Origin of the sequence: Streptomyces sp. UG1 (assembly GCF_049974585.1) — a bacterium.
GTDB lineage: Bacteria > Actinomycetota > Actinomycetes > Streptomycetales > Streptomycetaceae > Streptomyces.
This window is the reverse complement of record NZ_JBNGGG010000041.1, coordinates 57,672-112,330: the sequence shown is the minus strand read 5'-3', so window position 1 is coordinate 112,330 and position 54,659 is coordinate 57,672. Positions and strand designations below refer to the sequence as shown.

Genomic DNA, 54,659 nt, shown 5'->3' with positions numbered 1-54,659 from the left:
TGAGCGGCTCGGCGGTGCGCCCGTACCGCCCCGAGGACGAGCCGGATGTGCGGCAACTCATCGAAGCCGACCGACTGCCGGGACAGCCGTGCTGCACCCCGCAGAAGCTGGCCGCAGCGCGATCCGGTCGGGTCCCCGTGGCCGACTGGACCGTACCGGCCCGGCCGCAGACGAGGGTCCTGACCGATGCCGAGGACTGTCCCTGCGGCATCATCGCGTACCTGGCCTGGACCGATGTGCACACCGGTCTCGTCTGCCGGGTCCACGCCCGTGAGGATCCCCCTGCTCTGCGTGCCCTGCTTGGCCACGCGCTCGCCGCGCTCAAGGACTGTCGGCAGGTCGATGCGTTCGTAGACGCTCCGCCGGGTCCCCTGGGGCCCGGTGGCCTGCCGCGCACCCGCCGCCGCGCCACCCACGACGCCCTGCTGCAGAGCGGCTTCACCGGCCGCCGCCAGGGCTGTTACCTGCACTGTGCGCTGCCGGCCGAGCCCCCGCCCGCCAAGCTGGTCGCCGACGTTCTCCCCTGCGAGTTCCCCCGGGCCACCGGCTGATCATCCGCGAGGCCGCCGAACCGGTCGCGGAAGCCGTGGTCAGCGTCGAACCCGACCGCACGGCAACCCTGTACTGGATCGAGACCCTGCCCGCCCGCCGCCGCTGTGGCCTGGGCCGCAAGTTGCTCAGCCAGGCCCTGGCCCTGCTGGCCGAGCAGGGTGCCACCGAGGTCGCGCTCGTCGTCGACGATGCCCCACACTCCACTCCCGACAGCCAGGCCGCCGCCCGGCTGTTCGCCTCCTTCGGCTTCACCCTCGTCGACGAACTGTGGACCTACCAGTACCGACACCGCCGGGCTCATGCAGCCGGCCACATGAGCCTGAGGGCAGCCCTGCAAACGGTCGCGGCGCCAGGCGGCACCACCGAACCCGGGACGCTCAGGCGGGCACTCGTTCGGCGGCCCTGAGAATCGTGGAGCGTGCCTGGTGGCGACGCTCGTAGTCCAGCACTCGCCGAGTGTGGCTCGGTTCCGCGTCCGCGATCCGCTTGACGATCTCGTCGGCGGTCATGCTGTCGTAGCCGGGCCAGGGCACAGGCCCGAGCAGGTCGGCGACCCTGCCCAGGACGGCGGAGCGGCCCGCGTGAAAGCGTTCGTAGGCGCCGACCGTGGCCAGATCCGACTGGGACAGGTGCGGGAGCCGGTCCAGGATCATCCTGGTGCTCAGCCTGCGGTAGTCGGGGATCGGCAGTTCGTTCTCCGCGATCAGGGCCCCCTCCGGCGCGCCCAGGAACCGGTCCGCGCCCGGCATGCGCTCCGCCGTCTCCCGCAGCCAGGTGCTCCAGTCGCGGACCGCCCGCGCGGCGCCGCCGCCGTTCAGACGCTCAGTGGCCTCGGCGGCCGCCACCGCCGCTTCGGCGTGCTGTTCCAGACTCTCGGCGAGCTCTTGCAGCGCCTCCTCGTCATCGCCGCGGATGGAGTTGAGCAACTCCGCACTGACGGCGTCCCCGGCCTCCTGAGCGATGCGTTCGGCGGCCCGGCAGACGGCCACGGCCAGCGCGGTGATCGCATACTCGTCCTCGGCGTTCTTCAGCAGTTGCCGCTCCGATGCCGTCCCCCGGCCCCGGAACACGACGTTCGGGACCGACATCGCCATGTCGAAGGGCAGCCGGGCCGCCTGTCCGGTGATCTGCCAGGCACCGCCGACCACGGTCTGCACCAGCCCACGGGGCTGCAACGTGGCCAGGCGTTCGTCGATGCGGTACACGTGGCCCCGGGCGTCACCCAGGCGCCGCTCCAGAACCTCCAGGTACTCACCGGGGGGCGTGATCGCGAGATGGGCTTTGAAGCGGTCGGCAAGCACCGCCTTGGCCTCGCGGACCTCGCGCAGTGCCGGAACGAGCATGTCTGTGGCTACGGCCATCACGATTCCTTCGGATGTGGTCGGCAAGAATCGGCCGGAAACGGCCCCGCCCCCACTCCCACCGTGCCCCGAAACCGCTGCCCCGGCATCTTCCCGCCGGGCACGCCGACTTCGTTCACTTCGAGCAGCAGCGTGTGTCCATCGGTTCGGCCTCGGTTGACGACGGACGATCGCCTGAATGGTCACGAGAAATGACGTCGCTCCACGGGGGGGTGCCCGCCGACGTGTCTCCACGATCGCGCGTCCCCGCGCCCAGCGGCCCGCAGCGCCCGATGTGACCTGGCAGTGTGCGCCGAGCAGAGGGGGACTGTCCGTTCAAGCGGGTGCGGTCCGGGATCATTCGACGGGATGTCACCCGCCAGCTGCGCCCTTCACGTGCGTCTCATAGCCTTCCTCCTCCAGCCGCTGCGCGAGTGCCGGCCCGCCGGATTCGACGATCCGGCCGTCGGCGAAGACGTGGACGTGATCGGGGGTGACATAGCGCAGGATGCGCGTGTAGTGGGTGATCAGGAGTGTGGCGACCTGGCCGTTGGCACGGACCCGGTTGACGCCCTCAGACACGATGCGCAGGGCGTCGATGTCCAGGCCGGAGTCGGTCTCGTCGAGGATCGCGATCTTCGGCTGGAACAGTTCGAGCTGGAGGATCTCGTGGCGCTTCTTCTCCCCGCCGGAGAAGCCCTCGTTCACGTTGCGTTCGGCGAAGGAGGGGTCGATCTGGAGCCGCTCCATCGCCTCGCGGACTTCCCGCAGCCAGGTCCGCAGCTTCGGTGCCTGGCCGCGTAGGGCGGTGGCGGCCGAGCGTAGGAAGTTCGACACCGACACGCCCGGAACCTCGACCGGGTACTGCATGGCCAGAAACACCCCGGCCCGTGCCCGCTCGTCGACCTTCATCGCCAGCACGTCCTCGCCGTCCAAGGTGACCGTGCCGGAGGTGACCTGGTATTTGGGGTGGCCGGCGAGCGCGTAGGCGAGGGTGGTCTTGCCGGAGCCGTTGGGCCCCATGATCGCGTGTGTTTCGCCTTGCCGGACGGTCAGGTCGACGCCGCGCAGGATCTCGCGTGGACCGGCGTCGGTCTGCACCGAGCAGCGCAGGCCGTGGATCTCAAGTGTCGCCATGATTGCTTCACCACCTCTGCCAGGCGCACCGTTCCGCTGGACTATGTGGAGGCGTACGACGTCTTCTTCGGCCGCATGGCTGACAACGGCGCGCTCAGAGTGGTACTCGGCGGACAGCAGCACGAAGCCGACGCCGTCCGGGGCGGCGCGACGAGAGGAAGTGACGCGCCCTGGCCGCACAGCCATCGTCGCATGCGTTGAGGGGGCAGCACACCACGGGCGACCTCGGGCGCCGTATCACCCTGCGACGTGAGGAACTCGGCGTCACTCGGGAGGAGACGGCCACCCGGGCGTGCATGGCTCCGAGCTACCTCCAGTACCTGGAGGAGCAGCCCACCGCCGCACCCGGCGTGACCACGCTCCTCAAGCTGGCCGGTGCCCTCGAGACCTCTGTTCTGGAACTCACCGGCGGCGACGCCGATCTTCCCCCCGGTCCGGGACAGGCCGACCAGCCACCGAAGTTCACCGAACTGAGCACCCAGGAGTGCCAGGACCTGCTCTCGACGCACGGAGTCGGGAGGGCTGCCGTGCCCACGATCTCGGGGATGGTGATCGTCCCCGTGAACTACGGCGTCGTCGGAGCCTCGATCGTCTTCAGGACCGCCCCGGATACCGTACCGTCGCAGGCGCCCGGCTCCCAGGTCGCCTTCGAGGTCGACCGCATCGACGAAACGTTCAGCCAGGGCTGGAGCGTACTGGTACGAGGACACGCCCGGACCGTGACGGGTCCCGACTCCGTACGACGACTGGAGGAGCAGGCGCACAGCACTCCCTGGGCGGGCGGACAACACGACCTGTGGATCCGCATCGACCCCATCGGCATCACCGGGCGGCGCATCGCCGTATGACAGGTCCGTCGACGACGGACGCAGCCGCAGACTGCAAGTGCTGTGACCGGTATGGTTCGCCGGGTTGGAGCGGAGGACTGCGGTGTTCGTTGAGATCGTTCTCACGGATCTGCCAATCGACCGTGACGAGGTCGAGGAGGCATGGGAAGCCGCGTTCGCCTCCCATGGTGAGATCACGGGCGCGGGCAGCGGCATGGGGCGTTGCCATCTCGACCTTGAGATCGAGACGAGTGTGGCCCCGGGCACGGCATTGGATCGGCTCCGTGGCGTGTTGGCCGACCTCTTCTCTGTCGAGTTCAGCGTGTTGAACTGAAGTGAGGTAGAGGGTTCAGTTGCCTCCGCCCTTGGCCTGTGCGAGTAGCCGCGGCTGCCATGGCACGGAGCTCTCCTGCGCCTGGCGGTTCAGTTACTGCGGAGTGTCTGGGCGGGCTCAGGGTTCGGTGCTGCTCTATCGGCGTTCCGAGCGAGGTGTGCGGGGCGAGCCTTTCTGGGCGGTGACGATGACTGCGGGGAGGAGGGCGAGGGCGAAGGCGGCTCCGGTGAGGGCGAGGAAGGGGTAGCTGGCCGCTGCGACGACGATTCCGGAGGTCATGCCGCCGGTGGCTCCGGCGATGGCGATGGCGACGTCGACCATGCCTTGGGTCTTGGCTCGCGTGGCCAGGGGAACGGCGTTGGTGATGATGGTGGTGCCGCTGACGAGGCCGAGGTTCCAGCCGATGCCGAGCAGGATGAGAGCGAGGGTGAGCAGAAAGACGGAGTCGGCCGGTGCGGCGGCCGCGAGGGTGCCGGCGGCCAGCAGGGTCAGGCCGGATGCGGCGGCGGTCGCGGTGGGGCCGTAGCGGTCGGTGAGCGCTCCGGTCAGGGAGGGAGGGCAGGTACATCGCGCCGACGTGCAGGGCTATGACGAGGCCGGAGGCGGCGGTGCTGTGGCCGTGGTCGTGCATGTGCACGGGGGTCATCGTCATGATCGCGACCATGACGAGCTGGCTGAGGACCATTACCAGTACTCCCAGCGGCAGGCTGGGGCGGCGGGGTGCGGCGGGCTGCGGGACGTCTGGCGCCGGCCCGGTGCCGGTGCGCTCTGGTGCCTCTGGCTCGGTGGGGAGGGTGCGGGCGAGCAGGAGGGGGTCGGGACGCAGCCAGATCAGCAGAGTCAGGGCGGCCAGGGCGAACGCGGCGCTGGAGATGAGGAACAGCCCGCTCAGCGGGGGCAATGCGAGGGTGGTGGCGAGGTGTCCGGCGGGGGCGGTGAGGTTGGGGCCGACGACACCGCCCAGGGTTGTGGCGACCAGGACGGTGGACAGTGCTCGGGCGCGGTGGCGCGGGGCGGCGAGGTCGGCTCCGGCGTAGCGGGCCTGGAGGTTGGCGGCGGTGCCGGCGCCGTAGAGGAAGAGGGAGATGAAGAGCAGGGCGGGGTTGTCGAGGGCGGCGGCGACGACGACTCCGGCACCGCCGAGGGCGCCTGCGAGGTAGCCGGCGGCCAGGCCGGGGCGGCGCCCGCAGGTCTGGGAGATGCGGCCGATGATGACGGCGGCGAGGGCGGAGCCTGCGGTGAGTAGGGCGCTGGGCAGCCCGGCCAGGGTGGTGGAGTGGAGCATGTCCTGAGCCAGCAGGGCGGCAACGGTGACACCGGCCGCGAGTCCCACGCCGCTGAGGACCTGGGACGCCAGCAGGATGACCAGGATGCGCCTTTGCGTCTCAGGCAGAGAAGGCGCAGGAGTGGCCGATGGGGCGTCCGTCGGCCCGCTGGGGGGCGTCGTCGCAATGTTGTGCATGGTGTCTCCGTTACGGGCCCAGCGGTGGTGGGCGTGGTGTTGCGGCGCCTGATGTGGCTGCCTGTCCGACTGCTCGATGGGGTCTGCGCCCACTGCCCGGCAGCGAGGCCGGTTCAGCGCGCGGACGCGAGGACCGGTGTGGAGGGCAGGGTGTAGGCGTCGGCGATGAGTTCGGTCGAGTGCAGGAGCGCCTGAGGGGTGTGGCCCACGCTGGCGATCATGATCTCGTCGGGGCGGGCTGTCTCGTGCAGGCGGTTGAGGTGCGCGGTGACCTGGTCGGGGGTGCCGTGCAGGACGCTGTTGGTCCAGTGGTCGAGGACGTGCTGCTCGGAGGCGGTGTAGGCGTAGGAGGCGGCCTCGTCGGGGGTGGGTACGAGGTAGGACTTGCCGTGGAGCATGCGCATCATGCTGTGGGCGTAGCTGCGTGTCTGGCGCAGGGCCTCGTGCTCGTCGTCGGCGGCCATGACGGCAATGCTGGCCAGTGCGTACGGCTCGGTGAGTACGGCCGAGGGGGTGAACCGGTCGCGGTAGAGCTGGAGCGCACCGGCGACGTGACCGGGGGAGAAGTGCGCGGCGAAGGCGAAGGGCAGGCCTAGGCGGGCGGCGAGCTGGGCGGAGTATCCGGAGGATCCCAGCAGCCAGACCGAGGGGCGGCCGGTCGTCTGCGGAAGACCGTTCTCCTTGTCCTGTCCCGGTCCGGGAACGGCGTAGACGCGCTCGCGGTAGGGGTGCTCTTCGGGGAAGTCGTCGTCGAGGAAGCGCAGCAGCTCGACGACCTGTTGTGGGAAGTCGTCGTCCGAGCGGCCTCGCCGCAGGGCGGCGGCGGTGGCCTGGTTGGTGCCCGGGGCACGGCCCAGACCGAGGTCGATCCGGTCCGGGGCGAGGGCCTGGAGCAGGCCGTACTGCTCGGCGACGATCAGTGGGGGGGTGGTTGGGCAGCATCACTCCGCCCGCCCCGAGTCGCAGCCGCGTGGTGTGGGCGGTCAGCCGGGCCAGCAGGACGGCGGGGCTGGAGGAGGAGACGCCGGGCATGGAGTGGTGTTCGGTCACCCAGTAGCGGGTGAAGCCGCGCCTCTCGGCGAGTTCGGCCAGTGCGATGCTGCCGGTCAGGGCGTCGGCGGCGCTGATGCCGCGGCCGGCCAGGGCGGTGTCGAGGACGGACAGTGGCGCGGGAGCGGAGCCGCGGGCCGTGCCCTTGATCGGGTCATTCACGGGGATTCCTTCTGCGGTGCACCGGCCTGGCGCGGGTGGGCGGGGGGAATGGGCCGCTGCGGTGCGCTCGTGACGCACCGCAGCGGCCAGGCGTGCGGGGTCAGGCCAGTTCGACGCGGTCGATCAGTCCGGCGGTGGTGAAGGCGTCCACGAGCTGCTCGCGGCCCTCGGTGAAGTGGGCCCAGCTGTCGAAGTGGACGGGCACGATCCGGCGGGCGCCCAGGATGCGGGCGGCTTCGGCGGCCTGAGCGCTGTCGAGCGTGAGCAGCGCGCGGTCCAGGACGGGGGTGCGGACTGCGCCGGCGAACAGTACAGCGGTGTCCACCGGGCCGAAACGGTCGGCGATCTCCTGGACCAGGGAGAGCTGGGCGTTGTCGCCGCTGACGTAGACGGTGGGCAGGCCGTCACCGCTCAGGACGAAGCCGACGACCTCGCCGACGACGGGTTCGAGGTCCGCGCGTGCCCCGGGACCGTGCAGGGCCGGGACGCCGGTGACGGTGATCGTGCCGCCACCGGGGCGGTCGAGCTCGATGGACTCCCAGTCCTTCAGGGGGCGTGCGGTGCCGCCCAGCCGGCCCGCGCCACTGGGTGTGGTCAGGGTCAGCGGGACATCGGCAAGCAGGGCCCGGCCCGAGGCGTCGAGGTTGTCGTCGTGCTCGTCGTGCGACAACAGCACCACATCGATGCGGCCCAGATCGGCGGGCGCGGCGGAGGCGGGCGCGGTCTTGGCCAGCCCCGAGGGGTAGGTGCCAGGGGCGTCGAAGGTCGGGTCGGTCAGGAACCGCAGCCCGCCGTACTCGATGAGTGCGGTCGGACCGCCGAAGACACGGATGGGGACCTGCTCGCTGGACACGCCGGTTGCTGCCATGACGAGAACCACCTCACGGATAGATTGTCTTACATCCGTGACCATAGTTGTTTGTCACGGATAGAAGCAAGCTGTAGCGTGAGATGCGTGAGTGAGACCGATACCGCCACCACCGTTGACTCTGTCGGCCCGGGGTTGCCGCCGGCACCGGGCGCTGAGCGCTACCCCGCCCTTGACCTCGCCAACAGCGCCATCGCCCTGCCGGGCGGCCAGTTCCTCGATGCGTTGGGCACGCCCTCCGGGGCCAACCAGTGGCTGGTGGACCACAACCTGGCTCCCGCGGACGCCGGTATGCAGGAGATCTGCGCGGCACGTCTGCGCTCCCTGCGCGAGCAGGTACGCGCCTTGCTCGCCGCCCAGGTCGGCGGGCATCCGGCTCCCGCCACCGCGCTGGCGGCCGTCAACGACGCCCTCACACGGGTCCCCACCGCCTCCCCGCTCGGCTGGGACGCGGTCCGCGGCATGCACCGCACCGCCCCGCACCCCATCGACCAGATCGTCGACCAGGCCCTCGGCATCCTCGCCGCCGACGCCGCCGACCTGCTCACCGGGCCCGACGCCGAACGGCTGACGGCCTGCCCCTCCACCCCCTGCAACCGCTACCTGCTCCGTGCCGGGCGCCGCCACTGGTGCTCGGTCCGCTGCGGCGACCGAGCCCGCGCCGCCCGCGCCTACGCCCGCCGCACCCAGACCACCGCCGACTGAGTCCGGCCACCTCCGCCTCGCCGCCGGTTCACCGGACCCGCGCCGGGGCGCGGTTTCGCACACCCTCGAGCCCCCGGCATGGACGGCACACCTCGCTCTCCATCCGGTCATTCCCCACGATCGACGAAGGACCATCACCTCTCATGACGGCCACATTCACCCTGCTGACCACCGGCTACGACAGCCTCGACGCACGCAATGCGGATCGCGACGGCCGCGAGAAGCCGTGGCACGTCGCCTCGACCGTCGGCCTCCTGCGCGACGGCGACACGATCGTCGTCGTCGACCCCGGCATGGTCGAGGACCGCAAACTCATCCTCGATCCGCTCGCCGCCGCCGGAATCAGCCCTGAGCAGGTGACCGACGCGGTCTTCAGCCACCACCACCCCGACCACACCCTCAACGCTGCCCTTTTCTCCAACGCGCGCGCCCACGACGTCTGGGCCGCCTATCACAACGACCTCTGGTACGACCGGCCCGCCGACGGATACCAGCTCTCCCCCTCGATCCGCCTGATCGAAACGCCCGGCCACACTCCACAGGACATCTCCACCGTCGCGGAAACCGCCGAAGGGAGGGTCGTCCTCACCCACGCCTGGTGGAGCGTCCACGGCCCCGCCGAAGATCCCACCTCCGACGATCACGAGGGCCTGCGCGCCTCCCGCCGCAAGATCCTCGCCCTCAGGCCCTCCCTGATCGTCCCCGGCCATGGAGAGCCCTTCGTCCCCGACGAGAACACCCCCATCTAAAGATCGGCTTCGCCGTCGTCATCCGGTGCTCGCTCGCGGTACGCCTGCTGGATCTGGCCCCGGCATCGGACGATCACCTCAGGCCAGGCGGCCCCGGATTTGCGCTGTCGCGGGCCCGCGACTGCGTCGGCAGTACCCGGACGACACCGGCACGGGTCGGCCAGCTGCTGGCGCAGCCGCTTCTCGTTGTCCGGCATTTCGCCCGGGCGCAGACCTTCTCGTGGAACTCGCCCTTCAGGTCAGTGTGGCGCTGGGTGAGTGCGTTACGGGAACACCTGGGCCTCGGCCGCGAGAGCGGCGACGACGGGGGCACCCTGGGCGCCCGTGGCGCCATGAATCACGTAGGTCATGGCGCCATTAGTGCACAAGGTGCACCAGTGACCAGCCGGCTTCGTCAGTTCGAGCGGCACGGCATCGTCACCCGCACGACCTACGCGGAGATCCCGCCGCGCGTCGAGTACGCGCTGCCCCCTCTCGGCGAGGGACTGCGCGAGGTCCTGGAGGCCATGGGGACGTGGGCCATGGCGGTGCCGGATCCCGAGTCCGGCGTCACCGCCTGACGTAGGTCTGGCCCGGAGACCCGGTTACGGTCGCTGTCGCGCCGAGGACGCCAGCCTCTCCCGCAGGGCGTCGTTGTCGTCGTGATGGACGACCTCCTCGAACCGCAGCCGCAGCCCGTGCTTGTCCAGCAGCTGGGCCACGATCACGTCGAGCTGTTCGCGATGCTCCTTCGTCCGCGCCTGGAGATACGCCTCCCGGACCTCTTCGGGCTCGCCCGCGAGAACCTGGTCCATGCGCTGGCGGATGTACTGCTTGAGGTTGATGTGCTCCATGAACACCTCGCGCACCCCCGTGTCGACCAGGCGGCCGAAGAGGTCGTCGAGGAGTTCGGGCTGGGCGGCGAAGTGAGGCAGGAGCGGGCCGACGAAGGCGTAGGTGGGGATGCCGGCCTCGTTGAGTTCGGTCAGGGTGCGCAGGCGGCGGGAGGCGAGGGGGGCGTGTACCTCCAGCCAGCGGCTGACCTTGTCGTCGGTGGTCGTCACGGTCATCCCAACCTCCGCGCGGGGGAGGCTGGCGAGCAGGTCGATGTCGCGGGTGACGACGGGTGACTTGGTCAGGATGCGAACAAGGCCCGGGTACTCGACTGCTTGCAGTTCGCGCAGGATGCCGCGGGTGAGCCGGTACTTCGTCTCGTGGCCCTGATAGGGGTCGGTGACCGAGCTGAGGAGCATGGTGCCCCGGCGCTTGTCCTCGGGCATCTTCGCCAGCTCCTTGCGGGCCAGTTCCACCGCGTTCTTCTTCACGTACAGGTAGTCGCCCCATTCCTTGACCGACCGGCCGAACTGGCGCCCGGCGAAGGACGCGAAGCAGTAGGCGCAGCCCAGTACACAGCCGGTGTAGGGGTTGATGACGTAGTCGTTCGACGAGGTCTTCGACTTCTGGATCAGGGTCTTGGCCTCGATCTCGACCGGCTCCATGACGTACTTCCCTCTCTCTGGGCCCGACCGTCGGCATAGGGAGCGCCGGGGTCGTTCCTCTGCTGTCTGCGGGTCGGCCGTGGAGCACCGAACCCTATCCACAGAACAATAATCCGAGGAACTTGCTTCCAAGGAATGGAAATGGTTTGCTGGGTAGCGGCCGGGCCGGGGCCTCGCGGTCTCTTCCTCGCGGAGTGAGTGCAGGGGCCTGCCGTCCGTGAGCCGTCGTTGCCGTCGCTGGCACGCCTCAGAAAGTCACCGTCGCCCGTCAGGAGTGAGTGTCATGACCGTCCCCGCCTTCAACTCGGTCGCCTGGTTCGAGTTCGGCACCGACCAGCCGGAGAAGGTCAAGGAGTTCTACGGCGAGCTCTTCGAGTGGAAGTACGTGTTGAACACCAACACCCCCGGCGTGACCTACCACTCGGTCATGACGCCGGGCGCCGGGCAGCCGGCCGGCGGCGTGTGGGAGTCCGAGGGCAACTTCCCCAACTACGCGATCTTCTACGTCCTGGTCCAGGACGTCGCCGCGACGGTCGAGCGCGCCCGGGAGCTCGGCGCGGAGGTCCTCATGGAGCCGGTCTCCGACTCCGCGGGCTTCACCTTCGCCCGGCTGCGGGACACCGCCGGCAACCACTTCGGGATCTTCTCCGTACCCGCCCAGTAGCAGACACCACGGGCACGGCCCGTCCTCCCCCATGGCGCATCCGCCGGAGGGCCGACTCCTCTCCCTGATGGCCGCGGGGCCCACGCATCCCACTTGATTCACCCACCCGGAGGTCCCCATGTCCGGCGCCGGCGCCGCCAGCGAGAAGATCCCCGTCCGTGTCTACGGCGGCCCCACCACCCTCTTCGAGTACGGCGGACTGCGGTTCGTCACCGATCCGACTTTCGACCCGCCCGGCGAATACCCCATGCCGCTGCCCGGCGACCACAAGCTCGTCAAGACCGACCCCGCGACCGTCACGGCCGCCGACCTCGGCCCCGTTGACGCCGTCCTGCTCTCCCACGATGAGCATGACGACAACCTTGACGACGCCGGTCGCGCCTTCCTGGCCGGGGTACCGGTCGTGTTCACCACCGTCAGTGGCACCGGCCGCCTGGGCGGCACCACACAGGGGCTGGCCTTCTGGCAGAGTGCCGAACTTGAGCGGCCCGACGGCGGCACCGTGACCGTCACCGGCGTGCCGGCCCGGCACGGCCCCGTGGGCTGCGAGCCGATCACCGGTGACGTCGTCGGCTTCATGCTCACCTCCGACGACCTGCCCTCGGTCTACGTCAGCGGCGACAACGCCGCCATGGAGCACGTCAAGGAGATCGCCGAGAAGTTCGCTCCGGTGGACACCGCGGTCCTTTTCCTCGGCGGCGCCCGCATGCCCTTCGCCTTCGACGGCGCCCTGCTCACCCTCGACAGCACCCTGGGCGCCGAGGCCGCGAAGACCCTCCGCGCACGCAGGGTCGTCCCCGCCCACTACGACAGCTGGGCCCACTTCCAGGAAGGCCGCCACGAGATCGAGGCCGCCTTCGCCGAGGCCGGTCTGGCCGATCGCCTCGACTTCGCCCGATAACCCCGACCGAACCCACGGAGATCGTGATGACCACTGCCAACCTCGACCTGGCCCGCGCCTACTTCCAGGCGGTGCAGACCGGGAACATGACCGCCCTCGGTGACCTCCTCGACGAGCAGATCGTCTGGCACCAGCCCGGCTCCAACCAGTTCTCCGGCGAGCACAAGGGCCAGGGTGCCGTCTTCCAGATGCTCGGCAGCATGATGGAGGCCAGCCAGGGCACCTTCGCCATCGACACGATCCACTCGCTGATGGGCAACGGCGACCTGGTGGCCGCCCACATCCACTTCACCGGCCGCCGCGGTGATGCGTCCATGGCCATGGATGGCGTGGACCTCCTGCGCATCGCCAACGGCAAGATCACCGAAATGTGGCTCTTCTCCGGCGACCAGAGCGCCGAAGACGCCTTCTGGGGTCGCTGAACCCCGCGTGTGCCCCAAGACCACCCCGGCCTCGGGGCACACGACGCAGCCGCCTACTGGCAGTGCTGTCCTCCAGCGTGAAAGGCATCGCATGCGGAAGATGACCAGCGAGCAGTGGCGGGCGTTCATCACGCACGGCACCCGCACCGGCAAGCTGTCGACCGTCCGGGCCGACGGAAGCCCGCACGTCACCCCGGTCTGGTTCCTCCTCGACGGCGACGACTCCTCGACGGCGACGACATTGTGCTCACCACCGAGAAAGACGGCGTCAAGGGCCGCAATCTTGCCCGCGACGGACGCTTCGCCCTCTGCGTCGACGACGACCGGCCACCCTACGCGTTCGTCGTCCTCCAAGGACATGCCGAGACCTCCGAGAACCCCGAGGAGATGCTGCGCTGGGGCGGCCTCCTCGGCGCTCGCTACATGGGCGAAGACCGCACCCAGGAGTACGCCGCCCGCAACGGCGGCCCCGGCAACCTCCTCGTCCGCGGTCACATCCACAAAGTCATCCCGCACCAACCGCCCGAAGCACTGCCGGAGGCGGCGTGCTTCACGAGGCTGTCGGCCTGCCGGATTGCTTCGGCGCCCGCATCGCCGGCACCGGCTTCTGGCCCGCGGCCTTCCGCTCCGCGTCCAGAGCACGTCCGGCTGCCCGCAGCGTACTGAGCACCGAGGTCACCTCCCGCACGGACTGCTCGGGGATCACCGACCCGATCCGCAGTTCCAACTCCTCCTCGAACACCTTCGCCGCTCCCTCCGTCAGCTTCCGCCCTTCGGCCGTCAGCTCGACGATCGAGGAACGCCGGTCATTCGGATTCGCACGGCGCTCGCACCAGCCCGCCGCCTCCAGGCGGTCGACCACCTTGCTCGTGCCGCCCACCGTGATCGAGAACTCCTCGGCGATGTCCTGGATCCGCGGCCCGGGGCGACGCAACAGCAGATGCAGCACCTCGAACGACGTCAGCGGCAGGTCGTACTCCGTCCGCAAGCGTCCCTCGACGCCGTTCCACAGCTCGATCTCCAGCGAGACCAGCTCCCGGTACAACCGCATCAGGTCAGCCATCTTTAATATTCCTTAGAATTATCTTCCACGGAAATTTCATTGTAGGTCACCGGTAGAGCAGAGTGACCTGGCCTGTGCAAGATCGTCGGCGCCACCGACGGCCCCTCACCACACCCAGAAACAGTTGAACGAGACCCATGTGGCGGGCACGACCGGCGCGGATCCGACACGAAGGAAGGCGCATCGTCCCGATGCCCCACCGCAGAACCCGGACCCATCTCATAGCTGACGGCTGCACGGATGTTCACCAAGCGCTGGCAGGGTGCGATCAAGCGAGGCCGGGTGGCACAGGGTGATCCACCGTGCGGGACGGCAGGGGCAGCATGCTGACGGCGCCGGTACCCTCGGCCAGTTGCTTTCGTAGCAATTGGTTCTCCACGGTCTTCTGGTGGAGCGCGCCGACCAGCGCCTCGACGTCGCCTTTGAGCTGGACGATTTCTTCAGCGTCCGAAGCACGCAGCTCTTTCAGCCGGCGGATCTGCCGGCGCAGCCGTTTCTCGCTGTCCGGGGTCTGCCCGCGGGCCCGGACCTTGTCGTAGAACTCGTTTTTCAGGTCGGTGTGGCGCTGGGTGAGCGCGTTGTGAGGGACGTCTGCCTCAAGGGCGAGAGCGACGATGGTCAGAGCGCCGTTGGAGCGCTGGGGGTGGTCGGCCAGGATGCGGTCCATCGCGGCGCGGATACGGTCGCGCTCGTCGGGTGCTGGGCTCATGAGGTCGGCTCCTGCGGGTGGATGCGGTCGTGCTCGTGGCGGTCGGCCAGCGCGCGCAGCTGCGAGGCGCGGCGGGTGAGGCGGTCGGCGAGGGGGTCGGGAATCAACTCGGAGGCGGCCTGTTTCTCCAGGGTCCGGGCGTACTGAAGGATCTGGGCGGCATGGTGGTCGGTGCGTGCGATGTTCGCGCACGACGGCCGGCAGCGGTCCAGGCGCGGGGCGTCGTCGGCGTCCAGGCGGTGGCACAGGGCCCGGTCTCGGTTGTAGACGCACATCAGCAAGGAGCGCGGGTTGTCGTAGACGGTCAGGGCCGGGTTGCCGAGGATGTCGCGGGCCTGACGGTGGGTGCGAATCGACCCGGCGAAGGCGTCCGCGGGTATCGCCGCCGCCAAGGTGGTCGGCAAGGGCAAGGACTTGACCCTGGAATTCGATTACCAGGTCTCCGCCGAAGGCACGTACCCGATCGTCCTGGTCAGCTACGAGATCGTGTGCGACAAGGGCAACGCGGCCGAGACCCTGCCCGCCCTGAAGTCGTTTCTGACCTACACCGCCAGCGAGGGCCAGAAGCCGCTGGCCAGGATCCACTACGTACCGCTGCCGGAAGCCGTCGCCGCCGAAGTGCGGCGCGTCGTCGGCACATTGAGCTGACGAGGCTCGGATCACTCTCCGGCTTCAAGGAGTTCGGCGATCTCGCGCGCCGCGTCGCGGGCCGGGCGGCCGACGCCGATGAGGGTGGCGGAGGCGGGGCCGGTCCAGTCGCCGTAGCCGAACAGGTGCAGGCGCGGTTCGTCCACGGCCCGCGTGCCCACGGTGGCGATACGGCCGCGCGGACCGCGCAGTCCCAGGGGCGCCAGGTGGGAGAGGGCCGGGCGGAAGCCGGTGCACCAGATGACCGCGTCGGCCGGCGCCCGCGTCCCGTCCGCCCACACGACGCCGTCGCGGTCGAGGCGTACGAACATGGGCGACGCCTTGAGCAGCCCGGCATCCCGGGCCTCCCGTACGGGCGGTACGGCGACGATGTCTCCGAGCGACGCCACGCCGCCGGTGTCGGTGCGGCCTGCGTCGAGGGCGCGGCGGCGGGCGGTGGCCACGTCGAACAGGGCGCGGCCGTCAATGTCGTCGGGCAGGAAGCGGGGCGGGTGCTGGGTCACCCAGGTCAGCTCGGTGTCGTAGGCCAGGTCGGCCGCGATCTGCGCGCCGGAGTTGCCGCCGCCGACCACGACGACGCGCTGTCCGGCGAAGTCGCGCGGGCTGCGGTAGCCGACGGTGTGCAGCTGACGGCCGCGGAACTCCGACCGGCCGGGTACGGCAGGCAGGAACGGGCGCCACCAGGTACCGGTGGCACTGATGACGGCCGCGGCACGCCAGTCGCCCGCGTCGGCCTCGACGCGCAGGTGCCGGCCGTCGCGGTGGACGCCGGAGACTCGTACGGGACGGTGCACGGGAAGGTCGTAGCGCCGCTCGTACTCGGTGAGGTAGCCGACCACATGGCGCGCGTCCGGGTATGCCTCCCTCGCCTGCACGGGCATCGGGCGCCCCGGCAGCGAGGAGTACGCGGCCGGGGAGAACAAGTGCAGGGAATCCCAAGCATGCTGCCAGGCGCCGCCGGGCTCTGCCTGGGCGTCCAGGACCACGAAGTCCAGGCCGAGGCGGCGCAGGTGGTATCCGGCGGCGAGCCCCGCTTGGCCGCCGCCGATCACCACCACCTGCGTCGTCTGCGTCACTCGGCGGAACGCTCGGAGGCGGTCCGGTCGGGCATGAAGATCAGCGCCACGAGCGCCAGCCCCACCAGCGCGCCGACGATCTGCATGCCGATGAACCCGGCGACCGAGCCGGGCGCGATGCCGGCGAAGGTGTCGGTGAAGGCGCGGCCGATGGTCACGGCCGGGTTGGCGAAGGACGTGGACGAGGTGAACCAGTAGGCGGCGCCGATGTAGGAGGCGACGGCCACCGGGGCGAAGCGCAGGCTGTCGGTGCGGGCCAGGCCGAAGATCAGCAGGATCAGCCCGGCGGTGGCGACGACCTCGCCGAGCAGCAGGTGTCCGGCCGAGCGGTCGTGGGTGGACCACTCGACCAGCGGCTCGCCGAACATCGCGTCCGCCAGGATCGCGCCCGCGATCGCGCCGACGATCTGGGCCGGGATGTACACGGCTGCATCCCGGAGGGTGACCCCACTGCCGCCGCGTCGGCCGGTCCACCAATCGGCGAGCGTGACGACCGGGTTGAAGTGCGCGCCGGAGACGGGGCCGAGCAGGAGGATCAGGACACCGAGGCCGAAGACGGTGGCGAGGGAGTTCGCGAGCAACTGCACACCCACGTCGCGGCTCAGGTCGGTGGCCTGGATGCCGGAGCCGACCACGACCGCCACCAGGGCGGCGGTGCCGACGAGTTCGGCGGCGGCCCGGGCCAGGAGGGGTCTGCGCGGCGGCGCGGCATCCGCCGGCGCCTCGGAATCGACGACAGGTACGGCAGGCGCCACGGCGGCGGATGCTTCGGTGCGGGTCACGGACAGGCCCTCTTGTTGTCGGCGGCGGTACGGGCGGACTCGGCCAGGTCGGCGAACTGACCGGCGAGCAAGGCGATGACGTCGGGCTTGAGCCGGTAGTAGGTGAACCGACCGCACGGCTCCGTCTCCACGACTCCGGCCTCGCGCAGCACTCTCAGGTGGTTGGAGAGGTTGGTCTGCCGGGCACCGGTCTCCTCCACCAGGTGGGTGGTGCACAGCATCTCTTTGGCGAGCAAGGTCACGATCCGGAGCCTGAGCGGGTCGGCCAGCACCCGGATCAGGTCAGTGTCGACTGACGTCATCATGGACTGATACTCTCACATCAGTGGTGGCTGACACCACCAGGTGCTGATGTCATGCGCGCCTGATGCCGTCGCGAGACAAGAGAGACCTCCTGATGTCCGACAAGCCCTCCGTGCTGTTCGTCTGTGTCCACAACGCCGGCCGCTCCCAGATGGCCGCCGCGTGGCTGACCCACCTGGCCGGGGACCGCGTCGAGGTCCGCTCCGCCGGCTCCAACCCCGGCGAGCACGTCAACCCGGCCGCCGTCGAGGCAATGACCGAGGTCGGCATCGACATCTCCGCCGAGGTCCCGAAGATGCTCACCGTCGACGCGGTCCAGGAGTCCGACGTCTGCATCACCATGGGCTGCGGCGACACCTGCCCCGTCTTCCCCGGCAAGCGGTACCTGGACTGGCAGCTGGACGACCCCGCCGGCCAGGGCGTCGAGGCCGTCCGTCCGATCCGGGACGAGATCAAGGTCCTGGTCGAGGGCCTGATCAAGGAGATCGCGCCGGAGAAGACGGCGTGAGCGGCGGCGAGGTACGCAACGTCATCGCATCGGCTCCGGCCCCGCCGGATACACCGCCGCCCTCTACACCGCCCGCGCCTCGCTGAAGCCGCTGGTCTTCGAGGGCGCGGTCACGGCCGGCGGCGCCCTGGTGCAGACGACCGAGGTGGAGAGCTTCCCCGGCTTCCGCGACGGCATCATGGGACCGGAACTGATGGACAACATGCGCGCCCAGGCCGAACGCTTCGGCGCCGAACTCGTCCCCGACGACATCATCGCCGTCGACCTCACCGGCACCGTCAAGACCGTCACCGACAGCGCGGGGACGGTCCACCGGGCGAAGGCCGTCATCGTGGCGACCGGCTCGCAGCACCGCAAGCTGAACCTGCCGGGCGAGGACGCGCTCTCCGGCCGGGGCGTGTCGTACTGCGCGACCTGCGACGGCTTCTTCTTCCGCGAGCACGACATCGTGGTCGTCGGCGGCGGCGACACCGCGATGGAGGAAGCCACCTTCCTCTCCCGCTTCGCCCGCTCCGTGACCGTCGTCCACCGCCGCGACACCCTGCGCGCCTCCAAGGCCATGCAGGACCGCGCCTTCGCCGACCCGAAGATCTCCTTCGCCTGGAACCGCGAGGTCGCCGCAATCCACGAGGACGGCGGCAAACTCGCCGGGCTCACCCTGCGCGACACCGTCACCGGCGAGACGTCCGAACTCCCTGCCACCGGCGTGTTCGTCGCCATCGGCCACGACCCGCGCACCGACCTGGTCACCGGCCAACTCGACCTGGACGACGAGGGCTACCTCAAGGTCGCCTCCCCCTCCACCCGCACGAACATCCCCGGCGTCTTCGGCGCCGGCGACGTCGTCGACCACACCTACCGGCAGGCCATCACCGCGGCAGGCTCCGGTTGCGCAGCCGCGCTGGACGCCGAGCGGTATCTGGCGGCGCTCGCCGACGCACAGCCCGTGCCGGCTGAGGCCGTCACCGTCTGACGGCACCAGTCCCACTCATACGAGGAAAGCAGCATGGCCCTCAAGAACGTCACCGACGGCTCCTTCGACCAGGACGTCCTCACCAGTGACAAGCCCGTGCTCGTCGACTTCTGGGCGGCCTGGTGCGGCCCGTGCCGCCAGCTCGCCCCCTCCCTGGAGGCGATCGCCGCCGAGCACGGCGACAAGATCGAGATCGTCAAGCTCAACATCGACGAGAACCCGGACACCGCCGCGCGGTACGGCGTGATGTCCATCCCGACGATGAACGTCTACAAGGGCGGCGAGGTCGTGCAGACCATCGTCGGCGCCAAGCCCAAGGCCGCCCTCGAACGCGAGCTCGCCGACCACCTCGCCTGACACGCGACGCCGGTGGGGCGCCCCCAGCGCCCCCACCGAGCACCCTTCTCCCACGGAGGTAATTCCGGTGGCCAGCAAGCGCATCGTCGCCATCGGCGGCAGCGACGCCGGCATCAGCGCCGCCCTGCGCGCCCGCGAACTGGACCCCGACAGCGAAGTCACTGTGGTCGTGGCCGACGCCTACCCGAACTTCTCCATCTGCGGCATCCCCTACTACGTCTCCGGCGAAGTCGAGCACTGGAGCAACCTGGCCCACCGCACCCTCGCCGACCTCAAAGCCACCGGCATGCAGGTGCGCACAGACACCCTCGCGACCGGCATCGACGTGGCTGGCAAAACGCTCGCCGTGCGCGATGCCGACGGCCGCACCGAGGAACTGCCGTACGACGCACTGATCGTGGGCACCGGCGCGGTCAGCGCACGACCGCCCATCGAGGGGCTGAGCGGCCCCGACGCCCTCGGCCCGCAGGACGGCGTCCACCTCCTGCACAGCATGGGCGACACCTTCGAGATCATGCAGACCCTCGCCGAACGCCGACCGAAGTCGGCGGTCGTCATCGGCGCCGGCTATATCGGTCTGGAGATGACCGAGGCCCTGGTCACGCCCGGTCTGACCGTCACCCAGATCGAGGCGCTGCCCGAGGTCCTGCCCACCGTCGACCCGGAACTCGGCGCGCTCGTCCACGGCGAACTCACGTCCCACGGCGTCGAGGTAGTCACCGGCACCCAGGTCACCGCCATCACCCGCGACCTGTCCGGAGACCTGCTCCGCGTCCAAGCCACCGGCCCCGATGGCCGAACGCTCGCCCGCGGCACTGACCTCGTCCTGATCGTCGTCGGCGTACGCCCGGACACCGCACTCGCCGCCGAGGCCGGAGCACGGCTCGGCGCGAAGGGCGCCATCGAGGTCGACGAGCACATGCGCACATCCCTGCCAGATGTCTATGCGGCGGGGGACTGCGCCGTCACCCACCACCGCCTCCTCGGCAGGACGTGGCTGCCACTGGGGACGACGGCACACAAGCAGGGGCGGATCGCCGGGGAGAACGCGCTGGGCGGGTACCGCTGGTTCGCGGGCAGTCTGGGCACCCAGGTCGTGAAGGTCTTCGACCTCGTCGCCGCCCGCACCGGTCTGCGTGACCACGAGGCGCGCGCCGCCGGGAGGGGCTGGACTCCGGCCACGACGGCCAGCCGTCCCGACGACCACAAGGCGTACTACCCGGGCGCCACCCCGATATCAATCCGCGTCACCGGCGACACCTCAAGCGGCCTCCTGCTCGGCGCCCAACTCGTCGGCCACCGTGGCGCGGAGATTTCCAAGAGCGTCGACACGTACGCCACCGCGCTCTTCCACGGCATGCCGGTCGACAGTCTCAATGAACTCGACCTCTCCTACACCCCGCCCCTGGGCTCCCCGTGGGACGCCGTCCAGGTCGCGGCGCAGGCATGGATGAGCGAGCACCAGCTCGACGTCCAGCGCCGAATGCTCCGTACTCCCACTCCCTGACCGGGAAAGGGTCAGGCAGCCGCGGCAGGCTCGCGCACCGGAACGGGCTCCAGAATCTCCCGTATTCGGCGCAGCCCCTCGAGGTTCACGGAGTACCAGACCCAGGTGCCGCGCCGCTCGCGGTCGAGCAGGCCTGCCTCGGTCATGACCTTCAGGTGATGGCTGACGGTCGGCTGCCGCAGCCCGAGACACTCGGTCAGGTCGCACACACACGCCTCACCCTTGGGCGCGCGCTCGATGAGGCGGAACAGCTGCAGCCGGGTCGGATCGGCGATGGCTTTCAGCATGGCGGCGAGCCGTCCGGCCTCGTCGCGGTCGATGAGGTGGCACGCCAGAGATGGGGTGCACGTCTCCGCTTCCTCCGCCACCGCCTCCGACCCTTCGCCATACGTAGAGATAGCCATCTATTCACCATAAGCGTCGCTCACGCGTTCCCCTGACACTCCAAGACCCTCCTCGCCACTTGTTCACTTAGCGTTCACCCTGACTCCGCTCTGTTCAATACATAGACAGACGCCTATAGTCCGAGGCAGAGAGAGTGTTCCCGGCGCGACCGGAAGAGGTGCCCTCATGAATGAGCAAAGCCGGTTCGGTCCTGGCACTCCTGCGCTGCGGGACAGCGGGGCCGTCCTGGAGCGCATCGCCCGGCGCCTCGCGGCACGGCACGGCCGGGCCTTCTCCCGGGAGACCATCGCGGGGTACGTCGAAGAATGCGCGGAGCTGCTCGGTGCGCGAGCTCTCACCACCCGGTACCTGCCCGTGCTGGTGGAGCGGTTCGCGGACCAGCGGCTGCGTGCCCTGGCCAAGGCGTCGGGGCTGTGTCCCGGGCCGGTCCCGCATGTGCTGTTCGTGTGCACGGAGAACTCCGGGCGCTCGCAACTGGCCGCCGCGCTGATGCGCCAACGGGCGGCTGGCGCGGTCGAGGTGCTGACGGCGGGCTCCGACCCGGGAGGCGAGATCGCGCCGATCGTGCGGCAGCTACTGGCCGAGCAGGGCCTCGATCCGGGCGAGGAGTTCCCCAAGCCCTTGACGTGCGAGGTGGTGGACGCGGCCGACGTGGTCGTGACGCTGGGCTGTGGGGATGCGTGCCCGGTGCGGCCCGGCCGCCGCTACCTCAGCTGGGATCTGCCGGAACTGTCGGGACTGGACATCGAGAGCGCCCGTTCGGTACGCGATGCGCTGCAAACCCGTATCGGGGTGCTGGTGCAAGAGTTGGTCTACGCTCGGCCATCAAGCCTCGGACGTTAAGCGCGCAGGTCACAGGCGCTGAAGTGGAGTGCTCTGGGGGTGGTCGCGGCGCGGTGCCGCTTGGGGGGACGTTCATGTGTGGCTGCGTGCTCGGGTTGGTTGTGGCCGCGATTCCCTGAGGCATCAGCCTGACGTATGAGCGGGCGCCCGAACTCCGGCGTGTCCGGCTCGGAACCATGGCCGCAACAACTGTGATGCTCATGTTTGCGGCGCGCATCCGTCTTGCTCCCCACCCGACAGGGTGAATCGGAGGTACGCCGGGGCTCGGCAAGAGCGTGTTGATCGGGACCCATGCCCCGGCTGCCCAGTCTGCGCTCTGTCTGAGGATGCTCACGCGCGATCACGCTGGAGGCATGGCCCCAGCCCGGGAATCGCAGCCTGTCAGTGATCAGGAGATTCGGGACCGCGTGACTGCCCGGATCATGGGCATCGTCGACGACGAGACAGCCACGTGGGACTCACACCCCGCAACCGCCGAGGTCTTCGAGCGCCTGCGTCACACCCTGGCGGGGGGCAAACGCATGCGTGCCTTGTTCACCTACCGCGGTTGGCAGGCTGCTGGCGGTGTTGGCCCCGACGCCGCTGTCATCACCGTTGCCGCCGCTTCTGAGCTGGGGCACGCATGCGGCCTGACTCAGGACGACTTCATCGACCTGTCCGCCACCCGCCGCGGTCAGCCCGCACTGTTCCACCAGATCAGCGACCTTCACCGTGCCCAGGGCTGGCGCGGATCTGCTGAGCACTTCGGTTTCGCCCAGGCACTCTTGCTCGCCAACTTCTGCTGGGCCTGGGCCTCACGCCTGCTGGACGAAGCCGGTGACGCCCAGACTGCCCGCCAATTGCACACGGTCAACGACCGGATGTTCCTTGACGGCACCTTCGGCGAGCACTTGGAGCTGGTCCTTCAATCGGAACGCGCCTATGCCCGCGCCCAGTGCTGGTCGGCCACCCAGTACAAGGCGGGGGAAAGCATGTTCAAGCCCCCGCTCCTCATGGGAGGCACCCTCGCCGGCGCCGACTGCGATGTCCAAGACACCCTCGGTGCCTTCGGCGTACGGATCGGTCTCGCGTACCAGCTCCGCGACGACATGATCGGAACTTTTGGCGACCCCGACGTCACCGGCAAACCCAACACCGACGACATCCGAGACGGCAAGCCAACCGTCATGATCGCAGAAGCCCTCCGACGAGCCGATGACCGCCAACGCGAGCGGATTCTCAACCTGTACGGCAAACACGACATGTCACAGGCTGATGCCCGAGAGCTGAGAGGACTCCTACGACAAACGGGCGCCACGAACGCGGTTGAGGCAATCATCGAAGAACTGGCGATGGACGCGGCAACCGCCCTGTCAGAAGCTCGGATCGCTGCCGAGGGGATCAGATTGCTCGAAGACCTGGCACACACCGCTCTGCAGAGAGTCCGGTGACCCGATAATCGCGATGGTCGGCTCCGTGTGCCCCAGAGAGCCTCCCAGGCATCCTTCCCATTGGGGACCCGGTCCGCTTGTGGCCACTCCCCGTGACACCCCAGCCTGACGACGTAGCGTCCAGCCTGCTTCTGGCGTATTCGTCATGCAAGCGCGGTCAGAACCTTCGGGTTGGCCACTTCGAGCATCACAGCTGGCCTCTGGGGCCGAGTCAGTCTCAAGGCTCAGTCGTGACGGGCGAGCTTGACCGCGGATACGAGCAGAGCTACGGCCAGCGTGGGAATGAGTACCAGCTCCGGGAACACGCCCAGCAGCAGCCCGCCCAGCGCGGCGCCTGCGATCGAGCCTGCGGTCATGGCCAAAGACTGCCGACGATCACGGGGTCGCATCCGTGAGCCACCAGGAGATCAACGTCCGTGCCTCCGCCGCCGTGCGAGCGGTGATGATCTCCGTCATCGTGATCCAGTCCGTATCGAACCGCTGCCACCTCGTCTGGCCGGCCGCCACGAACCGTACGCGGACCTTCGCCGAGTACCAGCGTTTGTGGTGAACGAGCGTGCCGATGGTCGGAATGTGGTGGCGCCCGTAGACGGTGCCCCACCGGGGGTAACGCGTCGCCCAGATCGGCAGATCGATGAAGGACTCCTCCTCCGGTATGTCCGGCACGAAGGTCCCCCACCACTACGTCGGCGTCTGCGCCGGACGGCTGGACAGGGTCTGCGTCGGGACGCCGCCGTCACGTCCGCACTCGAGGCGGTAGCCCATGCCGCGGATGGCGTCGATGGCGTCGATGGTGCAGCGACTGCCCGCCTCGTCGCGCAGCTTGTTGCGCACTCTGCGGATGTGCACGGTCAGGGTATTGCTGTCCAGCGTGTCGGTCCCCCACAGGGCCTGAGTCAGCTCGCTGCGGCTGATGACCTTGTTGGGGCGCTCCATGAGGTAGCGCAGCAGCAGGAATTCACGGACCGGCAATTGGATCGAGCGGCCGCGCACGTGGACGTGGAAGCCGGCGATGTCGAGCTCGATGTCGCCGACCACGAGTGTCTGCTCCGCATCCTCTATGGGACGGGTGCCCCTGAGCAGCGGGACGATCTCCTCGGTGCGGTAGGGGCGGGCCACGAAGGCCACGGCTCCGGCCTCCAGGGCCGCAGTGGCCTCCGTCGCGCCGTCCGGTCCCGCGCCGACAATCACCGGGACCGGATGGAGTTTGGCGATCAGCTCGGTGACCTGCACGACCCCTACCACCGGAAGCGGGGCGCCGAGCAGGACCGCCTTGGGGCCGCGGGCGCCGACCTGGAGCAGGGCCTCGGCGCCGTCGTGGCAGACGAGGGTCCGCACGCCCGACCCCGTGAAGCGGGCCAAGGCCCGCTTGGCGATGTCGGGGTCGGGTTCGGCCAGCAGCAGGTCGGGGGGCGGTGCCGTCGTCCAGGCCGCCGGGACCGCTGTCGGCCGCGGTCTCCGGTGGCCGGTGTGCCTCGGGTGTCACCCGTAATACTCCTTCACGTGTAGCGCACAAAGGGGCGGACATGGGACGGGCATCGGTCAGCCGAAGCGGCCGGTGATGTAGTCCTCGGTGCGCTGGTCGGCCGGATTCTCGAAGATCTTCTCGGTCGTGTCGTACTCGACGAGCCGCCCATGCCGTACGCCCTTGTCATCGACGTCAGCGGTGAAGAAGGCGGTGTAGTCGGAGATACGCGCGGCCTGCTGCATGTTGTGGGTGACGATGACGATCGTGTAGTCCACCGCCAGGTCCGCCATCAGGTTCTCGATGCGGGCGGTGGCGATCGGGTCGAGCGCCGAGCACGGCTCGTCCATGAGGATCACCTCGGGGCGTACCGCGATGGCTCGGGCGATGCACAGCCGCTGCTGCTGGCCGCCGGACAGGGCCAGCGCGTTCGACTTGAGCTTGTCCTTCACCTCGTCCCACAGCGCGGCCCCGGTCAGCGCCTCCTCGACGAGGTCGTCCATGTTGCCCTTCATGCCGTTGACCCGCGGCCCGTAGGCGATGTTGTCGTAGACCGACTTGGGGAACGGGTTCGGCTTCTGGAAGACCATGCCGATCCGGCGGCGCACCTCGATCGGGTCGACCTCGGGGTCGTAGAGGTTCTCGCCGTGGTAGGCGACCTTGCCGGTGACGCGGGCGCCGGGGATCAGGTCGTTCATCCGGTTGAAGCAGCGGATCACGGTGGACTTGCCACAGCCGGACGGGCCGATCATCGCGGTGATCTGCCGACGCCCGATGGTCATCGTCACGTCGCGCACGGCCTGGTGGTCGCCATACCAGACGTCCAGGTCCGAGACATGGAACACCGGGTCGTCCAGGGAAGGCTCCGGCCGGTTGCGACGGCGACCGCCGATCCGCAGGGACAGTGCCTCGCTCTCCTCGGCGGGAGTGGCGGGAACGGCGTCTTCGGTCATGGGATCACCAACGCTTACTGAAGCGGTTGCGCAGCCAGATCGCGGCCGCGTTCATCAGGAGAAGGATGGCCAGGAGGATGACGATCCCGGCCGCGGCGAGGTGATGGAACTCCTCGCGGGACTGGCTGATCCAGTTGAAGATCTGGATGGGCAGCACGGTGTACGCGCTCTCCAGGCCCTCCGGGTTGAACGCCACGTAGGTCACCGCGCCGAGTAGCAGCAGGGGGGCGGCCTCGCCGATCGCCCGGGACAGGGCCAGGATCGAACCGGTCGCGATGCCGGGCACGGCGGCCGGGAGGACCTGGCGCCAGATCGTCTGCCACTGCGTGGCGCCCAGGGCCAGGGACGCCTGCCGGATCGACTGGGGCACCGCCCGGATGGCCTCCCTGGAGGCGATGATGACCACTGGCAGCACCAGGAGGGACAGCGTCAAGGAGGCCGTTAGAACGGTTGCTCCCAGGGCGAACTGGCGGGCCAGCAGGCCGAGGCCGAGGATGCCGTAGATGATCGAGGGGACGGCGGCCAGGTTCTGGATGTTCAGCACGATCATCCGGTTGTACCAGCGGTCCGGATTCGCGTACTCCTCCAGGTAGATCGCCGCCATGATGCCGGTGGGCAGGCAGAACAGGGCGGTGAAGGAGATCACCCAGATCGTGCCGAAGATCGCCGACTGCGCGCCGGCGCGCTCGGGGCGGCGCACGGACGGGAAGTTGTTCCACAGCCTCGAGTCCAGCCGCGGCCACGCCTCGACCAGGATGTAGGTGATCAGCACACCGAGGAAGATGATCCCCACGGCCAGGCAGCACAGCAGCAGCACGCGGAAGGCGGTCTCGGCCGGCCGGAAGCGGGGGCCTGCCAGCTTGCGGGGCTGGGCTGGTGCGGGCGGTTCGGTGACCCGGATGACGGTCATTCGTAGACCTCCCGGTATTTGCGCACCAGGCGGATGCTGATGATGTTCATCACGAAGGTGATGACGAACAGCAGGGCGCCGACGGCGAAGATGGTCTTGTACTCGAAGGACGCCACCGGGACGTCACCGGAACCGGCCTGGGCGATGAACCCGGTCATGGTCTGCATCGCGTCCAGCGGGTTCCAGCTGAGCACGGCCTGGTTGCCGGACGCGATCGCCACGATCATCGTCTCGCCGATGGCCCGGGAGATGCCCAGCACGCAGGCGGCGACGATGCCCGACAGCGCGGCCGGCACGACGACGCGCACGGACACCACGCGCTTGCCCGAGCCGAGCGCGTACGCCCCGTCCCGCAGCGCCATCGGCACGGCGGACATGGCGTCCTCGGACAGCGAGGCGATCGTCGGGATGATCATGACGCCCATGACCAGACCGGCCGCCAGCGCGTTCTGGAAGTCCGGCTGCAGTCCGCCCGGCAGCCACTCCCGCAGGCGCGGGGTGACGAAGCTGAGCGCGAAAAAGCCGTAGACGACGGTCGGTACGCCTGCCAGCACCTCCAAGGTGGGCTTGAGAGCCTTGCGGACGCGACGGTTGGCGTACTCGCTCAGGTAGATCGCCGCACCCAGACCCACCGGGACCGCCACGACCAGCGCAATCACGGTGATCAGCAGCGTGGCGCTGAGCAGCGGCAGCACACCGTACTCCGGACTGCTGAACAGCGCCGTCCACTCCGTGCCGCCGAGGAACTCACCGAAGCTCACCCGCTCGAAGAAGTCGACCGTGGGCGGGATCAGCGAGACCACGATGCCGATCGTCGTGGCGACGGACACCAGCGCGGCCACGAACAGCAGCCCCTGGATGACCCGCTCGCCATAACGCGGACGGGCCCGCCGCAGGGACCGAGGGCCACCGGGCCCGGTCCCTGCGGGGGCCTGAAGGGTTGGCGGCGAGGTCACTTCGCCGATTCCTTGAGCTTGTCCAGGGCCGCCTTGAGCTCGGTCTCCTGCTCGGAGTTGAGCGGGATGAACTGGGCGTCCTCGGCGATCGCCTTGTGGTTCTCCACGTAGTACTCGACGAACGCGAGCACCTCTTCACGCTGCAGCGCCGTGGCCGACGGGTAGATGAACAGCGGCCGGGCGAGCGGGGTGTACGTGCCGTCCTGGGCGGCCTCCACGCTCGGCGCGACACAGCCCTCACCGCCGTCGATCTTCAGGGGCCTTGAGCTTGTCGGTGTTCTCCTCGAAGTACGAGAAGCCGAAGTAGCCCAGGCCGCCCTTGGATCCGGCGACGCCCTGGACGATGACGTCGTCGTCCTCGCTCGGGCTGTAGTCGGTGCGGGAGGCGCCCTCCTCGCCGTTGATCTCGTCGGTGAAGTAGTCGAAGGTGCCCGAGTCGGTGCCCGGCCCGAACAGCTTCAGCGGCTCGTCGGGGAACTTCGCATCGACCTGGTTCCAGTTCTTCACCTTCGAGTCGGGTTCCCAGATCTTCTTCAGCTGCTCGACGGTCAGGCAGTCCACCCAGTCGTTCTCCTTGGGTACTACGACCGTCAGCGCGTCGTTGGCGACCGCGAACTCCTCGTAGGTGACGCCCTTCGACTCACAGGCCGCCTTCTCCTCGTCCTTGATCGGACGGGAGGCATCGGAGATGTCGGTCTCGCCGTTGCAGAACTTCTCGAAGCCGCCGCCGGTGCCCGACGTACCCACGGTCACCCTGACCTTGGACTGCTCCTCGGCGAAGAACTCGGCCGCGGCCGTGGTCAGCGGGGCCACCGTGCTGGAGCCGTCCGCCTTGACCGAACCCGACAACTGCTCGCCGTCACCGCCGGACCCGGAACCCGCGTCCGAGCCGCCGCACGCGCTCACAGCCAGCATCACAGCCGCCGTCAGAGCCAAGGGGGTCTTGGCCCGGCGCAACGTAGTGGGAAGGTTCACGTGACTCTCGATCCTCGTGTCTGCCGGAGCTTTCCGGCCATCTGGATGAGGTGCGCAGCGCGCCGCTCCAGTTCCGGCGAGGTCCAGACACAACTCGCTCGGGAGCCGTCAGTTCTCTTCGTTCGCCGGATCACGAAGCTTGTCAGCACCGTTACTCTCGCTTCAGCTCACCCGCACAAGTGCGGCCAACCTCCTCGACCGACGCTGAGCGGTGAGCGCGGGGACGCCGAGTGAGGCGCCGACGTCGAAACTGGCGTCGTCGGGCAGCGGCACGGCCTGTTCGGCGGGCACGACGGTGAACTCGGCGGCAGTACCGGTGGGCCGCCCGGCGGCGGCCAGGAACAGCCAGACCCGCTGGCCGACCCGGCTCTGGTCGATCCCCTCACCGACGGCGTCGATGGTGCCGGCGCCGTCGAGGTGCGGGGTGACCTCGGCGAAGTGCTTGGTGTGGGCGGGGCCGGAGCGGGCCTTCCAGTCGGTCGGGTTGACCCCGGACACGGCGACCCGGACGCGGACCTCGCCGGGGCCGGGCGCGGGCAGGTCACGGTCGACGAGCCGAAGAACGTCGGGGGTGCCGTTGTCGCGGTAAATGATCGCCTTCATGATCCGTCCTGAGAGCAGGGTGAAGTAGGGGGTCCCCGGCGTGGCCCGGCGTTCCGCCAGGGCGTCCGGCGTGGCCGCGACCCATGGCCGCGTTGGTTCCGGTCACCCCATGGGGACATCGCTGGAGCGGGACTCGACGGCATCGAGGACGGCGAGGGCCGCGGCGTCGAGGGTGATCTCGCCGGCCGCCATGTTGGCCTCCAGGTGGGCGGCGTCGGCGGTGCCGGGGATGAGCAGCACGTTCGGGGCGTGGTGCAGCAGCCAGGCGAGGCCGACCTGGGAGGGCGTGACGCCCAGGGACTGGGCCACGGCGTGCACCGCCGGCTCGTCGGTCACCTTGGGCAGGCCCGGGAAGGCCCCGCCGAGCGGGAAGAACGGCACCCAGGCGATGCCCTCGGCCGCGCACAGCCGCAGCATGTCCTCGTCGTCGCGGGATACGAGACTGTAGGCGTTCTGCACGCAGGCGATGCCGGCCGGCAGGGCGCGGCGCAGGCCGTCGAGGGTGACGCCGCTCAGGCCGATCGCGCCGATCTTGCCCTCGTCGCGCAGGGCGGTCAGCACCGCGAGCTGGTCGTCGAGGTCGACCACTTGGTCGCCCTCGGGACGCAGCCCGGGGCCGGAGTCGAGGCGGCGGAGGTTGACCGCCGCGAGCCGGTCGACGCCGAGGCTGCGCAAGTTGTCCTCGACGCCGGCGCGCAGTTGCTCGGGCCGCTGTGCCAGCCGCAACGGCAGGCGCCCGCCGGGGTCGGGGTCGGCGCCGACCTTCGTGACCACCAGGACGCCGTCCTCGGGGCGCAGCACCTCGCGGATCACGGCGTTGGCGAAACCGAAGCCGTAGAACTCGGCGGTGTCCACGTGGTCGACGCCCAGCTCGACCGCGCGGCGCAGCAGCGCGACGGCGTCGCCGCGGCGGTCGTGCAGGCGCTCGAGCTGCAACGCGCCGTAGCCGACGCGTAAGACGCTGCGGCCGGCGAACGAAGCGGTCGGGGTGGTCATGACGTCGTCTCCTCGGTCGGTGATTGCAAGGCGGTGTACAGCAGTTCGGCCTGATAGAGCGCCAACACCCGGTGGGCGATCGGGGTGGCGCGCTCCCGGGCCTCGGCCGGCTCGTGCTGCCCGGCCTTGACCAGCCACGCCGTGACGCAGTCGTGCAGCATCGCGCGCACCCGGTCGGTCATGTCGACGACGATGTCGCGGATGGCCGGGTTGGTGGTCGCCTCGCCCCAGGTCTGCACGCCGACCCGGGCCTCGGCGGGGTCGATCGCTGCGATCAGGCGGGCGAGCAGTTCGTCGGGGGCGGGCGGGGTGTCGCTCGCGGCGTACTCGCCGAGAACCCTGGCACGCTCGGCGAGCACCTCGCGGGCGGCTGCCCGGACCAGGTCGGCCTTGTTGCGGTAGTGCGCGTAGATCGAGCCGGCCGAGAGCCCGGACTCGGCGATGATGTCGGCGATCGAGGTCCGCTCCAGGCCGTTGCGGCCGAAGCAGCGTACGGCGGCCTCAGCGATCTGGGCGCGCCGCAGTTCCTTGCGCGCGTCGGTGAGCCGAGGCATCGCGGTCCCCCTCAACACAAAAAGAACGGCTGTTCTGCTTGGGTACTCTACAAGCAGAACCGCCGTTCCTTTTACGGTGGATGTCTGACACGCCCGGCCGGCGCCACTCGTCCCTCCGGCAGAGGGTCTGTTGGGGCTGCCATGTGCGGACCCGTGACCGGTCCACCAGTCAGTCCCCAGGATCAGTGAACCGTGACGGCATGGATGGCCGCGCTGCCCGGTGTGTCCGGTGCGGCCCAGGCGGCGGTGAACCCGCCGGTGCGCGCGACCAGACCCATCTGTTCGCCCAGGAAGTAGCCGCGGGGACTGGCCTCGTCGGGGATGCGCGGCGCCTGCCGCATGTCGAAGGACGCCGGGGTCAGTCGGGTCTCCCGCCAGGTCGCCCGGTCCGAGGCACAGTCGCGGGCATGCGGGCGGCAGCGGACCAGCCAGCGGTCGGTCAGCAGGGGGGCGCCCGTGTCGTTGCGGCGGAAGTCGAAGTGCGACACTGCGAGCGTGCCGTCGTGGCCGACGGCCAGCGTGACCGTGAAGGACTGCTGGTTCGGCACGGGGATGTCCGTCGGCGTCCGGTTCACCCGCACCGGCTGTGACCAGGTGCGGCCCCCGTCGTCGGAGGCGGCCAGGGCCACCGCGTCGGCGCCACCGCCGCTGAACCGCGCGTCCTGCCAGGCCGCGTAGATCCGGCCGGTGCGCCGGTCGACCGCGGTGTCCGCGAGCAGGCTGGTGGTGTGCGAGACCTGCTCGCCCGACTCGGGATCCTCAAACAGCCACTTGGTCCGCTGATCGGCCACCTTCACGGGCTTCGACCAGGTGCGGCCGCCGTCGGTGGACCGTACGGCCTGCAGGGTGAGCCGGCTGGTGACCGGGCCCTCGCCGAACCGCACCCGGGAGTGGACGTCCACCAGCGAGCCGTCGTCGAGCACGGTCAGCCGATGCCCAGAGACGAGGTGCCCGTCCCCGGCATCGACGACCAGGGTCGGTGGCTGCCAACTGCGTCCGCCGTCCGTGCTGCGGCTGATCCAGCCGTCGTTGCGGGTCCGTGCCTGGGCCGGGAACCTCGGCGTCACCACGTACAGCACGTCGGGATCGCGCGGGTCCGCGACCGCCGGGCCGCCCCCGACACCGCCCTGTGCCGGGTCGGTCTCCTGGACGATCACCGCGGGGCGGGTCCAGGTGCGGCCGCCGTCGTCGGAGCGGGTCGAGACGGCCGCACTGGCCGACCCGTCGGCCATGAAGAGGCCGCCGGTCACCACGAGGCCACCGTCACCGGTGAAGGTCACGGCCGGGCCGTCCACGTAGTCGTAACTGCCGCCCGAACACCTCGTCAGGTGCGGTACGACGGTCCGGTTCCAGGTGCGTCCGCCGTCGCCGCTGACGGCGAGGACCACGCCCCGCTGGCGGTCCTGCGGCCACAGGGCGGCCAGGCGGCGCGTGTCGTGCGGGTCGGCCGCGAGCTGCGGCTCGATGGCGCCGTCGGCCATCTTGCCGTCCACCGCTCCGGGCGCGCAGTCGGTGAAGGGGTCCGCCCCGGACAGACGCTGCGGTTGGGGCGTCCGGGCGGCGGACGCCGGGCTGGTCAGGGCGAGTAACGGGAACGCCACGGCGGCGAGGACGGTCGGACAACTGCGCAGGATGCGGCGCATCATGGGCTCCTTCCGGACGATGAGCCACCATCGTCCGAAGCCCCGCCCACGCTGTCGTCCGCCACGGGGCGACGCCGCCCGTACCTCCCCGGGAGTAGCGGGGCCTGCGGCACCGCGGGTCCTTCCCGAGCGCGATCACCCGCCCCGGAACACCGTGCACAGCTGCGCGTCCAGCTCCGGATCGACGCCGATCGTCGCGGACGGGAGGGGATTCGCCCCAAGAGGGCTGGGCGGACGGCATCGAACTGGAACGTTCCGTAGCAGATCGGCGCGGTGTGGCCCTGCGAGAGCCGGTCGTGCCGCTGGACGGGCGGTGGGACTCGTCGGTCGCGGACGCGGCACAGTCGCCGTTCGCCGGTCGTCCTGTCCGGAGGGGACCTCGTCCACGGCGGGGACCTGCGCGAGGACGGGTATACCCGTTTCCTCGTCGAGCGGCTGCGGACCTGCAGCGCGCCCGCCCTCCGGTTCCACAACCTCCTGGCCTGGCCGTCGCACCGCAAAGCTCCCGCTGTCCGAACTACAGCGGCAGCGCCATGCGCTGGGCGCGTACGGTGAGATCGTCTGTCTTGATCCGGACGGGAAGGAACGGCCAGGACACGGATCCCGAACGGGGCCGAAGCGAGGCGCCGGCGCCCATCATCGACGAGCACGAACGAGCCAGGTTCCTGACCGCGATGCGGCGGCGCATGTGGGACTTCGTCGATGCGCGTCTGGTGATCGGCGGCAGGCAGGCACTCGGGATCCTGGACGGCCCGCTCCTCCCGCCCTGGTCCGACGCATCCGCACCGGACCCCGGGCTCACCGCCGCCCTCGAACGGCTGCGGGCCATCGCCACCGCGCCGCACTGGACCGGGCTGAACAACGGGCTGGCCTCGGAGGAGAATCCGACGCCTACGACCTCACGCCACCCGTAGGAAATCGCGGCGTTGGTCACGTTGGGGCTGGGCCGTCTCCGGCGCGGGAGGCGTCCGGGGCCGACGAGGAGGGAGGCCGCCTGGGCCGTTCTTGACGCCCGACCCCGCACCATCCCCCGGGGGACTGTGCGCGGCAACGACGTTGATCACTATCGTGGACAGGCGCATGCCGTGTGCGTCGTACGACCAACGCCTGCCGAGCGGGCGGGAACCGGACTGGGCGGGGCGGGGAACGGGAGGGATCATGACGGACGGCGGGATCGCGTCGGTGCGGGTGCGAACGGTGCTACGGGCAGGGGCCCGGGCCGTGTTGGCGGGGGTGCTCGGCTCCGTTGCCGGCATTGTCGCCTACTCGCTCAGCCGGACAGGCGGGCAGAGTCTGTCCGTGGTCGTCGGGGGCCTCCTGGGCGTCGCCGCCGCTCTCGGTGCCGACCTGTACCGCCGCTCCGTGCAACTGACCGAAGTCCGCCTCGTCCTGCCCGGCAGCGAAATGACGTTCAAAGCGAACACCGATATGCGCCAGGCCGCCCAACGGATGTTCTTCCAGGCCTCGACCCGCGTCGCCACCCGACCGCTGGAGGACGGCAGCGGCAACCTGCGCGAGGCGCTCACGTCGCTCAAGACGCTGTTCGACCTGTACCGGGAGCCCCTGGAGTCGGGGGAAGCACCGCCCCCTCCGTCCAACGGCGACTCGGTGCATGAACTGGTCCTGGACATCCTCAACTTCGAGCTGGCGCCCTTTCTGTCCAAGTGGCACCCCCGGCTCCAGGCCTTCGAGCAGGCGCATCCCGAGTCGGATGAGTCCGCATGGCCGGACAACGCCCTCTTCCGGCAGGAGCTGCGGGCTCTGCAGCAGAATCTGCGCCCCTACTTCGTGGCCCTCGGCGAGATCGCGGGGCTCCGCGATCCCGAGCGCCACCTGCGCCCGTCGGCGCGCCGCACGGATCAGCCGCCGTCCGGCCCTTCCCGCCCCGTGCCCGGACCACGCCCGTCCGCACCGGACGGGACATGCCCGGCCGACCCCGCCCCCGCTGCCGACGACACGGATGACCGATGATGGGGTAGTGATCACTACTGGACCGACCGGCGCGACGCTCCAGAAAGGGCCGTCGTGCGCCTTGATGTCGTCCGCGTTCAACGCCCCCCCCCCGCTGTATTCGGGGCTGATGCCGTCACGGGTGTGCACGGCCCGGGGGCGTGCTGAGGACAGGCGAGGGAGACCGTGCTCATGAGCGCCTCGCCCGAGCGGCCCCCCTCCGAATGGGATGTGTTCGTCAGCTACAGCCGCTCCGCGACCGGTCAGGCCGAAGCAGTGGTCGCCGCCCTGCGTGCGCAGGGACTGAGGGTGTTCGTCGACGACACCGCTGTGGAGGACTTCACCTCGATCACCGCCACCATCACCACGGCGCTGGCACGCGCCAAGGTGCTGCTGGCCCTGTACTCGTCGGACTACCCGCGGCGCCGTGCCTGTCAGTGGGAACTCACCTACGCCTACTTGGCCGGCCAGCGAGAGGGCGACCCCCGCCGGCGGATCCTCGTGGTCAACCCCGAGCCGTCCGCCGACCACATCCACCCGGTCGAGCTCCGGGACGCCCGGTACTGGCCCTGGCGCGCCGACGCCGAGGAGGCGAACCGGCTCGCCACACGCGTCCACGCCCATGTCGCCGGACTCTCCGAGCCCATGGGAGTCCACACCGCCTCCCCCGTCGTGCCATGGCTGCCCGCCCCCGCTCGCACAGGTTCGGCCCGCTTCACCGGCCGGCTCCCCGAACAGTGGCAGATCCACACCGCCCTGCACCGGCACCAGGCACCGCTCGTGTACCAGGCCGGCAGCGGACGCACCGCGCAGTTGCGGGGCATGCCCGGCATCGGCAAGTCCCTCCTCGCCCAGGAATACGCACTGCGCTTCCGCTCCGCCTTCCCCGGCGGCGTCTTCTGGTTCGATCTGCACACCGAAGAGCCCGAGGGCCTCGGTGCCGTGACCCGCGCCATGGACACCTATGCCGACCAGGTGGCAACCGTCCTGGCGGCCCGCGGCATCGATGTGCCGGACGCATCCCTCTCCCGGCTGCTCAGCCGGCTCGCCGTCCACCTCGGCGAGCAGAACACCCCGTGCCTGTGGGTCGTCGACGGGGTCCCGGACGGGCTCAAGGACAGTCAGTTCCACCAGCTGCGTGGGCCCCACCTGCTCGCCGCCACTCTCATCACCACGCGCTCGCTGCGCTACACCGCTTTCGCCGAGCCGATCGATGTAGCCCCGCTTCCGGACGACGACGGGCTCACTCTGATCACCTCGCGGCGCACTCCTGCCGACGGGTCCGAGCAACGGGCCGCCCTCGCCCTGGTCCACGATGTGGGCGGCCATCCGCACGCGCTCGATGTGCTCGCCGATCTTGCGGCATCGACCGGGTTTGTTCATGCACGCGAAAGGCTGCACGCCCCCGGTGGCGATGTGCTCACCGGTTCGCAGCCCCGCGACCGCACCAACGGGCGGCTCGCGGCGTCTCTCCTCACCCGCCCGCTGACCGGGCACGGTCCGGTCGACGACGTCCTGCGTCTGCTCGCTCTTGCCTGCCCGGCACCGCTGCACCAGTCCACCCTGGAGAACGTGCTGGCGGCAGTCTCCCCGTACGATCCCTGGGAGGCTGGTCCCTTGGTGGCAGAAGCCGTTGAATCCCTTCTCGGTTCCGGCGCCCTGCGTCCCGACCCCGTCCTGTCGCGTACCTGGACCCTCCACCCGTTGTCGGCCCGCGCCGTGCGACGGCATGACATCGACACCGCCCGGCAGGAGGATCTCCGACGGCTGCTCCTGCACGCCCTGGCTGCCGTCCCCGCCCCAACCGCCCGTCCCCCGCTTCCCGTTCCTCAGGCCCTCACGGATCCGTCGGCCAAGCACCGCGGTCCAGGGCCCGTCGAGCGCGCCGCGGCCTTCGATCTCCAGGTCGAACTGGTCACCCGTGTCGGCGTCCAGCCGCTCGCACCGGACCAAGGCTCGCTACGGGAAGCCCTCGTCTCCCTGCACGCCCTCTTCAGCACTACCCGGGAGGTCCTCCACCGGGTCGCCGCCGAGACCACCGCACCACTCGTTCTGCCCCGCGTCGCCGCCAGTCTGGCGAACGAGCACCTCCGCCCGTTCCTCTCGACCTGGCACCCCGCCCTCCAGCAGCACGAGGCCAAGCGCCCCGACGGCACCAGTCCTACAGCGCATGAGCACGCCTGGGAGCGCTCCGCCGAGATGCGCGCGGACCTCGACCGGCTGCGCATTCCCCTCACGCGGATCGCCGCCCGGCTCGCGGAACTGACCGGAGTCGACCTCCTCGCGGAACTGCCGCCGGACGAGCGATAGCCACCTCCCACACTCACGGCGTGCACGTAGTACCGGGAACTCACGACACCCAAGGTCCGGCACCATCGCGCCTCAGCGTCTCCTGCACCGAACACCAGGGCGCGCTCCCGGCCTCCCCCCGGTACGCCACCGGCGAGCTCTCCCTGAGGATGTCGCTGCGGTCGATGTCCCACTCGACGCTGCCGTTCGCCGCTCGCGCCACCGCCCTGGCGACCGTCTGTTCCGCCCGGCCCAGGTCCGGGTGCGTGCGGCACCGGCAAGACCACCATGCTGCGCGACTGCTTCGCCGCGGTGATCGTGGAGCGTGCCGTGCGGCCGGCCACGCTGCGGCTGCCGTCGCAGGCCTTCGCCGAGCAGGCGCCGTGCACCGGCCTCGGCGAACAACGGTGCTGTGGAGACCATCTCCACCGAGATCCCCGCCCGCCAGGCGCTCGGGGAGCCATGGTGGGATGACTCCTCCGCCGCCCCCGCCGCGCGGGCGCCGCCGTAACCGCAACGGCTGGGTCGACAGCGAACGCGGGCTGGCCCACCTGCTGCGCGAGTACGGCAGGACACCCCGCAGCGGCGTGTGGCGCGAGGCCGGACAGCGCTTCCGGGCCGCGCTCGCCACCCTCGAGCGGCTGCGCGCCGAGCGTGAGTCCGCCGCCGCGGCAGTGCGCGGTCAGCCCACCGCGGAGGCCGAGCTGCGGGCGGCCGAGGAGGCCGCCGGCCGGGCTGCCGGCCGGATGTCGGAGTGCCGCGTCCCGCCCCACACCGCCGAACAAGCCTTGCTCGCCGCTCAGATGCCCCTCACGGCGACGGAAGCGCACCGTGCGGCCCATTTCGAGCGCCGCCCGGGCCGTCGTAGTCAGTCTGTTCACCTGGGGGCGAGCGGCCGGGACCGGCACCGTGTCGACCAGGACCTCGCCGTGCGGGAGGATGAGCAGCGCGTCGTACAGGACAGCGCTCGCGTCCGATTCGAGCAGGCCCGGCACGCCGTGGCGGAGCGCAGCGCCTGTGAACGGGCCCGTGACGAGGCCGAAGCGCGAGTCGGGTGGCTGGCAGACGTAGTTGCCCGGGCCCGCTCCCGGTGGGACGGTCACGTGCCGGGCGAGCACTGGCTGAGCGACGACACCGCGCGTGAGCCGGCCGCGCCGGGGCGGACGAGGAGATCATCCGTGCCCGAGAGCAACAGTCCAGGTCAGAGCCCAGCGGAGAACTGCGGAAACGCACACGGCACAGGGCGGGCATCGGCAGCACTCGGGAATTTTCGCTAGCCTCCGGATCGTCCGGGCGTTCGAACGTGGTACGACTGAGCGCCCACGCCCGTCCACCAGCGGAGGCCTCACGTGACAGACGCCGGATTACGCGCGAAACCCCTCGACACCAGCAGGCCCCACTCGGCCCGCATGTACGACTACTTCCTCGGCGGGAAGGACAACTACCCGGTCGACGCCGAAGCGGCCGAGCAGGTGATCTCCCTGTTCCCGGCCGTGCGGGAGATGGCGCGGACCAACCGCCGGTTCATGCACCGCGCCTCCCGGCTGCTGGCCGAGCGGGGCGTGAGTCAGTTCCTCGACATCGGCACCGGCATCCCGACCGAGCCGAACCTCCATCAGATCGTGCAGGGGATCACGCCCGACGCCCGGGTCGTGTACGCCGACAACGATCCGATCGTCCTGCGCCACGCCGAGGCCCTGCTGCACAGCACCCGGGAGGGAAGGACGGCCTACGTCCACGGCGATGTGCGGGAACCGGGCGAGATCCTCGCGGCGGCACGGCAGACCCTCGACTTCACCCAGCCGGTCGCGCTGTCCCTGGTGGCGCTCCTGCATCTGGTGACGGACGAGGACGAGCCCGGCCGGATCGTGCGCGAGCTGCTCGAACCCCTGGCGCCCGGCAGCTACTTGACGCTGTCGCACGCGACGGGGGACTTCGACCCGGAGACCTGGGAGCGCGTCGTCGAGGTGTACCGCAAGGGCGGCACTCCCGCGCAGGTGCGCTCGCGCGAGGAGTTCGCCGGCTTCTTCGCGGGCCTCGACCTGCTGGATCCCGGCCTGACGCTCGCCGCGCTCTGGCACCCGGAACTCGGTGAACCGCACGAGGGGGAGGAGACCCCGCTGTACGCGGCGGTCGCCCGCAAGCCCTGACGGGCCGGCCGGCGGATCGTGTGCCGTGCTCCGATCCGCCGGCCGGACCGCTGTCGGTGCGACGCGCCTACGACAACTGCGACTGGACCTGGGAGGAGATCAGGTCCAGGTGGTCCAGGTCGTCCAGGTCCAGGACCTGGAGGTAGATCCGCTGCGAGCCGATCTCCCGGTACCGGCCGATCTTCTCGACGACCTCGGCGGGAGAGCCGGCGAGCCCGTTGACCTTCAGCTCGTCGACCTCGCGTCCGATCGCGGCGGCGCGGCGGGCGACCTCCTGGTCGTCCTTGCCCACGCACACGACCAGGGCGTTGGAGTAGACGAGGTCGTCCCCCTTGCGGCCGGTCTCCTCGGCGGCGGCCCGCACCCTGCCGAACTGCCGCTGGCTGTCCTCGACCGAGGCGAACGGCATGTTGAACTCGTCGGCGTACTTGCCGGCCAGCCGCGGCGTACGGGTGGCGCCGTGGCCGCCGATGAGCACCGGGATCCGGGCCTGGGCGGGCTTGGGCAGGGCGGGCGAAGCGGTGAGGTCGTAGTGGGTCCCGTGGAAGTCGAAGGTCTGGCCCACCTCGGTCGCCCACAGACCGGTGACGATGGCGAGCTGCTCCTCCAGGCGGGCGAACTTCTCCTTCGGGAACGGGATGCCGTACGCCTTGTGCTCCTCCTCGAACCAGCCCGCGCCCAGGCCGAGTTCGACCCGGCCGCCGGACATCTGGTCGACCTGGGCGACCTGGATGGCGAGGACGCCGGGCAGCCGGAACGTGCCGGCGGTCATCAGGGTGCCGAGGCGGATCCGCTTGGTCTCCCTGGCGAGGCCGGCGAGCGTGATCCAGGCGTCGGTGGGGCCGGGAAGGCCGTCCCCGGAACCCATCTTCAGATAGTGGTCGGATCGGAAGAATGCATCGAATCCAAGGTCCTCGGTGGCCTTCGCCACGCGGAGCAAGGTCTCGTAGGTGGCCCCCTGCTGGGGCTCGGTGAAGATGCGAAGATCCATGTCTCCATCCTGCCTGCCGTGACGCCGGTCGACCGCACCGGTCCCCCTGGCCCCGATGGCCCCGGTCGGGTGAATTCCGTCAACGTCACGGCCGCCGTCACCCCGGGCCAGTGACCGCCCCCGACGGTGATCGTTGGCTCGGTCGGAGCCGGACCGCCCGGCTCCCGCCCCGGCCTGCCGAGCGCCGGAGCGTCACCGTGTCGGCCCGCTGCCACTGGGGGGGCCGGAGGCCCGAGGAGGCCGTCATGTCCGAGGAATCCATGCCACAGCAGAGCGGCGGCACCGGCCGGCCGAAGGGGCTGCTCCAGCAGATGGAGGAGCTGATGGCGGCGCTGAATGCGGACCTGTCGGCTCTGGACGCGGACCTGCAGTCGACCGGGGGGACGACGCGGGGCGCTCGCGCTCAGCAGGAGGGGGAGGCCGGCTGACACGTTGCCGGCGTCACGGCTGGGGGCCTGCGGCCCCCAGACCCCCACGACGAACTGAATTACCCCGCCTCCCGCTCCGCCAGCACCTCCTCCCGCACCGCCAGTCTGCGCAGCAACTCCCGCACCCGGTCCCGGGACTCCTCCGCTGCGTCGATGGCCTCCATGCACTGCCAGTACGTCGCCTCGTCGTCCGCGGCGCTGGCGATGCCGACGAGCGCTATCCCGGCCTCCCCCAGCAGGCTCCCCAGATGCATCAGTGCCTGCCGCGCATCGCCCAGCTCGGTGAGCTGGGCCGCGCGTAACTCCCCGTTCGCGAGGTCCGGTGTGTCCAGTACGCCGCAGCCGCGTCCCGCCAGCTCCGTCAACCCCAGTGCCTCGCCGCGCAGTTCGGGTGGTCCGAAGACCGCCAGTCTGCTGCCGATCGCCTGAGCCAGGGCCTGCGCCTGCCACACCTCGGTCATGGTTTCCGGCGCGCCCCCGCTGCCCGCCAGCGCACGCCTGCTAGTCACGATGAGCCGCACCGCGTCCATCCGCAGTCCCCGTCTGTCCCGACGCGCTGCCCACGCGTCCGCCTGAACTCCCTTGTCCACTACCCAGAGTGAAGGGCTCTGAGACGAAAAGCCAGAGGAAGACGGAAATCTATGGACAACTTTTCGGTTGCGGGCAGCTTAATGAACACGTAGAGTGAAAGCGGATGGCGTGCTTCCCTGGCGCCTCCCCGGCGCCGTCCCCGCCCGTCCCCCGCCGGTTCCCGTGCGCCCCCCGCGCCTTCCTACGCCTTCCTACGGCGCCGGGAACCTCCGCTCGTTCCGGTCGATCTTCGCGTCCAGCGCGGCCAGCGCGTCGATCCCCAGCACCTCGCACAACTGCAACAGGTACGCCAGCACGTCCGCGACCTCGTCCGTCACCCGCGCCGCGGTGTTCGCGTCGGCCATGACCCGCGTCGACTCCTCCGGCGTCAACCACTGGAAGATCTCGACGAGTTCGGACGCCTCGACGCTCAGCGCCGCGACGAGGTTCTTCGGCGTGTGATACGGCTGCCAGTTGCGCGCGGCGGCGAACTCGGCCAGCCTGCGCTGCAGCTTGGCGACATCAAGAGGTTCGGTCACGGCTCCAGGTGTACCACCGTCAGCCCGGGCACCCCCGCCACACCCGACGCATCGCTCACGGCCCCGACCACCCGGATGTGCCCCCGCTCGCACATCCGCGCCGCCAGCGCGGCCAACTCCCCCCGCTGCACCGGGTCCAGCCCCCGGTCCAGCCCGTCCGCCAGCACGGTCAGCGTCTGCATGGCCTCGGGCACCTCGCGCACCGGGTCGACCTCCAGCACCCCGGGCCCGGTCAGCAGCACCAGCGACAGCGCGAGATACCGCAGCTCGCCGTCGCCGAGCCGGCCGAGTTCCGTGCGCACCCCGTCCCCCCGGTCGAGCACGCCCCGTACCGTCCCGTTCCCCAGCACCTCGCCGACGACATCGGCCACCGTTCCCGCGCACCCCGCCCGCGCCGCGGCCACGAGCTGCGCATGCCGCTGTCCGCACTCGGCCCGGGTCCGCCACAGCACCTCGGCCAGGTTGTCGCACCCCGCGAGCAGCCGCCCGGACCCGACCGGCACCGCATCGCGCATCCGCTCGGGCCGCGGATCGCACGCGAAGACCGACCGCAGCGCCACCACCATCTGCTCGGCGGCGGCCAGCACCCGCCGCTGCCCGTCCGTCTTGCCGGCCACCCGCAGCGGCAGCAGCGCGGTACCGAGCCGGTCGTCGGGCAGCGGCGCCCGGGTCACCGGCGCCTGCCCGGCCGTGTGCCAGGCGGCCTGCACAAAGGGCCGGCTCGGGTCGCGCAGGGCCGTCTCCAGGAGCACGAGGCCCCCGGCGCTCAGCCGCTCCCCGACGATCCGCAGTCCGGGCTCGGCCTGCACGGCGACATCGAGGCGGACGGGACCCTCGGGGCCGTCGGCAGTGCAGCCGATACGGAAACCGCGCCGCCGCTGGGCGTCGGGCCGCGCCCGCTCCGGAACGCAGGCCGCCGGGTCCGGGAAGACCTCCCTGACCGTGGCGCCTGCGCCGAGCCGCGCCAGCGCCTCGTACGCCCGTAACGCGCTCGTCTTGCCGCACCCGCTGGGCCCGGCGAACAGCGTGAACGCCCCCAGCGCGAGCGCGGCCCGCCGGTGCCCGGCGAACGCGGACAGCCGCAGTTCGGTGAGCCGGGGCCGACAGGTTCGGCGCTCCTGAGGCGGAAGGGACACGGCAGCAGACACACACGACACGCCCATGTCCGGACCGTAGGCCCCCTACCGGCGGGCGAACCGTTCCACCCCGAAGCCCTTCCTACGATCGGGCGAGCCCGTCACGTGCCGGGCACCCCGGCCCCCTCCATCAGCCCGCTCACCTCGGTCCCGGGCGGCGTCAGGAGGAACACGTTGCGGTCCACCCGGTGCATCCCGCTGCCCAGTCCGAAGACGACGCCGGTGCTGAAGTCCAGGACCCGCTTGGCGACCTCGTTCTCCGCTCCGGTCAGGTCCAGCAGCACGGGAATCCCGGACATCAGCGTCTCGGCGACCTCGCGGGCGTCCCCGAACACATTGACCCGCAGTACGACGAAGCGACGGCGGGGCTCGGTCTCCGCTTCCGGCATCGCGCGGTGATCCACCGACGACGGCCAGGCGTCGCGACCGCGCAGCGGCACGACCTGGGCGAGCCCTTCCCACTGTTCATCGGTGACGTCGTGGCTGTTCACCGGCTCCCCCCACCTTGACTCGCCTTCAATGCCTGCACCGGCCAATTCTTACGCCAAGTCACCCGTTCGGCCCAACAGCGACACGGTGCGCGACCGCCCAGCACCCCCCTCACATCGCCCTTCGCGCGGCTGTGTGGCCAACGTAACTCCTCATGATCAAGGGATGTGACATCGACGTAACGGGCAATTCGTACGCTCCAGACACCACCCCGACCACCGGAGAAGGGCAGCGCGTGACCTCGACCACCTCCACGACCCAGGTCCGGTCGGTCTGCACGTACTGCGGAGTCGGCTGCGGGATCCTGCTGGACGTCGGGATGGGGCCGGACGGGCGGCGCACGGTGCTGAAGGCCTCCGGCGACAAGGCGCATCCGGCGAACGCGGGCCGGCTGTGCACGAAGGGCGCGACGACCGCCGAGATGCTCGCCGCGCCGGGGCGGCTGACCACCGCGCTGGTCAGGGAGGAGCGGGGCGAGGAGCCGGTGCCCGCCCCCACCGCCGACGCGATCGCCGAGACCGCCCGCAGGCTGCGCGCGACCGTCGACGAGCACGGGCCGGACGCGGTCGCCTTCTATGTCTCCGGGCAGATGAGCCTGGAGGCGCAGTATCTGGCGAACAAGCTGGCCAAGGGGTTCGTGCGGACGAACCAGATCGAGTCGAACTCGCGGCTGTGCATGGCCAGCGCGGGCATGGGTTACAAGCTGTCGCTCGGCGCCGACGGGCCGCCCGGGTCGTACGACGACCTCGACAAGGCCGATGTCTTCCTGGTCATCGGCTCGAACATGGCCGACTGCCATCCCATCCTCTTCCTGCGGATGATGGAGCGGGTCAAGGCAGGGGCGAAACTGATCGTGGTCGACCCGCGGCGGACCGCCACGGCCGCGAAAGCCGATCTGTTCCTGCAGATCAAGCCGGGCACCGACCTCGCCCTCCTCAACGGACTGCTGCGTCTGCTCGTCGACAACGGCCACACCGACCCCGACTTCATCGCCGCCCACACCGAGGGCTGGGAGGCGATGCCCGCGTTCCTCGCCGACTATCCGCCGGACACCGTCGCCGAGATCACCGGGCTCGCCGAGGACGACCTGCGCACCGCCGCCCGGCTGATCGGCGAGGCGGGCGAGTGGACGAGCTGCTGGACAATGGGGCTGAACCAGTCCACGCACGGCACCTGGAACACGAACGCCCTGGTCAACCTGCATCTGGCCACGGGGGCGATATGCCGTCCCGGCTCCGGCCCCCTCTCCCTCACCGGGCAGCCCAACGCGATGGGCGGCCGGGAGATGGGCTACATGGGCCCGGGGCTGCCGGGACAGCGGTCCGTCCTCGTCGACGCCGAGCGGGCCTTCGTCGAGGAGCTGTGGGAGCTGCCGCCGGGGACGGTGCGCGCCGACGGGGTGGGCAAGGGCACCGTCGAGATGTTCCGGAAGATGGCCGACGGCCAGATCAAGGCCTGCTGGATCATCTGCACCAACCCCGTCGCCTCGGTCGCCAACCGCCGCACCGTCATCGAGGGCCTGGAGGCCGCCGAGTTCGTCGTCACCCAGGACGTCTTCGGCGAGACCGAGACCAACGCCTACGCCGATGTCGTACTGCCCGGCGCGATGTGGACCGAGGGCGAGGGCGTCTTCGTCAACAGTGAGCGCAATCTGACCCTCACCGCGCCGGTGGCCGATCCGCCGGGCGAGGCGATGGCGGACTGGCGGATCATCGCGGCCGTCGCCCGTGCGATGGGGTACGAGAAGGGGTTCTCGTACGACAGCGCCGAGGACGTCTTCGAGGAGATACGGCGCGCCTGGAACCCGGTGACCGGCTGGGATCTGCGCGGGGTGACGTACGAGCGGCTGCGGGACACGCCCGTGCAGTGGCCGGCCGCCGAGATGGACGGGCCCGAGCGCAATCCGATCCGGTACGTCGCCGCGGACGGCGACCTGCGGTTCCCGACCGCGAGCGGGCGGGCCGTCTTTCACGCCCGGCCGCACCTGCCGGCCGCCGAGATGCCGGACGACGACTATCCCTTCGTGCTGAACACCGGGCGGGTGCAGCACCAGTGGCACACGCTGACCAAGACCGGGAAGGTGGCCAAGCTCAACAAGCTGAACCCGGGGCCGTTCGTGGAGGTGCATCCGCGGGACGCGCGTGAGCTGGGGATCGCCGACGGGGACCGGGTGGAGGTCGCCTCGCGGCGGGGGCGGGCGGTGCTGCCGGCCGTCGTGACCGAGCGGGTGCGGCCGGGGGGCTGTTTCGCGCCGTTCCACTGGAACGACCTGTTCGGCGAGTATCTGAGCGTCAACGCGGTCACCAGCGACGCGGTGGACCCGATCTCCTTCCAGCCGGAGTTCAAGGTGTGCGCCGTGTCGCTGGCGAAGGTGCACGAGCCGGCGCCGGCTCCCGAGGTGATCGTCCCGGCCTCCGTCACCCCGGCCTCCGTCCCCCCGGGCGGCAACCCCTTCGGGCTCGACCCCGCCCCGCCGCCCGTCCTGACCGCTCAGGAACGCCTCTACCTCACCGGCTTCCTCGCCGGTATCGAGACCGGCGCGCCCGGCATCCCCGTCCTGCCGCCGGACGCGCCCTTCAGCCCCGAGCACGCGCTGTGGGTCAACGGCGTCCTCGCCGGCATGTACTCGCGGTCGGCGCAGCCGGCTCAGCCGCCGGGCCGTGAGGTCGTCGTGCTGTGGGCCTCGCAGACCGGCAACGCCGAGGACTTCGCCTCCGCCGCCGCCGAGCGGCTGGGCGCGGCCGGGCACCGGGCCACGCTGGTCGGCATGGACGAGGCCGATGTCGCCACCCTCGCCCGCACGGCCGACCTGCTCTTCATCACCAGCACGTTCGGCGACGGCGACGCGCCGGACAACGGCTCGGGCCTGTGGGACTCCCTGGCCGACGACGGGGCGCCCCGGCTGGACGGGGTGCGCTACGCCGTGCTCGCCTTCGGCGACTCGTCCTACGACGACTTCTGCGGGCACGGGCGCCGGCTCGACGCGCGGCTGGACGAACTGGGCGCGGTGCGGCTGGCACCCCGCACGGACTGCGAACCGGACTACGAGCCGTCCGCCGGGGCGTGGCTCGACCAGGTCCTCGCCGCGCTGGGCGGTGCAAAGGCGCCGGCCGTCGAGAAGCCGAAGGGCCGCGCCAGGCCCGCCGCGGCCACCGCCCGCCTCGTCGGCAACCGGCTGCTGAGCCGGCCCGGTGCGGACAAGGAGGTGCGGCGGTTCACCTTCGACACCAGCGGGACCTCGCTGACGTACGAGGCGGGCGACGCGCTCGGCGTCCGGCCGGTCAACTCGCCCGCGCTGGTGGCGGAGTGGCTGGCGGTCACCGGGGTCGACGGGTCGGCGGCCGTGACGATCGACGACGTCGGCGAGACGTCCTTCTCCGAGGCGCTGCACCGGCACCTCGACATCACGCGGATCACCCCGGACCTGCTGCGCTTCGTCGCCGAACGCGTGCGGGACGACCGGGAGTTGCGCAAGCTGCTGCGGCCCGACAACAAGGACGGCCTTGCGCAGTGGAGTTGGGGGCGGCAGGCCGTGGACGTCCTCGCCGAGCATCCGGTGCGGGCGGGGGCCGAGGAGTGGACCGGGGTGCTGAAGAAGCTCCAGCCGCGGCTGTACTCCATATCGTCCAGCCCGCTGGTCGACCCGCACCGCGTCTCGCTGACGGTCTCCGTCGTGCGGTACGAGAACCTGCACGGCCGGCCGCGCGGCGGGGTCTGCTCGCCCTTCCTGGCCGACGCCGGGCCGGACGCCGAGGTGCCGGTCTTCGTGCAGCGCTCCCCCGGTTTCCGGCCGCCCGCCGACGCCTCGACGCCGATGGTGATGGTCGGCCCGGGCACGGGGGTCGCGCCCTTCGTCGGCTTCCTCCAGGAGCGGCGTGCGCTCGGGCACGGGGCGCCCAACTGGCTGTTCTTCGGCGAGCAGCACCGGGCCAGCGACTTCTACTACGAGGAGGAGCTGACCGCGCTGCTCGACGAGGGCGTGCTCGACCGGCTCGACACCGCGTTCTCCCGCGACCAGCGCAACAAGGTGTACGTCCAGGACCGGATGCGCGAGCACGGCCCGGAGCTGTGGCGCTGGCTGCAGGACGGCGCCCACTTCTACGTCTGCGGGGACGCCTCACGCATGGCCAAGGACGTGGACCGGGCGCTGAGGGACATCGCGGTCACGCACGGCGGGCTGGACGAGGCCGAGGCGTCGGCGTATGTGAAGCAGCTCGCGGCGGCGAAGCGGTACGTGCGGGACGTGTACTGATCCGCGGGAGAACGCGGGCCGGCGTCAGGCTGCGGTCCGGGTGAAGCGGAGGGTGGCGGTGACCGTGGTGAGGCCGCGCATCATGCCGAGCTGGTTCCAGCCCATGGCGAACTGCTCGCGGTCCACGGTGAACTCGGCGTCCAGGGTGAGCGCCCGGTCGTCCGCGCCGACGAGGCGGGCGGTGACGGACTGGGGGCGGCTGATGCCCCGGACGGTGAGCTGACCGGCGACGTGCACCTCGTCGCCGGCGCGCAGCTCGGCGCCGCGGACCGCGAAGGTGATCTCGGGGTGGTTGGCGGCGTCGAAGAAGTCGGCGGAGCGCAGGTGCTCGTCGCGCTTGGCGTTACCGGTGTCCAGAGAGGTGGCGTCCACGGTGATCGTGCCGACGGCGGAGCCGTCGGGCCGCACCTCGCCGTTGCCGGTGACGGCGGCGAAGGCGCCCTTCACGGTGACCAGGCCCCAGAACGTCTTGTGCCGGACGGCGACGGTGGAGGCGGCGGTGTCGAGCTGCCAGGTTCCGGTTTCGACGGCGACGGTCATGATCTTTCACTCCTGAGCATCGGATGGGCATCGGGTCTGTAATCCAAATTTGGACGACGCCACGCTAGCCGATATTCCAAATTTGAACAACAGATACACTCGAATCCATGGCCGACCACTCCGACTGCCCCTCCGCCTCCGGCGACGGACTCCTGCCCCCCGAGCTGCACGCCTGGATGCTGATGCTGGCCGCGACGGGGGCCGTCGAGCAGGAGCTGCGCACCGTCGTCAAGGAGCGGCTGGACGTCTCGCACGACGAGTTCCTGGTCCTGTGCCTGCTCGCCGCGGACCCCGGCGAGGCGCTGCGCATGACCCGGATCGCCGAACTCCTGGGCCGCCCCAAGACCCGCCTCACCTACCAGATCGCCTGCCTCCAGCACGCCGGCCTGGTCACCCGCAAGTCGGTCTGCGGCGACAGGCGCGGCGTCGAGGTCGCCCTCACCGATAGGGCGCGGGACCTGCTCACGGAGGCCTCCGGGGTCCTCGCCGAGACGGTCAAGGAGGCGTTGGCCCGGTTCATGGGGCCCACCCAGCGCCAGGCCATGTGCGCGCTGATGCCCGACTTCGCGGCGGAGGCCACGCCCGAGTAGTCGCCGCTGCGGTCGCGGGTACCCGGGGCGGTGCCCGCACCGACATCCAGGAGGCGTTCATGGGCATCTCGGATCTGCCCGCTCCCGTCGTACGGCAGGAAGCGGTACGGCCCTGCGACCCGGCCGCGCTGGAGGCGGCCCTGCGCGAGCGCGTCGACGGGGAGGTCCGGTTCGACGCCGGCAGCCGCGCCGCCTACTCCACCGACGCCTCGAACTTCCGGCAGACGCCGATCGGCGTGGTCGTACCGCACACCCCCGAGGCCGCCGCGGAGGCGGTGGCCGTCGCGCGGGAGCACGACGCGCCGGTGCTGTCGCGGGGCGGCGGGACCTCGCTGGCCGGGCAGTGCACCAACACGGCCGTCGTCATCGACTGGTCGAAGTACTGCACGGAGCTGGAGTCGGTCGACGCCGAGGCGCGCACCTGCGTCGTGCAGCCGGGCATCGTCCTCGACGAGCTCAACCGGCGGCTCGCCCCGACCGGGCTGTGCTTCGGCCCCGAGCCCGCCACCCACGCCAACTGCACGATCGGCGGCATGATCGGCAACAACTCCTGCGGCGCCACCGCACAGGCGACCGGCAAGGTCGTCGACAACATCGCCCGCCTGGAGGTGCTGCTCTACGACGGCACCCGCTTCTGGTGCGGTCGGACCAGTGACGAGGAGTACGCCGAGATCGAGCGGCACGGCGATCTGCGCGCGTCCGTGTACCGGAAGCTGCGTGCCCTGCGCGACGGCCACGCCGACGAGATCCGCCGCCGCTTCCCGGCCATCCCCCGCCGGGTCTCCGGCTACAACCTCGACTCGCTGCTGCCCGAACACGGCTTCGACGTCGCCGGGCTGCTGGTCGGCAGCGAGTCGACGCTGGTCACCGTCCTGCGGGCGGAGCTGGAGCTGGTGCCGGTGGTGAAGGAACGCGCGCTGGTGGTGCTGGGGTTCGGGGACATCGCGGCCGCGGCGGATGCCGTACCGGCGATCCTGCCGTACGAGCCGGTCGCGCTGGAGGGCGTCGACCGCCACCTCGTCCACGACGAGCGGCTCAAGCACCTCAACCGCAAGGCCATCGACCAACTGCCCGAGGGCAACGCCTACTTGATGGTGCAGTTCGGCGGCGAGAGCATCGAGGAGGCCGACGAGCGGGCGCACCGGATGCTGGACGGGCTGCACGAGTCCGAGCACGACACCGAGGTCGCCTTCCTGGACGACCCCGCCCATGAGGAGCAGCTCTGGCAGGTCCGCGAGGCCGGTCTCGGCGCCACCGCGCACGTCCCCGGCCATCCCGACACCTGGGAGGGCTGGGAGGACTCGGCGGTGGCGCCGGAGCGGCTGGGCGAGTATCTGCGGCGGCTGCGCGGCCTGTTCGAGGAGTTCGGGTACCAGAGCGACGCCGGGCCGAGCCTGTACGGCCACTTCGGGCAGGGGTGCGTGCACACGCGGATCCCCTTCGACCTGTACAGCGCGCGGGGCGTGGCCGACTACCGGCGGTTCATGGAGCGGGCGGCCGATCTCGTGGTCGAGTTCGGCGGGTCCTTCTCCGGCGAGCACGGGGACGGGCAGAGCCGGGGCGAGCTGCTGCCGCGGATGTTCGGCCAGGAGCTGGTGACGGCCTTCGGGCGGCTCAAGGCCGTGTTCGACCCGGGCGACCGGATGAACCCCGGCAAGGTGGTGGCGCCGTACCGGCTCGACGAGAACCTGCGCATCGGCGGCGACTGGGCCCCGTACGCCCCGCGCGATGTGCACTTCCGCTTCCCGCACGACGGCGGGTCCTTCGCCCAGGCCGCCAACCGGTGTGTGGGCGTGGGCAAGTGCCGGCGCCTGGACACCGAGGGCGATGCGGTGATGTGCCCGTCCTACCAGGTCACGCTGGAGGAGGAGCACTCCACGCGGGGCCGGGCCCGGCTGCTGTTCGAGATGCTCGACGGGCACGGCGACAGCGCGATCCGCGACGGGTGGCGTTCGCGGGCGGTCAAGGACGCCCTGGATCTGTGCCTGGCCTGCAAGGGCTGCAAGAGCGACTGCCCGGCCGATGTCGACATGGCGACCTACAAGGCGGAGTTCCTCTCCCACCACTACGCGGGCCGGCCCTGGCGCAGGCCCCGCTCCGATCTGTCGATGGGCTGGCTGCCGGCCGTCGCCCGGGCCGTGGGCCGCGCCGGGCTCGGTCCGGTGGTCAACGCCGTCACCCACACCCCGCCGCTGGCGCGGGCGGCGGTCGCGGTGGCCGGGGTCGAGGACCGGGAAGTGCCGCTGTTCGCACGGCAGTCGCTGCAAAGCTGGTTCGCCGGCCGGGCCGGCTCCGGCAGCGGGGCGCGCGGGACGGTGCTGCTGTGGCCGGACACCTTCACCGACTTCTTCCAACCGCACGTGGGGCAGGCGGCGGTGGAGCTGCTCGAGCACGCGGGCTGGCGCGTGACGATGCCCCGCGAGCCGCTGTGCTGCGGCCTGACCTGGATCTCCACCGGCCAGCTCGGCATCGCCGAACGCGTCCTGACCCGGACCGTGCGCCACCTCGCCGGCCACCTGCACGACGGCGGCCTGATAGTCGGCCTGGAACCGAGCTGCACCGCCGTGTTCCGGTCGGACGCGGGGGAGCTGTTCCCCGGCGACAGGGATGTGCGCAGGCTGGCGGAGCAGACCGTGACTCTGGCCGAGCTGCTCACCGAGCACAGCCCGGGCTACGAGCCACCGCAGGTGCCCGACCGCAGCGCCCGCGCCCTGGCCCAGGTGCACTGCCACCAGCACGCGGTACTGGGCTGGGAGGCCGACGAGAAGCTGCTGCGCGCCGCCGGGGTCGACGTCGAGCGGCTGGCGTCCGGCTGCTGCGGCCTCGCCGGCAACTTCGGTTTCGAACGGGGCCACTTGGAGGTCAGCCGGGCCTGCGCGGAACGCGTCCTGCTGCCCCGGCTGCGGGAGGAGGACCCCGGCAGCGTGGTCCTCGCGGACGGCTTCAGCTGCCGCACCCAGATCCACGAGTTCGACAGCGGCGGCCACGAGGGGGTCCACCTGGCCGAGCTCCTGGCCTCGGCGCTGCCCGCGTCCGAGGTGGCGGCGAGTGCGTACGGGGTTGCTCCGGGGGCGCGGCCGACGCCTCCGGGAGGGGCGGCACGGGCTCTCGCGCTGGCCTCGGCGGGGCTGGCGGCGGGCGGAGCGGTCGCGGGGCTGGTGCGGATGGTCCGGAGCGTGCGCGGCTTGCGCGGCTGAACCGCCGTACGCCGGCAGCCGGGAGACGGGCTCACGACGTACGTACCGCTCCCTGCCGGTGATGGCCGCCGAGGGCGGCTCCTTCTCGGCTCGTCGTGAAGTCCGCCCGCCCCGGCCCTCCCGCTCCCCACCTCGCCGCCATCAGGCCGCGGGCGCCCCGTCGAGAACCTCCACCCGGCCGGTGTCCAGCGAGTAGTAGGCGCTGACGACGGCCAGGCCGCCCTTCTTCACCAGGGGCGCGAGGGCGGGGTCGCGGCGCAGGCCGGCCGCCGTCTGCCTGGCGTGGACGCGGACCATGGCGTCCACCGGGTCGTCGTGCTTGCCCTTGGATATGGCCTCGTACGCCGGGCGGACGGCTTCGGCGATCGACTGGAGGTCGCCCGGCAGCGGCTTGTGCTCCTTCAGGGCCTTGTACGACGCCTTGACCGCGCCGCAGCGCTGGTGCCCGAGCACGACGATGAGCGGGGTTCCGGAGGTCACGGGCCCGTACTCGATGGAACCGGTGACCACCGGGGCGACCACCTGGCCGCCGGTGCGTATCGCGAACAGGTCGCCGATGCCGGTGTCGAAGACCATCTCCGGCGGGACCCGGGAGTCGATGCACGAGACGATGACGCCGTACGGGTCCTGCTCCTCGTCGACCGCCTCGCGCCGGTCGATGCCCTGGTTGGGGCGCTGGAGCGAGCCCTTCACCCAGCGCTCGTTGCCCTCCAGCAGGCGCTTGAGCACCGCGGAGGGTGTCTCGGGGGGTGCGGCCGGGGACGACGAGGGGCTCGCCGCCGCGGGCGACGCCATCGGAGCGGCGGCGCCGTCCGTCTTCGTCGAACAGCCCGTGATCATGGCCGCGGTCGCCACGAGTCCTCCGGTGAGTACGGCTCGGCGCTGCGGTTGCGAGACACTGCCCATGGCACGCTTCCCTTCTGGTGTTCCCCCTGGTGGGGCGGGTGGTGCCACTGTTGCGAAGGGGTGGTTAGCGCCTGTACAGCACAGATGCAGCGCACGAGAAGCGCACGTCCAAATCACGGAGGGTCGCGGGATGAGGGCCCCGGCAGCGATGACTTTGCTCCGGAGCGGGAGTCTCCCCCGCATGACTGATCCGGAACTGACAGCAGACCGCGGCCGCCGGACCGGGGTCTGGCCGTTGATCCATGCCGAGCGCGCGGCCCTGGCGGCCGATCTCGAAGGGCTGACGGACGAGCGGTGGGCAACGCCGTCCCTGTGCGCGGGACTGACGGTGCGTGAGGTGCTGGCGCATCTGACCGCCGCCGCGAGTCTCAATGGCCCGCGCTGGCTGGCGGGGGTGATCCGCTGCCGGTTCGACTTCGACAGGCAGGTGGCCATGCGGCTGGCCGAGCAGTTGGGCGCGACCCCGGACGAGACCCTTGCGCGCTTCCGACGGATCGTGCCGAGCGAGACCAAGCCTCCCCTGCCCACGATCGCCATGCTGGGCGAGACGATCGTGCACGGGGAGGACATCCGGCGTCCGCTGGGCATCCGCCGTGACCATCCGATCGAGGTCGTCACGCGGGTGGCCGAGTACTACCGGGGCACGGACCTCGTGGTCGTCGCCAAGGGACGCATCGGCGGCCTGGAACTGGTCGCCGACGACGGCCCGTTCAGGACCGGTTCCGGGCCGCTGGTGTCCGGCCCGACCCTGGCCCTGGTGATGGCCATGACCGGACGCACGGCGTACTGCGACGACCTGGACGGTGACGGGGTGGAAACGCTCCGTCGGCGGTGAAGGGTCAGGCCGCCCATGGGGGACGAGACGCCGGCCCGCCCGAAGCCGACGACCGTCGGCGCGCCCATCAGGGCCATCGTGACGGGTTCCAAGGGACGGCCTCCTCATCGATGGCGGGCACAGGGGCCCCGCCAGGGTTCGGGCTGTCGGCGGACACGGGTCGACGCGAGTTCCGGCCAACTTCGGGTCGCCGCCGCTCCCGACCCGCGGTGATGGACGAACGCCCCCTCCAGCACGGGCAGTTGGCGGGCCTTGGCGAGCCTGCCGACCGGCGTTCAGCCGGTCGTCCGTGGCCTCGATGCCGGTACTGTAACCGGATCTTGTGGCGGGCTCCGTGTGCAGGGGCTCCCCGTCAGAAGCCGGCGGATTCCGGGTCGTTGAGGGTGATCGCCCCCGAGGGGCAGACGCCGACTGCCATCTGTGCGGCCGCGCGATGGGCGGCAGGCGGCTCGGCGTGCAGCAGGAGCACGCGACCGTCGTCGGCATCCTGGTCGAAGACCTCGGGGGCGGTCAGTGCGCACATCCCGGCGCCGATGCAGCGCTCACGGTCGACGCGCAGCCGCATCGGTGTCATGACTCCTCCTCGTCCCAGGTGACCGGGAGGCTCTTGACCCCGAAGATGTCCGCGAGCTCCGGGCGCAGATCGACCTCGTCGGCCGGTACGGCCAGACGCAGCGTGGGGAAGCGGTCGAACAGCGCGGGAAGCGCGACCCGCAGCTCGACACGGGCCAGCTGCTGGCCCAGGCACTGGTGGATGCCGTGCCCGAAGGCCAGGTGCCCGACGCTCTGCCTGCCGATGTCGAGCACGTGGGGATCGGCGAAGCGCTCGGGGTCGCGGTTGGCGGTGTGGTACGACAGGACGACCGTCGTGCCGGCCTTGATGGTCTGGCCGCCCAGCTCGACGTCCTCCAGCGCCGTCCGCATGAACGACTTGGCGACGGTCAGATACCGCAGCAGCTCCTCCACGGCCCGGTCGGCGAGCGCGGGATCGGCGCGCAGCGCGGCCAGTTGCGCCGGGTTCTGAAGCAGCGCGAAGGTGCCGAGGGACAGCATGTTCGCGGTGGTGTCGAGTCCGGCCGCCAGCAGGGTGAGGCCGACGCCCCGCAGCTCCTCGTCGGTCAGCTCGCTGTCGGTCAGCTCGCTGAGCACGTCGTCGGTGGGGTGCGCGCGCTTGGCGGCCACCAGTCGCGCGATGTACTCCTGGACCGCGGTGTAGGCCGCGATCAGCTCCTGATCGGTCGGCTCCCCGCTCATGAGCGCTTCGGTCTGCTGCTGGAAGGAGTCCCGTTCCTCGTACGGCACCCCCAGCAGCTCACAGATGATGATGGCGGGGATGGGCCTGGCGAACGAGGCCACCAGATCCGCCGACGGCCCGGCCTCCTCCATGGCGTCCAGGCAGGCGGCGGTGATCTGCTCGACCCGCTCGGTGAGCTGCCGCATCCGCCGCACCGTGAACCTGCCCACCAGCGGCTTGCGGTAGCGGCTGT

At 70.7% G+C, this 54,659-nt stretch carries 59 protein-coding genes and 4 pseudogenes (2 of these 63 cut by a window edge); 29 read left to right on the top strand and 34 right to left on the bottom strand.

Features of this window, described 5'->3' with window-relative positions; all coding sequences use genetic code 11:
• Both ACP4J3_RS37885 and ACP4J3_RS37880 read left to right on the top strand, forming a co-directional pair.
• Positions 1-551, top strand: partial view of a hypothetical protein gene (locus ACP4J3_RS37885; RefSeq protein ID WP_426540863.1) — the 3' portion only. Its footprint begins 1 nt before the window's first position; only the last 551 of its 552 coding nucleotides appear in the window; the start codon is cut by the window's left edge — 2 of its three bases fall inside, at positions 1-2; it ends in the stop codon at positions 549-551.
• Entirely contained in the window at positions 458-958 is a 501-nt protein-coding gene (locus ACP4J3_RS37880) for a GNAT family N-acetyltransferase (RefSeq protein ID WP_426540872.1), read from the top strand. Before ACP4J3_RS37885 ends, ACP4J3_RS37880 begins: the two co-directional genes overlap by 94 nt.
• On the opposite strand, the gene ACP4J3_RS37875 is transcribed toward ACP4J3_RS37880, so the two are convergent.
• On the bottom strand, positions 930-1,913 hold the full coding sequence (locus ACP4J3_RS37875; RefSeq protein WP_426540862.1) for a hypothetical protein: 984 nt from the start codon (positions 1,911-1,913) through the stop codon (positions 930-932). The genes ACP4J3_RS37880 and ACP4J3_RS37875 overlap by 29 nt on opposite strands.
• Positions 1,914-2,264: 351 nt before the next feature.
• Positions 2,265-3,029: a Fe-S cluster assembly ATPase SufC gene (gene sufC, locus ACP4J3_RS37870; RefSeq protein WP_426540861.1), complete on the bottom strand. Its 765-nt coding sequence runs from the start codon at positions 3,027-3,029 to the stop codon at positions 2,265-2,267.
• 197 nt (positions 3,030-3,226) lie between these two features.
• Between sufC and ACP4J3_RS37865 the strand changes: the two genes are divergently transcribed.
• Positions 3,227-3,877 carry a helix-turn-helix domain-containing protein gene (locus ACP4J3_RS37865; protein ID WP_426540860.1) on the top strand — a complete coding sequence of 217 codons (651 nt, stop codon included), beginning with the start codon at positions 3,227-3,229 and terminating at the stop codon, positions 3,875-3,877.
• Positions 3,878-3,959: 82 nt separating this feature from the next.
• Positions 3,960-4,190, top strand: a complete 231-nt coding sequence (locus ACP4J3_RS37860) for a hypothetical protein (protein ID WP_426540859.1) — start codon at positions 3,960-3,962, stop codon at positions 4,188-4,190.
• A gap of 135 nt (positions 4,191-4,325) precedes the next feature.
• Here ACP4J3_RS37860 and ACP4J3_RS37855 read toward each other — a convergent pair.
• From ACP4J3_RS37855 to ACP4J3_RS37845, 3 genes and pseudogenes are all read right to left on the bottom strand, one after another.
• Positions 4,326-5,652 (bottom strand): annotated as a pseudogene (locus ACP4J3_RS37855) (MFS transporter).
• Positions 5,653-5,765: 113 nt separating this feature from the next.
• A pseudogene (locus tag ACP4J3_RS37850) lies at positions 5,766-6,870 on the bottom strand (LLM class flavin-dependent oxidoreductase).
• Between the two features lie 94 nt (positions 6,871-6,964).
• The gene (locus ACP4J3_RS37845; RefSeq protein ID WP_426540858.1) at positions 6,965-7,732 is read right to left on the bottom strand and encodes an MBL fold metallo-hydrolase; all 768 of its coding nucleotides are present in this window, start codon (positions 7,730-7,732) and stop codon (positions 6,965-6,967) included.
• A gap of 87 nt (positions 7,733-7,819) precedes the next feature.
• Here ACP4J3_RS37845 and ACP4J3_RS37840 point away from each other — a divergent pair, with 87 nt between their 5' ends.
• From ACP4J3_RS37840 to ACP4J3_RS37830, 3 genes are all read left to right on the top strand, one after another.
• Positions 7,820-8,437 (top strand): CGNR zinc finger domain-containing protein, encoded by a 618-nt coding sequence (locus tag ACP4J3_RS37840; RefSeq protein WP_257003814.1) that lies wholly within the window; start codon positions 7,820-7,822, stop codon positions 8,435-8,437.
• A gap of 143 nt (positions 8,438-8,580) precedes the next feature.
• A complete protein-coding gene (locus tag ACP4J3_RS37835; RefSeq protein WP_426540857.1) occupies positions 8,581-9,186 on the top strand; it encodes an MBL fold metallo-hydrolase in 606 nt (201 codons plus the stop codon).
• Positions 9,187-9,563: 377 nt separating this feature from the next.
• On the top strand, positions 9,564-9,746 hold the full coding sequence (locus tag ACP4J3_RS37830) for a winged helix-turn-helix transcriptional regulator (RefSeq protein ID WP_426540856.1): 183 nt from the start codon (positions 9,564-9,566) through the stop codon (positions 9,744-9,746).
• A gap of 24 nt (positions 9,747-9,770) precedes the next feature.
• Here the strand turns inward: ACP4J3_RS37830 and ACP4J3_RS37825 are convergent, their stop codons facing one another.
• Positions 9,771-10,664, bottom strand: coding sequence for a radical SAM protein (locus ACP4J3_RS37825; protein WP_426540855.1), 894 nt, complete (start codon positions 10,662-10,664; stop codon positions 9,771-9,773).
• A 283-nt stretch (positions 10,665-10,947) separates the two neighbouring features.
• Here ACP4J3_RS37825 and ACP4J3_RS37820 point away from each other — a divergent pair, with 283 nt between their 5' ends.
• The 4 genes and pseudogenes from ACP4J3_RS37820 to ACP4J3_RS37805 all read left to right on the top strand — a co-directional run.
• Positions 10,948-11,328: a VOC family protein gene (locus ACP4J3_RS37820; RefSeq protein ID WP_426540854.1), complete on the top strand. Its 381-nt coding sequence runs from the start codon at positions 10,948-10,950 to the stop codon at positions 11,326-11,328.
• Positions 11,329-11,446: 118 nt separating this feature from the next.
• Positions 11,447-12,229, top strand: a complete 783-nt coding sequence (locus ACP4J3_RS37815; RefSeq protein ID WP_426540853.1) for an MBL fold metallo-hydrolase — start codon at positions 11,447-11,449, stop codon at positions 12,227-12,229.
• A 26-nt stretch (positions 12,230-12,255) separates the two neighbouring features.
• Complete coding sequence (locus ACP4J3_RS37810) at positions 12,256-12,651, top strand: nuclear transport factor 2 family protein (protein WP_426540852.1); 396 nt, start codon at positions 12,256-12,258, stop codon at positions 12,649-12,651.
• A 91-nt stretch (positions 12,652-12,742) separates the two neighbouring features.
• Positions 12,743-13,161 (top strand): annotated as a pseudogene (locus tag ACP4J3_RS37805) (PPOX class F420-dependent oxidoreductase); the annotation flags it as partial.
• A 40-nt stretch (positions 13,162-13,201) separates the two neighbouring features.
• On the opposite strand, the gene ACP4J3_RS37800 reads toward ACP4J3_RS37805, so the two are convergent.
• From ACP4J3_RS37800 to ACP4J3_RS37790, 3 genes are all read right to left on the bottom strand, one after another.
• Positions 13,202-13,714, bottom strand: a complete 513-nt coding sequence (locus tag ACP4J3_RS37800) for a MarR family winged helix-turn-helix transcriptional regulator (RefSeq protein WP_426540851.1) — start codon at positions 13,712-13,714, stop codon at positions 13,202-13,204.
• 268 nt (positions 13,715-13,982) lie between these two features.
• On the bottom strand, positions 13,983-14,423 hold the full coding sequence (locus ACP4J3_RS37795) for a hypothetical protein (RefSeq protein WP_426540850.1): 441 nt from the start codon (positions 14,421-14,423) through the stop codon (positions 13,983-13,985).
• Complete coding sequence (locus tag ACP4J3_RS37790; RefSeq protein WP_426540849.1) at positions 14,420-14,833, bottom strand: hypothetical protein; 414 nt, start codon at positions 14,831-14,833, stop codon at positions 14,420-14,422. The genes ACP4J3_RS37795 and ACP4J3_RS37790 overlap by 4 nt, the downstream gene beginning before the upstream one ends.
• A 4-nt stretch (positions 14,834-14,837) precedes the next feature.
• On the opposite strand from ACP4J3_RS37790, the gene ACP4J3_RS37785 reads away from it, so the two are divergent.
• The gene (locus ACP4J3_RS37785) at positions 14,838-15,071 is read left to right on the top strand and encodes a hypothetical protein (RefSeq protein WP_426540848.1); all 234 of its coding nucleotides are present in this window, start codon (positions 14,838-14,840) and stop codon (positions 15,069-15,071) included.
• An 11-nt stretch (positions 15,072-15,082) separates the two neighbouring features.
• Here the strand turns inward: ACP4J3_RS37785 and ACP4J3_RS37780 are convergent, their stop codons facing one another.
• From ACP4J3_RS37780 to ACP4J3_RS37770, 3 genes are read right to left on the bottom strand one after another with little or no spacing between them, the layout of a single operon-like run.
• Positions 15,083-16,147: an ArsO family NAD(P)H-dependent flavin-containing monooxygenase gene (locus ACP4J3_RS37780; protein ID WP_426540847.1), complete on the bottom strand. Its 1,065-nt coding sequence runs from the start codon at positions 16,145-16,147 to the stop codon at positions 15,083-15,085.
• A complete protein-coding gene (locus ACP4J3_RS37775) occupies positions 16,144-16,929 on the bottom strand; it encodes an aquaporin (RefSeq protein ID WP_426540846.1) in 786 nt (261 codons plus the stop codon). The genes ACP4J3_RS37780 and ACP4J3_RS37775 overlap by 4 nt, the downstream gene beginning before the upstream one ends.
• Positions 16,926-17,234: an ArsR/SmtB family transcription factor gene (locus ACP4J3_RS37770; protein WP_426540845.1), complete on the bottom strand. Its 309-nt coding sequence runs from the start codon at positions 17,232-17,234 to the stop codon at positions 16,926-16,928. The genes ACP4J3_RS37775 and ACP4J3_RS37770 overlap by 4 nt, the downstream gene beginning before the upstream one ends.
• Before the next feature lie 92 nt (positions 17,235-17,326).
• On the opposite strand from ACP4J3_RS37770, the gene ACP4J3_RS37765 reads away from it, so the two are divergent.
• The 4 genes and pseudogenes from ACP4J3_RS37765 (at position 17,327) to ACP4J3_RS37750 (ending at position 20,577) form a co-directional block, all read left to right on the top strand.
• Positions 17,327-17,740 carry an arsenate reductase ArsC gene (locus ACP4J3_RS37765; protein ID WP_426540844.1) on the top strand — a complete coding sequence of 138 codons (414 nt, stop codon included), beginning with the start codon at positions 17,327-17,329 and terminating at the stop codon, positions 17,738-17,740.
• Positions 17,737-18,713, top strand: a pseudogene (gene trxB / locus ACP4J3_RS37760) (thioredoxin-disulfide reductase). Before ACP4J3_RS37765 ends, trxB begins: the two are co-directional and overlap by 4 nt.
• Positions 18,714-18,746: 33 nt before the next feature.
• Positions 18,747-19,070 (top strand): thioredoxin, encoded by a 324-nt coding sequence (gene trxA, locus ACP4J3_RS37755; protein ID WP_426540843.1) that lies wholly within the window; start codon positions 18,747-18,749, stop codon positions 19,068-19,070.
• A 67-nt stretch (positions 19,071-19,137) separates the two neighbouring features.
• The gene (locus ACP4J3_RS37750; protein WP_426540842.1) at positions 19,138-20,577 is read left to right on the top strand and encodes an FAD-dependent oxidoreductase; all 1,440 of its coding nucleotides are present in this window, start codon (positions 19,138-19,140) and stop codon (positions 20,575-20,577) included.
• A gap of 11 nt (positions 20,578-20,588) precedes the next feature.
• On the opposite strand, the gene ACP4J3_RS37745 is transcribed toward ACP4J3_RS37750, so the two are convergent.
• Positions 20,589-20,981, bottom strand: coding sequence for an ArsR/SmtB family transcription factor (locus tag ACP4J3_RS37745; RefSeq protein ID WP_426540841.1), 393 nt, complete (start codon positions 20,979-20,981; stop codon positions 20,589-20,591).
• A 166-nt stretch (positions 20,982-21,147) separates the two neighbouring features.
• Here ACP4J3_RS37745 and ACP4J3_RS37740 point away from each other — a divergent pair, with 166 nt between their 5' ends.
• Together ACP4J3_RS37740 and ACP4J3_RS37735 are read left to right on the top strand one after the other, a co-directional pair.
• The gene (locus ACP4J3_RS37740; protein ID WP_426540840.1) at positions 21,148-21,825 is read left to right on the top strand and encodes a low molecular weight phosphatase family protein; all 678 of its coding nucleotides are present in this window, start codon (positions 21,148-21,150) and stop codon (positions 21,823-21,825) included.
• Positions 21,826-22,232: 407 nt separating this feature from the next.
• Positions 22,233-23,255, top strand: a complete 1,023-nt coding sequence (locus ACP4J3_RS37735) for a polyprenyl synthetase family protein (protein WP_426540839.1) — start codon at positions 22,233-22,235, stop codon at positions 23,253-23,255.
• A gap of 224 nt (positions 23,256-23,479) precedes the next feature.
• Here the strand turns inward: ACP4J3_RS37735 and ACP4J3_RS37730 are convergent, their stop codons facing one another.
• From ACP4J3_RS37730 to ACP4J3_RS37675, 12 genes are all read right to left on the bottom strand, one after another.
• Positions 23,480-23,611: a hypothetical protein gene (locus tag ACP4J3_RS37730; protein WP_426540838.1), complete on the bottom strand. Its 132-nt coding sequence runs from the start codon at positions 23,609-23,611 to the stop codon at positions 23,480-23,482.
• Between the two features lie 19 nt (positions 23,612-23,630).
• Entirely contained in the window at positions 23,631-23,921 is a 291-nt protein-coding gene (locus ACP4J3_RS37725) for a hypothetical protein (RefSeq protein ID WP_426540837.1), read from the bottom strand.
• A gap of 15 nt (positions 23,922-23,936) precedes the next feature.
• On the bottom strand, positions 23,937-24,593 hold the full coding sequence (locus ACP4J3_RS37720) for a winged helix-turn-helix transcriptional regulator (protein ID WP_426540836.1): 657 nt from the start codon (positions 24,591-24,593) through the stop codon (positions 23,937-23,939).
• A gap of 204 nt (positions 24,594-24,797) precedes the next feature.
• On the bottom strand, positions 24,798-25,673 hold the full coding sequence (pstB, locus tag ACP4J3_RS37715) for a phosphate ABC transporter ATP-binding protein PstB (RefSeq protein WP_426540835.1): 876 nt from the start codon (positions 25,671-25,673) through the stop codon (positions 24,798-24,800).
• 4 nt (positions 25,674-25,677) lie between these two features.
• The gene (pstA, locus tag ACP4J3_RS37710; RefSeq protein WP_426540834.1) at positions 25,678-26,583 is read right to left on the bottom strand and encodes a phosphate ABC transporter permease PstA; all 906 of its coding nucleotides are present in this window, start codon (positions 26,581-26,583) and stop codon (positions 25,678-25,680) included.
• Positions 26,580-27,539, bottom strand: coding sequence for a phosphate ABC transporter permease subunit PstC (gene pstC, locus ACP4J3_RS37705; protein ID WP_426540833.1), 960 nt, complete (start codon positions 27,537-27,539; stop codon positions 26,580-26,582). The genes pstA and pstC overlap by 4 nt, the downstream gene beginning before the upstream one ends.
• Positions 27,536-27,757 (bottom strand): hypothetical protein, encoded by a 222-nt coding sequence (locus ACP4J3_RS37700; RefSeq protein WP_426540832.1) that lies wholly within the window; start codon positions 27,755-27,757, stop codon positions 27,536-27,538. Before ACP4J3_RS37700 ends, pstC begins: the two co-directional genes overlap by 4 nt.
• 19 nt (positions 27,758-27,776) lie before the next feature.
• Positions 27,777-28,514: a PstS family phosphate ABC transporter substrate-binding protein gene (locus ACP4J3_RS37695; protein ID WP_426540831.1), complete on the bottom strand. Its 738-nt coding sequence runs from the start codon at positions 28,512-28,514 to the stop codon at positions 27,777-27,779.
• 162 nt (positions 28,515-28,676) lie between these two features.
• Complete coding sequence (locus ACP4J3_RS37690) at positions 28,677-29,117, bottom strand: alcohol dehydrogenase catalytic domain-containing protein (protein WP_426540830.1); 441 nt, start codon at positions 29,115-29,117, stop codon at positions 28,677-28,679.
• Positions 29,118-29,219: 102 nt separating this feature from the next.
• Positions 29,220-30,113, bottom strand: coding sequence for an aldo/keto reductase (locus ACP4J3_RS37685; protein WP_426540829.1), 894 nt, complete (start codon positions 30,111-30,113; stop codon positions 29,220-29,222).
• Positions 30,110-30,667, bottom strand: a complete 558-nt coding sequence (locus ACP4J3_RS37680) for a TetR/AcrR family transcriptional regulator (RefSeq protein WP_426540828.1) — start codon at positions 30,665-30,667, stop codon at positions 30,110-30,112. Before ACP4J3_RS37680 ends, ACP4J3_RS37685 begins: the two co-directional genes overlap by 4 nt.
• Before the next feature lie 182 nt (positions 30,668-30,849).
• On the bottom strand, positions 30,850-32,313 hold the full coding sequence (locus tag ACP4J3_RS37675; protein ID WP_426540827.1) for a sialidase family protein: 1,464 nt from the start codon (positions 32,311-32,313) through the stop codon (positions 30,850-30,852).
• A gap of 270 nt (positions 32,314-32,583) precedes the next feature.
• On the opposite strand from ACP4J3_RS37675, the gene ACP4J3_RS37670 reads away from it, so the two are divergent.
• The 6 genes from ACP4J3_RS37670 to ACP4J3_RS37645 all read left to right on the top strand — a co-directional run bounded on the left by ACP4J3_RS37670 (position 32,584) and on the right by ACP4J3_RS37645 (position 38,699).
• Positions 32,584-32,865: a hypothetical protein gene (locus ACP4J3_RS37670; protein WP_426540826.1), complete on the top strand. Its 282-nt coding sequence runs from the start codon at positions 32,584-32,586 to the stop codon at positions 32,863-32,865.
• 11 nt (positions 32,866-32,876) lie between these two features.
• On the top strand, positions 32,877-33,224 hold the full coding sequence (locus tag ACP4J3_RS37665; protein ID WP_426540825.1) for a hypothetical protein: 348 nt from the start codon (positions 32,877-32,879) through the stop codon (positions 33,222-33,224).
• Between the two features lie 244 nt (positions 33,225-33,468).
• Positions 33,469-34,281 (top strand): hypothetical protein, encoded by an 813-nt coding sequence (locus ACP4J3_RS37660; protein ID WP_426540824.1) that lies wholly within the window; start codon positions 33,469-33,471, stop codon positions 34,279-34,281.
• Between the two features lie 171 nt (positions 34,282-34,452).
• Complete coding sequence (locus tag ACP4J3_RS37655) at positions 34,453-36,570, top strand: TIR domain-containing protein (RefSeq protein ID WP_426540823.1); 2,118 nt, start codon at positions 34,453-34,455, stop codon at positions 36,568-36,570.
• Between the two features lie 449 nt (positions 36,571-37,019).
• On the top strand, positions 37,020-37,826 hold the full coding sequence (locus ACP4J3_RS37650; protein WP_426540822.1) for a hypothetical protein: 807 nt from the start codon (positions 37,020-37,022) through the stop codon (positions 37,824-37,826).
• Positions 37,827-37,898: 72 nt separating this feature from the next.
• Positions 37,899-38,699 (top strand): SAM-dependent methyltransferase, encoded by an 801-nt coding sequence (locus ACP4J3_RS37645; RefSeq protein WP_426540821.1) that lies wholly within the window; start codon positions 37,899-37,901, stop codon positions 38,697-38,699.
• 67 nt (positions 38,700-38,766) lie between these two features.
• On the opposite strand, the gene ACP4J3_RS37640 is transcribed toward ACP4J3_RS37645, so the two are convergent.
• Positions 38,767-39,690, bottom strand: a complete 924-nt coding sequence (locus ACP4J3_RS37640) for an LLM class F420-dependent oxidoreductase (protein WP_426540820.1) — start codon at positions 39,688-39,690, stop codon at positions 38,767-38,769.
• 245 nt (positions 39,691-39,935) lie between these two features.
• On the opposite strand from ACP4J3_RS37640, the gene ACP4J3_RS37635 reads away from it, so the two are divergent.
• Positions 39,936-40,118, top strand: coding sequence for a hypothetical protein (locus tag ACP4J3_RS37635; RefSeq protein WP_426540819.1), 183 nt, complete (start codon positions 39,936-39,938; stop codon positions 40,116-40,118).
• A 59-nt stretch (positions 40,119-40,177) separates the two neighbouring features.
• Here the strand turns inward: ACP4J3_RS37635 and ACP4J3_RS37630 are convergent, their stop codons facing one another.
• From ACP4J3_RS37630 to ACP4J3_RS37615, 4 genes are all read right to left on the bottom strand, one after another.
• A complete protein-coding gene (locus tag ACP4J3_RS37630) occupies positions 40,178-40,648 on the bottom strand; it encodes a DUF6099 family protein (protein WP_426540818.1) in 471 nt (156 codons plus the stop codon).
• Between the two features lie 252 nt (positions 40,649-40,900).
• Positions 40,901-41,227 (bottom strand): nucleotide pyrophosphohydrolase, encoded by a 327-nt coding sequence (locus ACP4J3_RS37625; protein WP_426540817.1) that lies wholly within the window; start codon positions 41,225-41,227, stop codon positions 40,901-40,903.
• The gene (locus tag ACP4J3_RS37620; RefSeq protein WP_426540816.1) at positions 41,224-42,390 is read right to left on the bottom strand and encodes an ATP-binding protein; all 1,167 of its coding nucleotides are present in this window, start codon (positions 42,388-42,390) and stop codon (positions 41,224-41,226) included. Before ACP4J3_RS37620 ends, ACP4J3_RS37625 begins: the two co-directional genes overlap by 4 nt.
• A 74-nt stretch (positions 42,391-42,464) precedes the next feature.
• On the bottom strand, positions 42,465-42,854 hold the full coding sequence (locus tag ACP4J3_RS37615) for a cell division protein SepF (RefSeq protein ID WP_426540815.1): 390 nt from the start codon (positions 42,852-42,854) through the stop codon (positions 42,465-42,467).
• 233 nt (positions 42,855-43,087) lie between these two features.
• On the opposite strand from ACP4J3_RS37615, the gene ACP4J3_RS37610 reads away from it, so the two are divergent.
• Positions 43,088-47,104, top strand: a complete 4,017-nt coding sequence (locus ACP4J3_RS37610) for a molybdopterin-dependent oxidoreductase (protein WP_426540814.1) — start codon at positions 43,088-43,090, stop codon at positions 47,102-47,104.
• A 24-nt stretch (positions 47,105-47,128) separates the two neighbouring features.
• Here the strand turns inward: ACP4J3_RS37610 and ACP4J3_RS37605 are convergent, their stop codons facing one another.
• On the bottom strand, positions 47,129-47,644 hold the full coding sequence (locus ACP4J3_RS37605) for a YceI family protein (protein ID WP_426540813.1): 516 nt from the start codon (positions 47,642-47,644) through the stop codon (positions 47,129-47,131).
• Positions 47,645-47,751: 107 nt separating this feature from the next.
• Here ACP4J3_RS37605 and ACP4J3_RS37600 point away from each other — a divergent pair, with 107 nt between their 5' ends.
• Together ACP4J3_RS37600 and ACP4J3_RS37595 are read left to right on the top strand one after the other, a co-directional pair.
• Positions 47,752-48,234, top strand: a complete 483-nt coding sequence (locus ACP4J3_RS37600; RefSeq protein WP_426540812.1) for a MarR family winged helix-turn-helix transcriptional regulator — start codon at positions 47,752-47,754, stop codon at positions 48,232-48,234.
• A 59-nt stretch (positions 48,235-48,293) separates the two neighbouring features.
• Complete coding sequence (locus ACP4J3_RS37595; RefSeq protein WP_426540811.1) at positions 48,294-51,431, top strand: FAD-binding and (Fe-S)-binding domain-containing protein; 3,138 nt, start codon at positions 48,294-48,296, stop codon at positions 51,429-51,431.
• A 141-nt stretch (positions 51,432-51,572) separates the two neighbouring features.
• Here ACP4J3_RS37595 and ACP4J3_RS37590 read toward each other — a convergent pair whose 3' ends face one another.
• Complete coding sequence (locus ACP4J3_RS37590) at positions 51,573-52,337, bottom strand: carbonic anhydrase (RefSeq protein WP_426540810.1); 765 nt, start codon at positions 52,335-52,337, stop codon at positions 51,573-51,575.
• 181 nt (positions 52,338-52,518) lie between these two features.
• Here ACP4J3_RS37590 and ACP4J3_RS37585 point away from each other — a divergent pair, with 181 nt between their 5' ends.
• Positions 52,519-53,172 (top strand): maleylpyruvate isomerase family mycothiol-dependent enzyme, encoded by a 654-nt coding sequence (locus ACP4J3_RS37585; RefSeq protein ID WP_426540809.1) that lies wholly within the window; start codon positions 52,519-52,521, stop codon positions 53,170-53,172.
• A gap of 352 nt (positions 53,173-53,524) precedes the next feature.
• Here ACP4J3_RS37585 and ACP4J3_RS37580 read toward each other — a convergent pair whose 3' ends face one another.
• Both ACP4J3_RS37580 and ACP4J3_RS37575 read right to left on the bottom strand, forming a co-directional pair.
• On the bottom strand, positions 53,525-53,746 hold the full coding sequence (locus ACP4J3_RS37580) for a ferredoxin (RefSeq protein WP_426540808.1): 222 nt from the start codon (positions 53,744-53,746) through the stop codon (positions 53,525-53,527).
• Positions 53,743-54,659 carry the 3' portion of a cytochrome P450 gene (locus ACP4J3_RS37575; RefSeq protein ID WP_426540807.1) on the bottom strand. 283 nt of this gene lie beyond the right edge of the window, so only the last 917 of its 1,200 coding nucleotides appear in the window; its start codon lies beyond the right edge, outside the window; it ends in the stop codon at positions 53,743-53,745. The genes ACP4J3_RS37580 and ACP4J3_RS37575 overlap by 4 nt, the downstream gene beginning before the upstream one ends.

Coding starts and splice junctions, on each gene's coding strand:
- ACP4J3_RS37600 (WP_426540812.1), top strand. CDS start 47,752: ATGGCCGACCACTCCGACTGCCCCTCCGCCTCCGGCGACGGACTCCTG.
- ACP4J3_RS37660 (WP_426540824.1), top strand. CDS start 33,469: ATGACGGACGGCGGGATCGCGTCGGTGCGGGTGCGAACGGTGCTACGG.
- ACP4J3_RS37820 (WP_426540854.1), top strand. CDS start 10,948: ATGACCGTCCCCGCCTTCAACTCGGTCGCCTGGTTCGAGTTCGGCACC.
- ACP4J3_RS37810 (WP_426540852.1), top strand. CDS start 12,256: ATGACCACTGCCAACCTCGACCTGGCCCGCGCCTACTTCCAGGCGGTG.
- ACP4J3_RS37630 (WP_426540818.1), bottom strand. CDS start 40,648: ATGGACGCGGTGCGGCTCATCGTGACTAGCAGGCGTGCGCTGGCGGGC.
- ACP4J3_RS37685 (WP_426540829.1), bottom strand. CDS start 30,113: ATGACCACCCCGACCGCTTCGTTCGCCGGCCGCAGCGTCTTACGCGTC.
- trxA (WP_426540843.1), top strand. CDS start 18,747: ATGGCCCTCAAGAACGTCACCGACGGCTCCTTCGACCAGGACGTCCTC.
- ACP4J3_RS37585 (WP_426540809.1), top strand. CDS start 52,519: ATGACTGATCCGGAACTGACAGCAGACCGCGGCCGCCGGACCGGGGTC.
- ACP4J3_RS37620 (WP_426540816.1), bottom strand. CDS start 42,390: ATGGGCGTGTCGTGTGTGTCTGCTGCCGTGTCCCTTCCGCCTCAGGAG.
- ACP4J3_RS37875 (WP_426540862.1), bottom strand. CDS start 1,913: ATGGCCGTAGCCACAGACATGCTCGTTCCGGCACTGCGCGAGGTCCGC.
- ACP4J3_RS37675 (WP_426540827.1), bottom strand. CDS start 32,313: ATGATGCGCCGCATCCTGCGCAGTTGTCCGACCGTCCTCGCCGCCGTG.
- ACP4J3_RS37745 (WP_426540841.1), bottom strand. CDS start 20,981: ATGGCTATCTCTACGTATGGCGAAGGGTCGGAGGCGGTGGCGGAGGAA.
- ACP4J3_RS37635 (WP_426540819.1), top strand. CDS start 39,936: ATGTCCGAGGAATCCATGCCACAGCAGAGCGGCGGCACCGGCCGGCCG.
- ACP4J3_RS37800 (WP_426540851.1), bottom strand. CDS start 13,714: ATGGCTGACCTGATGCGGTTGTACCGGGAGCTGGTCTCGCTGGAGATC.
- ACP4J3_RS37580 (WP_426540808.1), bottom strand. CDS start 53,746: ATGACACCGATGCGGCTGCGCGTCGACCGTGAGCGCTGCATCGGCGCC.
- ACP4J3_RS37640 (WP_426540820.1), bottom strand. CDS start 39,690: ATGGATCTTCGCATCTTCACCGAGCCCCAGCAGGGGGCCACCTACGAG.
- ACP4J3_RS37690 (WP_426540830.1), bottom strand. CDS start 29,117: ATGAAGGCGATCATTTACCGCGACAACGGCACCCCCGACGTTCTTCGG.
- ACP4J3_RS37650 (WP_426540822.1), top strand. CDS start 37,020: ATGACTCCTCCGCCGCCCCCGCCGCGCGGGCGCCGCCGTAACCGCAAC.
- ACP4J3_RS37835 (WP_426540857.1), top strand. CDS start 8,581: ATGACGGCCACATTCACCCTGCTGACCACCGGCTACGACAGCCTCGAC.
- ACP4J3_RS37595 (WP_426540811.1), top strand. CDS start 48,294: ATGGGCATCTCGGATCTGCCCGCTCCCGTCGTACGGCAGGAAGCGGTA.
- ACP4J3_RS37770 (WP_426540845.1), bottom strand. CDS start 17,234: ATGATGACGTCAGTCGACACTGACCTGATCCGGGTGCTGGCCGACCCG.
- ACP4J3_RS37765 (WP_426540844.1), top strand. CDS start 17,327: ATGTCCGACAAGCCCTCCGTGCTGTTCGTCTGTGTCCACAACGCCGGC.
- ACP4J3_RS37730 (WP_426540838.1), bottom strand. CDS start 23,611: ATGACCGCAGGCTCGATCGCAGGCGCCGCGCTGGGCGGGCTGCTGCTG.
- ACP4J3_RS37825 (WP_426540855.1), bottom strand. CDS start 10,664: ATGGAGCCGGTCGAGATCGAGGCCAAGACCCTGATCCAGAAGTCGAAG.
- pstB (WP_426540835.1), bottom strand. CDS start 25,673: ATGACCGAAGACGCCGTTCCCGCCACTCCCGCCGAGGAGAGCGAGGCA.
- ACP4J3_RS37795 (WP_426540850.1), bottom strand. CDS start 14,423: ATGAGCCCAGCACCCGACGAGCGCGACCGTATCCGCGCCGCGATGGAC.
- ACP4J3_RS37845 (WP_426540858.1), bottom strand. CDS start 7,732: ATGGCAGCAACCGGCGTGTCCAGCGAGCAGGTCCCCATCCGTGTCTTC.
- ACP4J3_RS37655 (WP_426540823.1), top strand. CDS start 34,453: ATGAGCGCCTCGCCCGAGCGGCCCCCCTCCGAATGGGATGTGTTCGTC.
- ACP4J3_RS37680 (WP_426540828.1), bottom strand. CDS start 30,667: ATGCCTCGGCTCACCGACGCGCGCAAGGAACTGCGGCGCGCCCAGATC.
- ACP4J3_RS37740 (WP_426540840.1), top strand. CDS start 21,148: ATGAATGAGCAAAGCCGGTTCGGTCCTGGCACTCCTGCGCTGCGGGAC.
- pstA (WP_426540834.1), bottom strand. CDS start 26,583: ATGACCGTCATCCGGGTCACCGAACCGCCCGCACCAGCCCAGCCCCGC.
- ACP4J3_RS37590 (WP_426540810.1), bottom strand. CDS start 52,337: ATGGGCAGTGTCTCGCAACCGCAGCGCCGAGCCGTACTCACCGGAGGA.
- sufC (WP_426540861.1), bottom strand. CDS start 3,029: ATGGCGACACTTGAGATCCACGGCCTGCGCTGCTCGGTGCAGACCGAC.
- ACP4J3_RS37605 (WP_426540813.1), bottom strand. CDS start 47,644: ATGACCGTCGCCGTCGAAACCGGAACCTGGCAGCTCGACACCGCCGCC.
- ACP4J3_RS37815 (WP_426540853.1), top strand. CDS start 11,447: ATGTCCGGCGCCGGCGCCGCCAGCGAGAAGATCCCCGTCCGTGTCTAC.